The sequence below is a fragment of the Acinetobacter sp. AOR18_HL genome, assembly GCF_027855145.1.
GTDB lineage: Bacteria > Pseudomonadota > Gammaproteobacteria > Pseudomonadales > Moraxellaceae > Acinetobacter > Acinetobacter pittii.
Genome location: NZ_JAKTIG010000085.1, coordinates 1 through 57,671, shown reverse-complemented (window position 1 = coordinate 57,671; position 57,671 = coordinate 1). Strand labels below are relative to the sequence as shown.

General features: G+C 38.2%; 48 protein-coding genes and 1 tRNA gene (1 of these 49 running past the window's edge). 29 read left to right on the top strand and 20 right to left on the bottom strand.

Annotation, left to right across the window (positions count from 1 at the left end):
• From hemL to rapA, 4 genes are all read left to right on the top strand, one after another.
• Positions 1-240: the final stretch of a glutamate-1-semialdehyde 2,1-aminomutase gene (gene hemL / locus MKL51_RS20675; RefSeq protein WP_014207323.1), read on the top strand. It extends 1,059 nt beyond the left edge of the window; 240 of the gene's 1,299 nt are visible here — the last part of the coding sequence; its start codon lies off the left edge, out of view; it ends in the stop codon at positions 238-240.
• Between the two features lie 62 nt (positions 241-302).
• A complete protein-coding gene (locus MKL51_RS20670; protein WP_032006972.1) occupies positions 303-1,007 on the top strand; it encodes an isochorismatase in 705 nt (234 codons plus the stop codon).
• Between the two features lie 132 nt (positions 1,008-1,139).
• Positions 1,140-1,778, top strand: coding sequence for an RluA family pseudouridine synthase (locus MKL51_RS20665; RefSeq protein WP_005067937.1), 639 nt, complete (start codon positions 1,140-1,142; stop codon positions 1,776-1,778).
• A 144-nt stretch (positions 1,779-1,922) separates the two neighbouring features.
• Positions 1,923-4,760 (top strand): RNA polymerase-associated protein RapA, encoded by a 2,838-nt coding sequence (gene rapA / locus MKL51_RS20660; RefSeq protein ID WP_014207322.1) that lies wholly within the window; start codon positions 1,923-1,925, stop codon positions 4,758-4,760.
• Between the two features lie 57 nt (positions 4,761-4,817).
• Here the strand turns inward: rapA and MKL51_RS20655 are convergent, their stop codons facing one another.
• Both MKL51_RS20655 and fabR read right to left on the bottom strand, forming a co-directional pair.
• Positions 4,818-5,834 (bottom strand): AI-2E family transporter, encoded by a 1,017-nt coding sequence (locus MKL51_RS20655; RefSeq protein ID WP_005067939.1) that lies wholly within the window; start codon positions 5,832-5,834, stop codon positions 4,818-4,820.
• A 166-nt stretch (positions 5,835-6,000) separates the two neighbouring features.
• Positions 6,001-6,696, bottom strand: coding sequence for an HTH-type transcriptional repressor FabR (gene fabR / locus MKL51_RS20650; RefSeq protein ID WP_002118668.1), 696 nt, complete (start codon positions 6,694-6,696; stop codon positions 6,001-6,003).
• A gap of 140 nt (positions 6,697-6,836) precedes the next feature.
• Between fabR and MKL51_RS20645 the strand changes: the two genes are divergently transcribed.
• Together MKL51_RS20645 and MKL51_RS20640 are read left to right on the top strand one after the other, a co-directional pair.
• A complete protein-coding gene (locus MKL51_RS20645) occupies positions 6,837-7,907 on the top strand; it encodes a ferredoxin reductase (RefSeq protein WP_270904394.1) in 1,071 nt (356 codons plus the stop codon).
• A gap of 12 nt (positions 7,908-7,919) precedes the next feature.
• Positions 7,920-9,014 carry a fatty acid desaturase family protein gene (locus MKL51_RS20640; RefSeq protein ID WP_002118415.1) on the top strand — a complete coding sequence of 365 codons (1,095 nt, stop codon included), beginning with the start codon at positions 7,920-7,922 and terminating at the stop codon, positions 9,012-9,014.
• 50 nt (positions 9,015-9,064) lie between these two features.
• On the opposite strand, the gene MKL51_RS20635 is transcribed toward MKL51_RS20640, so the two are convergent.
• Positions 9,065-9,766 carry an SIMPL domain-containing protein gene (locus MKL51_RS20635; protein ID WP_005803821.1) on the bottom strand — a complete coding sequence of 234 codons (702 nt, stop codon included), beginning with the start codon at positions 9,764-9,766 and terminating at the stop codon, positions 9,065-9,067.
• A 467-nt stretch (positions 9,767-10,233) separates the two neighbouring features.
• On the opposite strand from MKL51_RS20635, the gene MKL51_RS20630 reads away from it, so the two are divergent.
• The 3 genes from MKL51_RS20630 to MKL51_RS20620 all read left to right on the top strand — a co-directional run bounded on the left by MKL51_RS20630 (position 10,234) and on the right by MKL51_RS20620 (position 14,859).
• Entirely contained in the window at positions 10,234-11,607 is a 1,374-nt protein-coding gene (locus MKL51_RS20630; protein ID WP_002118718.1) for a diaminobutyrate--2-oxoglutarate transaminase, read from the top strand.
• Positions 11,608-11,609: 2 nt separating this feature from the next.
• Positions 11,610-13,142, top strand: a complete 1,533-nt coding sequence (locus MKL51_RS20625) for a pyridoxal phosphate-dependent decarboxylase family protein (RefSeq protein WP_002118849.1) — start codon at positions 11,610-11,612, stop codon at positions 13,140-13,142.
• Between the two features lie 286 nt (positions 13,143-13,428).
• Entirely contained in the window at positions 13,429-14,859 is a 1,431-nt protein-coding gene (locus MKL51_RS20620; protein ID WP_032006974.1) for an aldehyde dehydrogenase family protein, read from the top strand.
• A gap of 71 nt (positions 14,860-14,930) precedes the next feature.
• On the opposite strand, the gene MKL51_RS20615 is transcribed toward MKL51_RS20620, so the two are convergent.
• Positions 14,931-15,416 carry an Lrp/AsnC family transcriptional regulator gene (locus MKL51_RS20615; RefSeq protein WP_004700117.1) on the bottom strand — a complete coding sequence of 162 codons (486 nt, stop codon included), beginning with the start codon at positions 15,414-15,416 and terminating at the stop codon, positions 14,931-14,933.
• 134 nt (positions 15,417-15,550) lie between these two features.
• Between MKL51_RS20615 and MKL51_RS20610 the strand changes: the two genes are divergently transcribed.
• From MKL51_RS20610 to blp2, 8 genes are all read left to right on the top strand, one after another.
• Positions 15,551-17,272, top strand: a complete 1,722-nt coding sequence (locus MKL51_RS20610; RefSeq protein WP_017480613.1) for an alpha-keto acid decarboxylase family protein — start codon at positions 15,551-15,553, stop codon at positions 17,270-17,272.
• A gap of 140 nt (positions 17,273-17,412) precedes the next feature.
• Positions 17,413-18,792, top strand: coding sequence for an amino acid permease (locus tag MKL51_RS20605; RefSeq protein ID WP_014207315.1), 1,380 nt, complete (start codon positions 17,413-17,415; stop codon positions 18,790-18,792).
• Positions 18,793-19,268: 476 nt separating this feature from the next.
• On the top strand, positions 19,269-20,300 hold the full coding sequence (locus MKL51_RS20600; RefSeq protein ID WP_002118975.1) for a substrate-binding domain-containing protein: 1,032 nt from the start codon (positions 19,269-19,271) through the stop codon (positions 20,298-20,300).
• 99 nt (positions 20,301-20,399) lie between these two features.
• The gene (gene pstC, locus MKL51_RS20595) at positions 20,400-21,779 is read left to right on the top strand and encodes a phosphate ABC transporter permease subunit PstC (RefSeq protein WP_002119004.1); all 1,380 of its coding nucleotides are present in this window, start codon (positions 20,400-20,402) and stop codon (positions 21,777-21,779) included.
• Positions 21,776-23,173: a phosphate ABC transporter permease PstA gene (pstA, locus tag MKL51_RS20590; protein WP_270904393.1), complete on the top strand. Its 1,398-nt coding sequence runs from the start codon at positions 21,776-21,778 to the stop codon at positions 23,171-23,173. Before pstC ends, pstA begins: the two co-directional genes overlap by 4 nt.
• A gap of 13 nt (positions 23,174-23,186) precedes the next feature.
• Entirely contained in the window at positions 23,187-24,089 is a 903-nt protein-coding gene (gene pstB, locus MKL51_RS20585) for a phosphate ABC transporter ATP-binding protein PstB (protein WP_005067963.1), read from the top strand.
• A 148-nt stretch (positions 24,090-24,237) separates the two neighbouring features.
• The gene (gene sohB / locus MKL51_RS20580; RefSeq protein WP_032007361.1) at positions 24,238-25,200 is read left to right on the top strand and encodes a protease SohB; all 963 of its coding nucleotides are present in this window, start codon (positions 24,238-24,240) and stop codon (positions 25,198-25,200) included.
• Positions 25,201-25,453: 253 nt separating this feature from the next.
• Complete coding sequence (gene blp2, locus MKL51_RS20575) at positions 25,454-27,640, top strand: Ig-like repeat protein Blp2 (protein ID WP_032007359.1); 2,187 nt, start codon at positions 25,454-25,456, stop codon at positions 27,638-27,640.
• 40 nt (positions 27,641-27,680) lie between these two features.
• Here the strand turns inward: blp2 and MKL51_RS20570 are convergent, their stop codons facing one another.
• From MKL51_RS20570 to MKL51_RS20525, 10 genes are all read right to left on the bottom strand, one after another.
• Complete coding sequence (locus MKL51_RS20570; protein ID WP_032007358.1) at positions 27,681-28,319, bottom strand: DUF2238 domain-containing protein; 639 nt, start codon at positions 28,317-28,319, stop codon at positions 27,681-27,683.
• A gap of 79 nt (positions 28,320-28,398) precedes the next feature.
• Positions 28,399-29,787, bottom strand: a complete 1,389-nt coding sequence (gene purB / locus MKL51_RS20565; RefSeq protein ID WP_002118712.1) for an adenylosuccinate lyase — start codon at positions 29,785-29,787, stop codon at positions 28,399-28,401.
• 54 nt (positions 29,788-29,841) lie between these two features.
• Positions 29,842-30,573: a high frequency lysogenization protein HflD gene (gene hflD / locus MKL51_RS20560; protein WP_002118587.1), complete on the bottom strand. Its 732-nt coding sequence runs from the start codon at positions 30,571-30,573 to the stop codon at positions 29,842-29,844.
• Between the two features lie 13 nt (positions 30,574-30,586).
• Entirely contained in the window at positions 30,587-31,720 is a 1,134-nt protein-coding gene (mnmA, locus tag MKL51_RS20555; protein WP_032007357.1) for a tRNA 2-thiouridine(34) synthase MnmA, read from the bottom strand.
• Positions 31,721-31,724: 4 nt separating this feature from the next.
• The gene (locus MKL51_RS20550; RefSeq protein WP_032007356.1) at positions 31,725-32,213 is read right to left on the bottom strand and encodes an NUDIX hydrolase; all 489 of its coding nucleotides are present in this window, start codon (positions 32,211-32,213) and stop codon (positions 31,725-31,727) included.
• Positions 32,214-32,312: 99 nt separating this feature from the next.
• Positions 32,313-33,071: a DUF4262 domain-containing protein gene (locus tag MKL51_RS20545; RefSeq protein ID WP_032007355.1), complete on the bottom strand. Its 759-nt coding sequence runs from the start codon at positions 33,069-33,071 to the stop codon at positions 32,313-32,315.
• Positions 33,072-33,142: 71 nt separating this feature from the next.
• Positions 33,143-33,685, bottom strand: coding sequence for a gamma carbonic anhydrase family protein (locus MKL51_RS20540; RefSeq protein WP_032007354.1), 543 nt, complete (start codon positions 33,683-33,685; stop codon positions 33,143-33,145).
• A 90-nt stretch (positions 33,686-33,775) separates the two neighbouring features.
• Positions 33,776-34,924, bottom strand: a complete 1,149-nt coding sequence (gene dacC / locus MKL51_RS20535; protein ID WP_002118558.1) for a D-alanyl-D-alanine carboxypeptidase PBP5/6 — start codon at positions 34,922-34,924, stop codon at positions 33,776-33,778.
• A 126-nt stretch (positions 34,925-35,050) separates the two neighbouring features.
• Positions 35,051-35,473 (bottom strand): MCR_0457 family protein, encoded by a 423-nt coding sequence (locus MKL51_RS20530; RefSeq protein WP_002118406.1) that lies wholly within the window; start codon positions 35,471-35,473, stop codon positions 35,051-35,053.
• A gap of 154 nt (positions 35,474-35,627) precedes the next feature.
• Complete coding sequence (locus MKL51_RS20525) at positions 35,628-35,999, bottom strand: MCR_0457 family protein (RefSeq protein ID WP_005073292.1); 372 nt, start codon at positions 35,997-35,999, stop codon at positions 35,628-35,630.
• A 101-nt stretch (positions 36,000-36,100) separates the two neighbouring features.
• Here MKL51_RS20525 and surE point away from each other — a divergent pair, with 101 nt between their 5' ends.
• The 3 genes from surE (at position 36,101) to MKL51_RS20510 (ending at position 38,842) form a co-directional block, all read left to right on the top strand.
• Positions 36,101-36,871, top strand: coding sequence for a 5'/3'-nucleotidase SurE (gene surE / locus MKL51_RS20520; RefSeq protein WP_017480620.1), 771 nt, complete (start codon positions 36,101-36,103; stop codon positions 36,869-36,871).
• A gap of 111 nt (positions 36,872-36,982) precedes the next feature.
• Complete coding sequence (locus MKL51_RS20515) at positions 36,983-37,810, top strand: peptidoglycan DD-metalloendopeptidase family protein (protein ID WP_002119027.1); 828 nt, start codon at positions 36,983-36,985, stop codon at positions 37,808-37,810.
• A gap of 102 nt (positions 37,811-37,912) precedes the next feature.
• Positions 37,913-38,842, top strand: coding sequence for a LysR family transcriptional regulator (locus tag MKL51_RS20510; protein WP_032007353.1), 930 nt, complete (start codon positions 37,913-37,915; stop codon positions 38,840-38,842).
• 51 nt (positions 38,843-38,893) lie between these two features.
• Here the strand turns inward: MKL51_RS20510 and MKL51_RS20505 are convergent, their stop codons facing one another.
• On the bottom strand, positions 38,894-41,512 hold the full coding sequence (locus MKL51_RS20505; protein ID WP_005067989.1) for a Lon protease family protein: 2,619 nt from the start codon (positions 41,510-41,512) through the stop codon (positions 38,894-38,896).
• Positions 41,513-41,677: 165 nt separating this feature from the next.
• Between MKL51_RS20505 and MKL51_RS20500 the strand changes: the two genes are divergently transcribed.
• The 4 genes from MKL51_RS20500 to rpmE all read left to right on the top strand — a co-directional run bounded on the left by MKL51_RS20500 (position 41,678) and on the right by rpmE (position 45,802).
• Entirely contained in the window at positions 41,678-43,852 is a 2,175-nt protein-coding gene (locus MKL51_RS20500) for an AmpG family muropeptide MFS transporter (RefSeq protein WP_032007352.1), read from the top strand.
• Positions 43,853-43,874: 22 nt separating this feature from the next.
• Positions 43,875-44,276, top strand: coding sequence for a lactoylglutathione lyase (gene gloA / locus MKL51_RS20495; RefSeq protein ID WP_005067992.1), 402 nt, complete (start codon positions 43,875-43,877; stop codon positions 44,274-44,276).
• A 133-nt stretch (positions 44,277-44,409) separates the two neighbouring features.
• A complete protein-coding gene (locus MKL51_RS20490) occupies positions 44,410-45,381 on the top strand; it encodes a bile acid:sodium symporter family protein (protein WP_080973456.1) in 972 nt (323 codons plus the stop codon).
• Positions 45,382-45,577: 196 nt separating this feature from the next.
• Entirely contained in the window at positions 45,578-45,802 is a 225-nt protein-coding gene (gene rpmE, locus MKL51_RS20485) for a 50S ribosomal protein L31 (protein ID WP_001200845.1), read from the top strand.
• 62 nt (positions 45,803-45,864) lie between these two features.
• Here the strand turns inward: rpmE and MKL51_RS20480 are convergent, their stop codons facing one another.
• From MKL51_RS20480 to epmB, 3 genes are read right to left on the bottom strand one after another with little or no spacing between them, the layout of a single operon-like run.
• Positions 45,865-47,976: an EAL domain-containing protein gene (locus tag MKL51_RS20480; RefSeq protein WP_080973457.1), complete on the bottom strand. Its 2,112-nt coding sequence runs from the start codon at positions 47,974-47,976 to the stop codon at positions 45,865-45,867.
• Positions 47,973-49,718 carry a hypothetical protein gene (locus MKL51_RS20475; RefSeq protein ID WP_032007348.1) on the bottom strand — a complete coding sequence of 582 codons (1,746 nt, stop codon included), beginning with the start codon at positions 49,716-49,718 and terminating at the stop codon, positions 47,973-47,975. The genes MKL51_RS20480 and MKL51_RS20475 overlap by 4 nt, the downstream gene beginning before the upstream one ends.
• Before the next feature lie 15 nt (positions 49,719-49,733).
• The gene (gene epmB / locus MKL51_RS20470; protein ID WP_005067999.1) at positions 49,734-50,750 is read right to left on the bottom strand and encodes an EF-P beta-lysylation protein EpmB; all 1,017 of its coding nucleotides are present in this window, start codon (positions 50,748-50,750) and stop codon (positions 49,734-49,736) included.
• A gap of 73 nt (positions 50,751-50,823) precedes the next feature.
• Between epmB and efp the strand changes: the two genes are divergently transcribed.
• The 5 genes from efp to MKL51_RS20445 all read left to right on the top strand — a co-directional run bounded on the left by efp (position 50,824) and on the right by MKL51_RS20445 (position 55,871).
• Positions 50,824-51,393, top strand: a complete 570-nt coding sequence (gene efp, locus MKL51_RS20465) for an elongation factor P (protein WP_002118666.1) — start codon at positions 50,824-50,826, stop codon at positions 51,391-51,393.
• A gap of 164 nt (positions 51,394-51,557) precedes the next feature.
• On the top strand, positions 51,558-53,654 hold the full coding sequence (locus tag MKL51_RS20460) for a carbon starvation CstA family protein (RefSeq protein WP_005068001.1): 2,097 nt from the start codon (positions 51,558-51,560) through the stop codon (positions 53,652-53,654).
• Positions 53,654-53,959 carry a YbdD/YjiX family protein gene (locus tag MKL51_RS20455; protein WP_000980869.1) on the top strand — a complete coding sequence of 102 codons (306 nt, stop codon included), beginning with the start codon at positions 53,654-53,656 and terminating at the stop codon, positions 53,957-53,959. Before MKL51_RS20460 ends, MKL51_RS20455 begins: the two co-directional genes overlap by 1 nt.
• A gap of 167 nt (positions 53,960-54,126) precedes the next feature.
• A tRNA-Val gene (locus MKL51_RS20450) sits at positions 54,127-54,203 on the top strand.
• 261 nt (positions 54,204-54,464) lie between these two features.
• A complete protein-coding gene (locus tag MKL51_RS20445; RefSeq protein ID WP_032007337.1) occupies positions 54,465-55,871 on the top strand; it encodes a molybdenum cofactor biosysnthesis protein MoeA in 1,407 nt (468 codons plus the stop codon).
• A gap of 365 nt (positions 55,872-56,236) precedes the next feature.
• Here the strand turns inward: MKL51_RS20445 and MKL51_RS21105 are convergent, their stop codons facing one another.
• Together MKL51_RS21105 and MKL51_RS21100 are read right to left on the bottom strand one after the other, a co-directional pair.
• Positions 56,237-57,079, bottom strand: coding sequence for an IS3 family transposase (locus MKL51_RS21105; protein WP_230445321.1), 843 nt, complete (start codon positions 57,077-57,079; stop codon positions 56,237-56,239).
• 32 nt (positions 57,080-57,111) lie between these two features.
• Positions 57,112-57,621 (bottom strand): helix-turn-helix domain-containing protein, encoded by a 510-nt coding sequence (locus MKL51_RS21100; RefSeq protein WP_002120495.1) that lies wholly within the window; start codon positions 57,619-57,621, stop codon positions 57,112-57,114.
• Positions 57,622-57,671 lie beyond the last annotated feature (50 nt).

Below are 57,671 nucleotides of genomic sequence, written 5' to 3'. Positions count from 1 at the left end.
CAGCAAGCTGGCGCAATGTTCGGTCTTTATTTTACTGACCAAGAAGATATTACAAGCTTTGACTCAATGTTGGCATGTGATATTGAAGCTTTCAAAAAGTTCTTCCATGGCATGTTAAAGCGTGGGGTAAACTTGGCACCTTCAGCATTTGAAGCAGGCTTTATTTCATCTGCACATTCTGATGAAGATATTGAATTTACGATTCAGGCTGCAAAAGAAACATTCGCTGAAATGAAGTAAGCAAAAAAGCCCGTGTTAAACGGGCTTTTTAATTTGAGCTATTTTTATATTTGTAGAGAACAATGTTTTATCCCTTACCTCGAAAAATCCAATTAGCTGCAAGTACTTCAAATTGGTCAATTGAGTCAGCGCAAAGTATTTTGCTCATGGTTGGGCTCAATGAGCTTAAACTACGACCAGATTGGTCTGAGCAACCATTGGCGAATCATTTGGAATTGTTGATTAAGCGCGCTCAATCACTCGAAATTCCAATTATTTTTATTGAGACATCTCAGCTTCAACAAACCATGTTGGAGCTTGGTCAGCGTTTATCATCAAATACTAAAGCCCAAGTTATGATGGTAGGTGATTTGTCGCCTCTGTTTAAACAAGTCATGCAGCTTGTTTTATCGATTACAGATCAGGTCAGTGTTGTAAATGATGCGATCTTGGCGGCTAATCTAGAGCAGCATATCCAATGGGTTGAAAAGATCAGTTTTGACCATATAAAACATTTAAATACGCAGAGCTTAATGCGGTTATGGTCTTTAAGTACGCCGTCCTCTTATATCTTGTCAGATAAAGGAATTTTATTGGCAATTGCTGAGCAGGTGGGGCGACATCCTATGGAGATCCATCCTGAAATTGATTTAAGGAACTACGGACTAGATCAGTCTGCTGTGAATTATTTGGTCGATCTATGGCGTGCAAATGGTGCGAGCTTAAGTGCTGAAGAGATAATGCAAGCACCGACATTGCAACATATTATGCAGTTATTGAAGCCTTGACTGACTATAGACCTCAAGTGATCCATAATATTTGCAAATTCTGCTGTTAATTTACCCGAACGGCATTGTAATTCGGACGTAAGCTTTTTATTATTGCCCGCTTGTTTTTCATCTTACCTTGGGAATACAACTTTGAGTGATTTTCTAAGTGAACATCTGATCTATCGTGATGATGATTTTATGGTGATTCATAAACCTTCGGACATCTTGAGTGTTCCTGGTAAGGGTGATTTACATGATAGCGTTTTGACAAGGTTGGTTGCGATTGAACCTAAAACCTTGCTCATTCATCGTCTAGACCGAGATACCTCAGGTATTTTAGTATTTGGTTTATCGAAGCGCGGTCAAAGTGCAATTGCACGTCAATTTCAAGATCGTCAGACTTCAAAAATATATGAAGCGCTTGTCGCAGGTCATTTAGAGGGTGAGGGGACTGTAGATATTCCTGTCATCTATGACCCAAGCCGACCACCTTTACATATTGTCGACGCTTCTCACAACAAGCCTGCTTTAACACATTGGCAGGTCATAGAACATTTTCAGATTCAGGGACAGCCTGTAACTCGTGTGAAATTAACACCAATTACGGGCCGATCTCATCAACTCCGTGTACACATGCAATATCTTGGGCATCCAATTGTAGGTGACACGCTGTATGCAACACCGGAGCAGCAACTTGTTCCGCGTTTATGTTTGCATGCCAAACAGTTAAGTTTTAATCATCCTGTCACAGCAGAAACATTAACTTTTGACTGTCCTGTACCGTTTTAATGTAAAAATTTTAATGCGTGATTTTTTGTAGCAAAGCGATTTAATTGGTTTTTGCTTCAAAATTTTGCTTTAAAGACTACATAAAAAGATGCAAAAATAAGCTAATTTGCATCGTACAATATGTAGTGCGAACTTGAGAGAAAGGTGGAAAAATTGCAGCAGTATGCTATTGGTCAACGTTGGCTATCAGACACAGAAACTGAGCTCGGTTTAGGTGTTCTTATTGATGTAGATGAAAGATCTGTCAGCATTTTATTCCCCAAAAGTGATGAGACACGTGTATATGCACGTAACAATGCTCCACTATCTCGTATCATCTTCAATACGAATGATGAAGTTCAAGATCAAGAAGGCCAGAAGTGGATCGTTGAGTCTGTTGAAGATCGTCATGGCGTTTTGCGTTACAACGTTGTTCGTACTTTAGAAAATGGCGAGCAAGAGCGTAAGGCACTCAATGAAACACGTATTGGTGCGCAAATTCAATTATCTAAACCTTTAGATCGTTTGCTTGCAAGTCAAGTTGACTATAAAGAGTGGTATGACTTGCGTATTGAAGCGATGTTGATGCAAGCACAAATGCAGACCAGTCCTCTACGTGGGATGGTCGGTGCACGTGTTGGCCTGATTCCTCATCAGCTTTATATCGCACATGAAGTTGGTAAACGTTTTGCTCCTCGTGTTTTACTTGCCGATGAAGTTGGTTTAGGTAAAACAATTGAAGCTGGTTTAATTATCCACCAACAGCTTAAAACTGGTCGTTCAGAACGAATTCTGATTTTAGTCCCTGATTCTCTTCAATATCAGTGGATGATTGAAATGCGTCGCCGTTTTAACTTGCAATTCTCTCTGTTTGATTTAACGCGTACAGCATCTATTAAAGAACATGATCCTGAGCTTAACCCGTTCTTGACTGAGCAATGCATTATTGCCAGCGTTGACTTAATGGTTGACCATGATGATTTGCGTGAGCAAGCCATAGAAGCTGGTTTTGATTTGCTCGTGGTTGATGAAGCACATCATTTGATGTGGAGCGAAGAAGAAGGCGGGAATGATCGTTACGATTTAATTGAAGAGCTCGCTGAAAATACAGCAGGTGTACTATTACTCACTGCAACACCTGAACAATTAGGTGTAGAAAGTCATTTCGCTCGCTTACGTTTACTTGATCCACAGCGTTTTAGTAGTTTAGAGCGCTTCTTAGATGAAGAGACTCAATATCAGCAGACTGCAAAAATTGCTGAAGTGCTCATGTCGGATCAAGCTTTAACCCCAGAGCATTTATCTGCTTTAGAAGGTTTATTAGGTCACAGTATTGAAGACCAGCCAGATCAACGCTTTAGGGCAATTCACGAATTATTAGACCGTCACGGTACTGGACGTATTTTATTCCGTAATACACGTGAAGCTATTCAGGGCTTCCCGGGGCGTGATTGTCAGCCAGCACCATTACCAGCACCAGAAGATTGGTCAAAAGATGGCAAACTGCGTGAACAGATGTGGCCTGAAGAAGCGCAAATTGATGGTTCATGGATGCAAAATGATCCGCGTGTGCCATGGTTAATGGAAATTTTACGCAAAGATCTTAAGCATAAAAAAGTACTTTTAATTGCGCGTAGCGGACCAGTAGTTGAATCTTTAGAAAATGTGTTGCGTTTGCATGCAGGTATTCGTACGGCAATGTTCCATGAAGGCATGAGCTTACTTGAGCGTGACCAAGCTGCTGCTTATTTTGCTGAAGAAAGCTATGGCGCTCAGATTCTATTGTGTTCGGAAATTGGTTCGGAAGGCCGTAATTTCCAATTCGCCAGTGATCTAATTTTATTTGATCTACCAGCTAACCCAGATGTTTTAGAGCAACGTATTGGACGTCTAGACCGTATTGGTCAAGAAAACCGTATCCAAATTCATGTGCCATACCTTATGGGAACAGCTCAAGAGCGTATGTTCCGTTGGTATAACGAAGCACTAAATATTTTCAGCAATATTTCTCCGACAGCGCAAACGCTGCAAGAGAATTTTATTGTTGAGTTAAAAGATTGTTTACTTGCAGACCAAGGTCAAACATTTGAAGATTTGCTTGAAGAGGTAAATGTTCAACGTCAAGCCCTAGAAGCTGAACTTCAAGCTGGCCGAGATCGTTTACTTGAATATAATTCATGTCGTCCAATTGTGGCACAAGAAATTGTTCAGGCCCTTGAAGACTATGATGACAATACTACGCTACCAATGTTTGTGAAGCGTTTCATGTCATCAACCAATATCGACTTTGATGAGCAAAGTAATGGTACGGTGATTATTAAACCAACCGACCAAATGCAAGTGCAAGGTTTGGCTTTAGACGAAGAAGGTATGACAGCAACTTTCTATCGCGATCAAGCTCAGCTTCGTGAAGATGCTCAATATTTAACTTTAGAGCATCCATTCATTGAAAGTGTTATGGAAATGATCCGTACGCAATCATTTGGTAGTACCAATGTTGCTGTACTCAAATCCAACGCTTTAAAGCAGGGCTCAGTATTAATTGAAGTCTGGTTTAAAGTAGATGTTGTTGCACCTAAATCTTTGAACTTGCCATCAAGCTTGCCGAAACAGCTTATCCGTGTATTGTTAAGTGAAAATGGACAGGATTTATCTGAAAAGATTGATCCAACAATTTTAAAACCTTATTTGCACCATTTAGATGGCAATAGCTGCCGCCAAGTAGTTAAAGCTCGTCGTGATATCATTGAGCAGCGCTATAAACAAGCGTTAGAGATTGCGAAAGTTGATTTACCGCAGCTTCAGCAACAAGCAAAAGAACATTATGGCAATAAATGGCAATATGAAATTGACCGTTTAACTTATCTAAAACAGTTCAACCCAAGTATTCGTCAAGACGAAATTGAACGTTTACAAAAACTGCAAAAAGAAGGCTTGAGCTTACTTGATGGTTTAACTGTTACACCAGAAGCAATTCAGGTGTTAGTTGTAGTTAAGCCTTAACTTACTCAAAATAAAAAAAGCGCCTAGAGGGCGCTTTTTTTATACATCGATTTTGAATTAGATGAGACCAGCGTCTTTTAATTCTAGCTTTAAATACGCATAAAAAATTGGAGCTGCGATTAAACCGCCTAAGCCAAAAATTGACTCAAATACTAGCATTGCTAATAAAATCTCCCATGCATTTGCATTGATTTTATGCCCAATAATTTTAGCATTAATAAAATATTCAAGTTTATGAACCAAAACGAGGTAAAGTAATGCTGCTCCTGCTAGTCCTAGAGAAATTGTAAGAGCTGCAATAAATGTTAAAGTGTTTGAAAGTAGATTCCCCAAAATTGGAATGAGACCAAACATAAAAGTCAAAATAGTTAAAGTTTTGGCAAAAGGAAGGTGAACTCCCCAAAGCGGCAATAAAATAAAGGCGAATAAAATAAAGAGCAGCGTGTTAATGGCTGAAATTTTTATTTGGGCAAAAACAACATTTTTAAATGAAATTGATAATTTTTGAATACGTTGGATAAGCAGTGACTTAAAAACAGGCTGAGGCGTACGGCGATGAAAACCATGTATCGCCACCAAAATACCAATAATTAATCCCATGACCATAGTCACGAAGTTATGCAAAATATCGGAACTGGTATTTTTTAGGGTGGTGACGTTATCTTTCATAAATGCAAAGATTTCGTCTTTTAGATCTGTCACGCTATCAGGAATATAACCTGGAAGATATTTTGTGATCTCTGCTTGCAAATGAAGGAGGGTTTGATCAACCTTGCTATTAATACTATGTAATCCGACACCTTTTAGATCGTATACAACGAAACTAATCAGACTCGTTATGAAAAAACCAATAAGTGAAATGGTGACGATACTGAGTAAAATACTAATAAAAATACGGGCTCTTTGACCATCAATATAACGTTCTACAACCGAACTTAAACTAATAATAATTTCATAAATGAGAAAGCCTGCAAAAAAACTTGCTAATAGATGTAATGGGATAACCGAAAGCAAAAAGATGCCCATAAGAATGTAGCTTGCAATCAGACTTTGACGATTATTCAAATTTTGCATGTGGATCCCTGAGATCGTTGGGAATATAGGAGAAAGAGCAAACGGAATGATTATTTATACTCTGGCAAGCTATTCGCTTCAATCAGTGAATTATATTTTTATTGGAAAATAGAGGAGTTAGATGTAAAAATGGCCTGTTCATCAACAAGCCATTCATTAGATCATTTTAGCGAATTTTTGCTTCATCTAAATGACGTGCACCTTCTAAAATCATCCGAATCATAATCATGGTTTGTTCAGCAACTTCTGCACGTTGATTGATCGGCAAATCAATCACTTTGGCGCCCATGTGAAACACAAGTTGAGTAATTGCTTTAGCAACAAGGTCTGGGTGATACAGGTGATTGTTATTTAAGCGTTCAAGACGAATTAAATCTTCTTGTAGCTCTTGCTGAAAAAAGTTGAGCTGGCGGTCTACGGCAGCCTTATAAGAAGCAGAACCTGTAAAACTTTCACGTAGTAATAAACTTAAATTACCTTCATCGGCATCGAGTTGTTGAAGGAAAATATCGACAGAACTACGAATAATACTTTCTTGTAAAGAAGCACGTAGGCGAGCCTGACGGATAATTTTACGTAAAACGATACCTGCGCGGTCAATTAGAGAAATTGCTAATTCATCAATATCTTTAAAATGTCGATAGAAACTATTTGGCGCAATTCCTGCTTCTCGAGCTACTTCTCGTAAACTCAATGACGCAATACTTTTTTGCGGACCAATGAGGTTTAAAGCGGCCTGAAAAAGTTCTTCTTTAGTAATTGTCGCTTTTCTTCCAACAGAACGCGTAGCTGTTTTAATTTCAATGACATCTTGTTGTTGAGGTGTGTCATTCAGGTTCTGAGAAAGTGAAGATTGGGTCATGCTGTTCAATATATTTGTAAACTCTCAGGATTATAGCCTTAGAAGCTGAACTTGTGAAATTGTAATTAAAAGTACGGGTGTATATACAAATATATATACATATGTATAATAATTAAAAAAGAGCGACAGAGCCTTCAGTTATGCAAGCAATCGAAAAGAGAAATTCTCTATTCAATTCATTGACACAAGCCATCTTTGATAAAGAAATGGCTAATTTCTGGCTACAAAAAGTTAATCCTTTATGGTCTGTAAAGCACGGACTTGTTCAAATTGTAAAAAAAGAATTTGTCGCTCATGACATGGTGAGCCTGACGCTAAAATGCAACCGCTTAGTGAAAATGGGCGTTGCAGGCCAGCATCATCCTGTGATTGTAGAAATTGCTGGTCGTCGCTATGAACGTACTTATAGTTTGACGCAAATTGATGCTCAGCACTTACGTTTAACCGTAAAAAAAGTTGCTGATGGTATCGTGAGTAACTGGTTTATTTCTGAAAGCAAAATCGGTGATGTTTTTGAGCTTGGTCAACCTTATGGTGACATGCAACAAAACATCAAAACACCGAATTTAATTATGTTGGCTGCGGGTAGTGGTATTAGCCCAATGTTGAGCTTGATTACTGCGATTAAACAAAGCCAGCAGTTAGATAAAGTTCAGGTGCAACTTTTATATTGGGTAAAACAACGTTCAGATGCAGCTTTTGTTGAATACTTTGAAAAAGTTGCGCAGCAATATCCGAACTTTAATTATCAGGTTTTCTATACACAAGAAACCCCAAATGATGAACGTTTAAATGCAGAGCATTTAGCTTTAGTTGATGATGTAGAAAACAGCACAATTTATGCGTGTGGACCTTCAGGTTTTGTGGCGACTGTTGAGCAACTTTTTGAAAAAGCTCCAGCCGTTTTAACAGAAGCATTTAGCTTAACAAATGAAAGCTCTGCTGATGATATTGGTTATGTGAATGTCACATTAACCCAGTCTAATAAGGTTATTGCAATTCCTAAAGGCCAGTCAATTCTGGTTAGCCTTGAACATGAAGGTCTTAAACCAACTCATGGTTGCCGTATGGGAATTTGTAATAAATGTGTTTGTAATAAATCCCAAGGTTCAACACGTAATTTACTTAACGGTAGCGAAAACACTGAACCAAGCCAATTACTCAAAATTTGTGTGAACTCAGCAAAATCCGATCTAGTTATTGATCTTTAAGAGAGAACTCTTATGAATATGCCCGTGAAAGTCGAATATTTTAAAAATCCTAAAAATCGAGATTTGACTCCAGCAGAACTTGATGCATTTGCAAAAGAGCTCGATCAGATCAAGCAAGAAGTATTGGATGATTTGGGTGAGAAAGACGCTAAATATATCCGCCGTGTTTATGCTGCAATTCGTTATAGTAGCTTTTTAGGTCGTGCATGTTTGTTTGCAGGTTGGTTCCCACCAGCATGGATTTTAGGAACAGGTCTGTTAGGCTTCTCTAAAATTATGGAAAACATGGAACTCGGTCATAACGTGATGCACGGTCAATATGACTGGATGAACGATCCTAAATTTAATGGTCAAACTTACGAGTGGGATACTGTCGGTACTTCTGATAACTGGCGTCAAACTCATAACTATAAACATCACACCTATACCAATATTAAAGGTATTGATGATGACATTGGTTACGGTTTACTTCGTTTATTCCCAGAGCAACGCTGGAAGCCAGGTTTCTTGCTTCAACCTGTTTATAGCATCCCATTTTGTTTATTGTTCCAATGGGGCGTAGCTATTCAGAATCTTGAAATTGGTCGCGTTCTTTACAAGCGTAAGAGCATGGCAAAATTCTTGGAAGAATTAAAACCTGTGAATAAAAAGATTGGAAAACAACTTTTTAAAGACTATGTTTTCTTCCCTTTAATTGCAGGTCCAGCAGCTTTACCTGTATTCACTGGTAATTTGGTTGCAAATGGTCTTCGTAATATCTGGACGTTTACGATTATTTTCTGTGGTCACTTCACAAAAGATGCAGAAGTATTTCCAAAGTCTGTTTTACAAGAAGAAAGCCGTGGTCACTGGTATATGCGCCAGATTCGTGGTTCTTCTAATTTGAAAGGTTCAGAAGCATTACATATTTTAAGCGGACATTTGAGCCATCAAATTGAGCACCATTTATTCCCAGATATTCCAGCGCGTCGTTATCGCCAAATGGCTCCAAAAGTTGAAGCTGTATGTAAAAAATATGGTCTAAATTATAACAATGCAAGTCTGGCTAAACAGTTTGGACAAGTGGTAGGCCGTATATTTAAATACGCTTTACCTTTTAAAAAATAAGTCAAAAAAAAGCCCTGAACTAATCAGGGCTTTTTTTTTAGAGAAACAAATTATTTAAACTGAATTGAACCGTTTGCATTCACAGTAATTTTAGACTCACCAGCTGCCATGTCTTGAGCTGGTGCAGCTTCGGCCATAGCAAATTTAGCCATGCTGGCACGCATTACAGGTTGAGGGAAATAATTATTTGTGTTCAGGTTTAGAGTGACCAAAGTATATTGGTTTTTATTCCAAGCTTGGGTCAACATTTGAGCACGTTGTTGGAAGTTTTTAGATGCTTCTACCATTAACTCATTTTCAACTTTTTTACGTTGTTCATCAGAAACCGTAAAATTAATCGATTGAGTTTGGAAGTTTTGCTGTAATTCGTTTACTAACTGGCTAGCAGCTTTAAAGTCTTTACTTTCAAGACGGATTTCAGCGCGGCCACGCCATTCTTTTAACTTATTGCTATCGTTATCGTAAATTGGATAAGTGCTTTGAGCACCAGTTTCCACTTTTACTTGTGGATATTTACGAGAAACATTAAGTGCCTGATTCATCAGCTGATTAATTTGGTTTGAAAGCTCGGCTGGTTGTTTGTTACTTTTTTCAATATATAAAGTTGCATGCATTTCATCATTAGAAACTTGGCGAGAAGCTTCCGCTTGTACATTTACAATATTGTAGTTCAAAGCATTGTCATCCTGAGCAAAAACTAAAGGGCTAAGGAGAGAACCTAAAAGAAGGGTGGATACGGCTAAAGTACGCATAAATTTTTCCTTTAAAAATTAATATAAATTTAATTTTTTTCATTAGGAAATGTTAAACATAACTTATGCATAACTTTTGCAGATTTTGTGGCGTATTTGTAATATTCAGATCAGGTTTTTTTAAATTTTGGTAAATATAAAGTCTTTAAAAATTAAAATCTTAAAATTAAAGTGTTTCAATGTAACTTAAAAAATCAAAGTAATATAAAAAAAGAATATTTTCTTTAGGTTGTCACATAGTATGATGATAATTCATCATAACTATTGGGATGATACATTTTTTCAATAAGATTAGATGAGTAAAGTACATAAAAGACGTTTTTTTTCTTGTAAAATTAGGTATCATCGCGCTCCTAGTTACAAGATATAAAATAAGTGTCTTTACTAGTTCTATAAAGCACCGAGTCAAAGGACCAATCGTCACCAGACTTATTTCTTTCTACCCCTATCAGAGATGGTAATCCGATATGAGCGTTACTTCCGTTAACCCTGCCACTAATGCTACTAACGAATATTATTTGACTCGCCAAAGTCAAATGGAATCAAATGTTCGTAGCTATCCACGTAAATTACCGTTAGCGATAGCGAAAGCACAAGGATGCTGGGTTACTGATGTTGAAGGTACACAGTACCTTGATTGTTTAGCTGGGGCAGGTACATTGGCTTTAGGTCATAATCATCCTGCGGTGATTCAAAGTATTCAAGATACATTGGCAAGTGGTTTGCCATTGCATACTTTAGACTTAACCACACCTTTAAAAGATGCATTCACTGAAGCATTGTTAGCATATTTACCTGGTGGTAAAGAAGAATATTGCTTGCAGTTCTGTGGTCCTGCTGGTGCAGACGCAACTGAAGCAGCAATCAAACTTGCTAAGACTTACACTGGCCGTAGTTCAGTGATCAGTTTCTCTGGCGGTTATCATGGTATGACCCATGGTGCACTTGCTATGACTGGTAACTTAAGTGCAAAAAATGCAGTTAACGGTTTAATGCCAGGCGTACAATTCATGCCATATCCGCATGAATACCGCTGCCCACTTGGTTTAGGTGGTGAAGCTGGTGTTGACGCTTTAACTTACTACTTTGAAAACTTTATTGAAGATGTAGAAAGCGGTGTAACAAAACCGGCTGCTGTTATTCTTGAAGCGATTCAAGGTGAAGGCGGTGTAGTTACAGCTCCAGTAAAATGGTTGCAAAAAATCCGTGAAGTGACTGAAAAGCACAACATCGTTTTAATTTTAGACGAAGTTCAAGCTGGCTTTGCACGTTCAGGCAAAATGTTTGCATTTGAACATGCAGGTATTGAACCTGATGTTGTTGTAATGTCTAAAGCAGTAGGTGGTGGTTTACCACTTGCAGTATTAGGTATTAAACGTAAATTTGATGCTTGGCAGCCTGCTGGTCACACGGGTACTTTCCGTGGTAACCAACTTGCTATGGGTACTGGTCTTGTCGTATTAAAAACGATTAGCGAACAAAATCTTGCTCAAAATGCGCAAGAGCGTGGTGACTTCTTACAAGCTGAATTTAAAAAATTAGCTCAAGAATTCCCATGTATCGGTAACGTACGCGGTCGTGGTTTAATGATCGGTGTTGAGATCGTTGACGAGCGTAAACCAGCTGATCGTATTGGTTCGCATCCTGCTGATTCACAATTAGCTGCTGCGATTCAAACTGCTTGTTTCAACAATAAATTATTGCTTGAAAAAGGTGGACGTAACGGTACGGTAATTCGTTTACTTTGTCCGCTAATCATCACTCAAGACGAGTGTGTTGAAGTAGTTGCTCGCTTTAAGAAAGCAATTGCAGAAGCATTGGTTGCAGTACGAGGCGCATAAGTATGGTGGATTTTGCAGAACATCGTAAAGCGTTACTCTGCAATGATGCACAATCCATTGCTGACTATGAGTCAGCAATGGGCGAAGCGGTAAAAGCCGTTTCAGCATGGTTGCAAAATGAAAAGATGTACACTGGTGGTAGCATTAAAGAATTGCGTTCAGCAATTTCTTTCCAACCTTCAAAAGAAGGTATGGGTGTACAAGAATCTCTTCAACGTATGATTGAGCTTTTCTTGAATAAAAGCTTGAAAGTACATCATCCACATTCATTAGCACATTTACACTGCCCAACCATGGTGATGAGCCAGATCGCGGAAGTGTTAATTAATGCAACTAACCAGTCTATGGACTCATGGGATCAAAGCCCAGCGGGTTCATTAATGGAAGTTCAGCTCATTGATTGGTTGCGTCAAAAAGTGGGTTATGGTTCTGGTCAGGCAGGTGTTTTCACCTCTGGCGGTACTCAATCTAACTTGATGGGTGTGTTACTTGCTCGTGACTGGTGCATCTCGAAAAACTGGAAAGACGAAAATGGTAATCCATGGTCTGTACAGCGTGATGGTATTCCTGCCGATGCAATGAAAAACGTCAAAGTCATTTGTTCTGAAAATGCACATTTCTCTGTGCAAAAGAACATGGCAATGATGGGCATGGGCTTCCAGTCAGTTGTAACTGTTCCTGTGAATGAAAATGCACAGATGGATGTAGATGCTCTCGAAAAAACGATGGCGCATCTTCAGTCTGAAGGTAAAGTTGTTGCTTGTGTCGTTGCGACAGCAGGTACAACCGATGCTGGTGCAATTGACCCATTGAAGAAAATCCGTGAAATTACCAATAAATATGGTTCATGGATGCATATCGATGCGGCATGGGGCGGTGCATTAATTCTGTCAAATGACTATCGTGCAATGCTTGATGGTATTGAGTTGTCTGACTCGATTACCCTCGACTTCCATAAGCATTATTTCCAAAGCATTAGCTGTGGCGCGTTCTTGTTGAAAGATGAAGCGAACTATCGTTTCATGCACTACGAAGCTGAATACTTGAACTCTGCTTATGATGAAGAGCACGGTGTACCAAACCTTGTGTCTAAGTCATTACAAACGACTCGTCGTTTTGATGCATTGAAATTGTGGATGACAATCGAATCACTAGGTGAAGACCTTTATGGTTCAATGATTGACCATGGTGTAAAACTTACTCGTGAAGTTGCAGATTACATCAAGGCAACTGATGGTTTAGAACTTTTAGTTGAACCACAGTTTGCTTCGGTATTATTCCGCGTTGTTCCACAAGGCTATCCAGTTGAGTTTATCGATAGCTTGAACCAAAACGTAGCGGACGAATTGTTTGCACGTGGTGAAGCAAATATCGGTGTAACAAAAGTTGGTAATGTACAGTCATTGAAAATGACAACATTAAGCCCTGTTGTGACATTTGAAAACGTTAAAAACCTTTTAGGTCAAGTATTGGCTGAAGCTGACCGCATTAAAGATGCAATTGCTTCTGGTAACTATGTACCACCAATTGACTAATTGAGTTGATAACAAAAAAAGCTCGGTTTATTACCGAGCTTTTTTATTGCAGATTGTTTTTATTTGGATTGTGTATGAAGAAAAGAATACATGCACAAATCATGCATATTTTCACAAAACAAAAATAATTATGCATGATTTATGGGGAGCAAATTTCTTATTGTATTGGTATGTTCCCGATATTTTGGGTCGCATTGATATATCAATATCGTACTCACTTTAAATAATCCCGCTTTAACTGAAAAAAGTAAGTGGCTGTAATTACAATTAAGACAAGGAAGAAGAAATGCAACAAGCGAATATGTTCAATGAATTTAAACTCATTATTGGCGGTCAACTTTGTTCAGGTGAACAAGGTGAACTAGAAATTCTTAACCCTGCTACTGGCTTAACTGCTGCACGTTGTGCAAAAGCATCGGTTGCGCAAGTCAATCAGGCAGTGAGTGCTGCTAAACAAGCATCTAAAGCTTGGCAACAAGTCTCGCACGAAGAGCGTAAGTCAATCTTGAACAAGATTGCAGATGGCATTGAAAAGCATGCTGAAATGCTCGCGGAGCTGGTTGTGCTTGAACAAGGTAAGCCATTGGCGCTTGCACAAATGGAAGTGCAGGGTGCAATTGGCTGGACGCGTTATGCGGCTGCAATGGATTTACCTGTAGAAGTAATTGAAGACAGTGAAACTAAGCGTATCGAGCGCCATCGCCAACCATTAGGTGTAGTGGCTTCAATTACGCCATGGAACTGGCCACTGATGATTGCAGTTTGGCACATCATGCCTGCATTGCGTGCGGGTAACGTTGTGATCAGCAAACCTTCTGAATACACACCACTCTCAACTTTACGTTTATGTGAAATCATTCAGCAAGAAGTCCCTGCTGGTGTTATTTCAATTGTGGTTAGTGCTGGTGAGATTGGTGAAGCATTATCTTCTCATCCTGATGTACAAAAAGTTGTATTTACGGGTTCAACTCGAACAGGCCAACACATTATGGCTGGTGCAGCTCAGCAGCTAAAACACTTAACTTTAGAACTTGGTGGTAATGACGCTGGTATTGTATTACCAGATGCAAATATTGATGAAATTGCAGCTAAGATTTTTAATATGGCATTCTTAAACGCTGGTCAAACATGTGCTGCGTTAAAGCGCTTATACGTGCATGAAAGCCAATATGAAGCTTTATCTCAAAAACTAGCTGATATTGCCAACGCCCAAGTTGTGGGTGATGGAATGGCATCTTCTACAACATTTGGCCCAGTACAAAACCAAATGCAATATAACAAAGTGAAAGCACTTATTGCTGATGCTATTTCTCAAGGTGCAAAAGCGCTGTCTGGGCAACAACAATTACCGGAGCAGGGCTATTTTATTGCACCAACTATTTTGACTGAAGTTTCTGATTCTTGCCGCGTGGTCCAAGAAGAGCAGTTTGGTCCAGTGTTGCCTGTTTTAAAATATACCGATATTAACGATGCTATTGCTCGTGCCAATGACAGTGAGTTTGGTTTAGGTGGCTCAATTTGGTCTTCTGATATTAAAGCCGCTCAGACTTATGCTAGTCAGCTTCAATGCGGAACTGTTTGGATTAATACCCATGCGGAGGTTCTGCCTCATGCACCTTTTGGTGGCTGGAAAATGTCTGGCCTAGGTGCTGAATTTGGTCTGGAAGGCTTGCTTGAAAATACGATTGGGCAAACGGTTCATATCAGTAAAGTCTAAATATTAATTTTAAGGCGGATCTAGTATCCGCCTTTTTATTTTCACTTTTAAGAGTGAAAAGCTGAGTTATTTTATTGAGAGTGATGATAGCTCATGCTTTTAGGTTTGATTAAAAAATGATTCTGTTCTTTAATTTTTTTAAGAACGATGTAAGACTTTATGTGCCCAATAAAATTATAAGAAAGTAATCTTTCAGTCACAAATTGAGAAAGCTGTTCTAAGTTTTCTGCAACAACTTTTAAAATAAAATCTGCATCACCACTAATTGAAAATGCGTCCTGAATGTTGTCTTCAGCTTCAATGAGTTCTTGAAAAGCCTGCTGTGATTTTGCCTCGTGTGTTCTTAGATTAATATGTATCATCGCTGTAACTTCCAGTCCTAGCGCCTGCTGCTGGATGCGCGCAGTGTAGCCTAGAATTATCCCTTTTTGCTCAAGTAGCTGCCTTCTTCTTGAACATTGCGAAGCAGATAAGCCAATTAAATCGCCTATTTCCTGATTAGTGAGCCGTCCATTCTTTTGTAGTGCCTGAATGATTTGCCAGTCGAACTTATCCATTGCATAAAATCCTTTTATGATACACAAATCATGTATTTTTATTAAAATGCGTTTTCATTATGCACGAAATCTAAAAGATAGATGAAATATTATTTTTCTATGGAATAAAAATTGGTCTCAAAGGATATAGAGCAATGTTCATAGAAATCGGTGACTTTTTAAATCTTCGTTTAAAACAAATGGGTATCCAACATCTCTTTGGTGTACCTGGTGATTTTAACCTCTCATATCTAGAACAAGTTGAAGCAGACCCACAACTCGAATTTATTGGAAATTGTAATGAATTAAATGCTGCCTATGCAGCAGATGGCTATGCACGAATTAACGGTTTTTCTGCCTTGGCAACTACTTATGGTGTAGGTGACTTAAGTGCGATTAATGGCATCGCAGGTGCCTATGCAGAAAATGTACCTCTTATTCATATCTCAGGTATTCCGCCTTTACATGCGGTTCAAAAGGGCACACTAATACACCACACGCTTGTCGATGGTAACTACGACAATATTATGAACTGTATGAAAGAGTTCACAGTTGCCCAAACACGTTTAACTCCAGCAAATGCAGCTTTTGAAATTGACCGTGTATTACGCCAGTGTTTCCTTGAACGCCGTCCTGTACACATTCAACTACCAGGCGATATTACTCACGTTAAAATTGAAGTATCTGAGCGTCCGCTTGACTTAAGCTACCCAGCTATTGAACCTGAATTATTGCAGAGTGTGGTAAGCAAACTTTGTGACATTATTGCAAATGCTCAAAGCCCAGCACTTCTTATTGATAATGAAGCTTCAGTTTTTGGTGTAACTTCACTTTTAAATGATTTGTCTCAAAAATGCTCAATTCCATTTGCAGGGATGAATACTGCAAAAAATATTATGGATGAAGGCTCACCTCGTTACATTGGAACTTATGTGGGTGGGGCAAGCCAACCGCATGTGAAAAATATCATTGAACAATCTGACTGTTTAATTGGTGTTGGTGCACGTTTTACCGATGTAGGCTCAGCTGTATTTACTCATCAAATTGAGACCAAAAACTACATCGAAATTAAATCTTATGGCCTAAATATTTTTGGTCAGGATTTTCCGGGTATTGAAATTGGACAATTACTTGTCGAGCTAAATAAAAAAGTTGCGCCACGTAAATCAACAACACCTCTTCTTGAAAAACAACCTCAGAAAGTAATTGAAGCTCCAGCTCAACAAAAGCTAAGCCAAGATGTGCTTTGGAATTACATTTCAGGGTTCTTAAAAGAAGATGATGTGATTATTGGTGAGGTAGGAACATCAAACTCTGCTTTGTCAGGTATCAAACTTCCTGCTACAGCTAAATATATTGCTCAGCCGCTTTGGGGTTCTATTGGTTATACCTTGCCAGCTTTACTTGGTAGCTTGCTGGCAGCTCCTGAACGCCGTCAAATTTTATTTATTGGCGATGGTTCTTTCCAGCTTACGGTACAAGAGCTTTCTACAATTATCCGTCATGGTTTAAAACCAATCATTTTCTTGCTGAACAATGGCGGCTATACCATTGAGCGCTTAATTATGGGTGAAAACGCGGCCTATAACGACGTGCAAAACTGGAAATACACTGAAATTCCTGCGGTATTTAACGGTAAAAAAGGCCATACAACTTATGTGGTTGAAACCGCTGGCCAGCTCAAGAGCGTTTTAGAAAATGTTCAGCAAAATGATCAGTTAACTTTCATTGAATTAAAACTACCAGCAATGGATGCGCCGGTAAGTTTGAAAAAATTTGCTTCTGTGATTGCTCGTTTTGACTACGGTGATCGCGGTTACGAAATTTTAAAGGAGCGTTCCCAACCGATTAAATGTAAGGATGCAATCTCTTTTTAAATAGAAGACAGGACAAGTCTTCTCAAAAATTAAATGGACTCATATTAAAGCTACTTATTTCCGAAGGCCGGGTTCTGGCCTTCGGATATGGTGCTGAATAAAGGTGTACAGGAAGTGACACCAACATTGGAGATAATGTTATGGATGCAAACAATAAGCACGAGTTAAAACAAGGCTTATCCAATCGGCATATTCAACTCATCGCACTCGGAGGGGCGATTGGTACAGGATTATTCTTAGGTCTTTCACAAACAATTAAATTGGCTGGTCCTTCAATTTTATTAGGATATGCAATTGCAGGAATTATTGCCTTTTTAATTATGCGCCATTTAGGTGAAATGGTTGTTGAAGAGCCGGTCAGTGGTTCTTTTAGTTATTTTGCGAACAAATATTGGGGCAAAATGGCGGGTTTTATGTCTGGCTGGAACTATTGGGTATTATATGTACTCGTCAGCATGGCTGAATTGAGTGCGATTGGGACGTTTATACAGTTTTGGTGGCCTGAAATTCCGACATGGCTGACTGCTTTATTTTTCTTTATTTTAATTAACGGCATTAACTTGGTAAATGTCCGCTTTTTTGGGGAATCCGAGTTCTTATTTTCCTGCATTAAAATTGTTGCCATTTTAAGTATGATTGGTTTCGGTGCTTATCTTTTACTTTCAGGCTCAGCAGGTCCGCAAGCGGGTGTTGCAAATTTATGGCAACACGGTGGTTTCTTCCCGCACGGGATTCACGGTTTTGTCATGGCTTTAGCTGTCATTATGTTTGCATTTGGTGGCTTGGAATTAATTGGTATTGCTGCAGCTGAAACGAAGAAACCTGAAACGACTATTCCTAAAGCAGTAAATCAGATTGTGTACCGTATTTTAATTTTTTATATCGGTGCAATCGGTATTCTTTTATGTCTTTATCCATGGAACATGGTGGCAGAAGGCGGCAGTCCATTTGTCATGATTTTCCAGTCACTCAATAGTAACGGTGTTGCGAACGTTCTGAACTTTGTGGTCTTGATTGCTGCTATTTCAGTTTATAACAGCTGTATCTATTGTAATAGTCGTATGTTGCATGGTTTGGCAGAGCAGGGTAATGCTCCTGCAATTTTGAAAAAAGTAAACAGTCGCGGTATTCCGGTTCCAGCAGCAGTTGTTTCTGCATCTATCACAGCAATATGTGTGGTCGTGAATTATCTGATTCCTGGTCAAGCTTTTCAGCTCTTCATGATGCTTGTGGTGGCTGCACTTGTTATTAACTGGCTCATGATTTCAGTGACTCATTTGAAGTTTACTAAAGCAATGAAATTGCAAAGACGCCAAACTAAATTCCAAAGTATTATGAGTCCTTGGAGTAATTATTTAACCATTAGCTTTGTATGCTTTATTCTTATTATTATGGCGATGACTCCAGATATGAGATTGGCAGTTATTTTAGGGCCAATCTGGCTTGCTGTTTTAGCTGTGATGTACTTCTTAAAATATCGTAAAAAAATGGTTGTTTTGCCAGAAGTACAATCGAATTGATCCTTTAAATTGACAATGATATTGCGGTTATCAGCCTTAAGGTTGGTAACCCTTTATCTCTTGTCATATTATTTTCATGTTACAAAGAAATTATTTTTTCTAGAAATTTTTAATAATAATTTTAATGACAGAAAATATTTAAATAATAAAATTAATAAATCACTAAATTACCGTTTTTTAATATATTTATAATACCTTTTGTTTTTATATTTTATAAAAAATAAAAATTTAATATTTTTAGTTAATGTCATAATATAGATTGATAGAGAAGGTAAAATAATCTCTATATTTAAAATAACTAATTGATAGTACATAAAAAATATTAATGTGACAGTTAACAATATCGAAATCATTAAAGCGTCATCATACTGTAACTTAATTGTCATATTTTCTATTCACAATGCAGCTATCGAAGAGCGTACAAGCACTCAACAAAAAGTGACGTACAACCTATTGCATTAATGAGAGAGAACAGAATGCGCTTAAATCCACGTCAAATCGCAATTGCGTTAGCAGTAACTGGGGCAGCTGTAACAACGACTGCAAATGCAGCTCGTGATACGATTCAAATTGCTGGTTCTTCAACTGTATTACCATTTGCCAGCGTTGTAGCTGAAGAGTTTGGTAATACTTTCCCTCAATTTAAAACTCCTGTAGTTGGTTCTGGCGGTTCTTCTGCTGGTTTGAAACAATTCTGTCAAGGTGTTGGCGATAACACGATCGACGTTGCTAACGCTTCTCGTAAAATTAAAAGCACTGAAATCGAAGCTTGTAACAAAGCTGGTGTAAAACAAATTCAAGAAATCAAAATCGGTTATGACGGTATTGTATTCGCGTCTAACTCACACAAAGCAGCTTATAAATTAAAACCTTACCATGTGTTTGCTGCTTTAGCTGCACAGTTACCATCAAAAGGTAAATTGGTTCCAAACCCATATACAAACTGGAATCAAATTGATAAAACACTTCCAAATGAACCGATTACTCTTGTAATCCCTGCATCTAACCACGGTACTCGTGAAGTTTTCCAAGAGAAAATGGTTGAAGCTGGTTGTGAAGCATATGAATACTTCAAGAGCTTAGATAAAGATGCTCAGAAGAAAGCATGTTCTACTTTCCGTAAAGATGGCCGTGTAATTGAAATCGCTGGCGACTATACAGAAACATTAGCGCGCTTAAAAACTTCTCCAAGTGCTGTAGGCGTGTTTGGTTTAAGTTTCTATGACATGAACCGTGACAAGTTACGTGTAGCAACAGTAAACAACGTTGTTCCATCTGAGAAGACAGTATTGAATGGTACATACCCTGTATCTCGCCCATTGTACTTCTACGTGAAAGGCGAACACTTAAAATCAGTTAAAGGCTTACCGCAATATGTAGAATATTTCGTAAGCAAGAAAGCAACTGGTAAAGGTTCTAAAGCTGAGCGTGATGGTTTAATCGCGATGTCTGATGCTGAACGTGCAAAAGTTTTGGCTGACTTTAAAGCAGGTAAAACTGTTAAATAAGTTAGTTTGAATGAAGGCTGGTGATCTTAAGAGTTCATCAGCCTTTTTGTCTAACTTGTTTTTCCAAATTATGACAATTGAGAAAACAGTGGAGAGTACATGAATCTGCTACTTATCGGTGTGTTGTTAGCCCTCGTGGCAATTGCATATCAACTTGGGCTGAGAAAGAGCCGTAACATAGCAGGTAAGGGAAGCAACTCGGCGACGTTACATTCTCGTCCTGGTTATTATGGCGCACTGGTTGGTCTTTGGTGCGGTATCCCTGCTTTTTTAATTTTGATCATTTGGAACTTGGTTGAACCAAGTATTTTAAATCATATTATTTTTAATAATATTCCGGCGTCTGTAAGTGCTTCTCTTGATGAAGCGGGTAGAAGTGTATTGGTTGATCGTGTTCAATCAATTGCTTCAGGTTTTGGGGTGAGCGATAAACCGGCAGCCTACGAATTAGCTGCTGCTCAACAGTTTGCAAAATTTCAAACCATTGGCTCTTTTGCCAAATTTGCTGTTGTAATTTGTGCTGCTTTATTGGGGTTGGTTTGGGCAAAGAAAAAAATCAGCCAACAATATCGTGCTCGTAACCAAGTTGAACGTGCCATTAATGTTGGTTTGATTTTATGTTCTGGTGTTGCGATTTTAACAACCATCGGTATCGTTATGTCGATGTTTGGTGAAGCAATGCACTTCTTCCGTTTTGTCAGTCCAATGGACTTTTTCTTTGGTACAGAATGGAATCCGGGCTTTAGTACTTCTGGTAATGCTGAAGGCAGTTATGGTTTATTGCCATTGCTATGGGGTACGCTCATGGTCAGTGGTATCGCTCTACTCGTTGCTGTACCAGTTGGATTAATGATCGCAATTTATTTAGCTGAATATGCTTCACCATGGTTCCGCTCATGGGCAAAACCAACAATTGAAGTCTTAGCTGGTATTCCAACAATTGTTTATGGTGTATTTGCCATGATGATTATTGGGCCATTCTTTAAAGCAGCGGGTGCATATGTTGGTTTAGAGATTAATGCGACGAGTGCTTTAACTGCTGGCTTTGTAATGGGAATTATGATTATCCCGTTTGTGTCATCTTTGTCAGATGACATTATTACTCAAGTCCCGCGTGCACTACGTGACGGTTCTTTAGGACTTGGTGCGACTAAGTCTGAAACAATTCGTCAAGTCGTATTACCGGCAGCTTTACCGGGTATTACAGGCGCTTTCTTATTGGCAGTCTCTCGCGCTGTTGGGGAAACCATGATTGTGGTTTTAGCAGCAGGGAACAGTCCACTTTTACACGCAAATCCATTTGAAGCTGTTTCGACAGTGACAGTAACTATTGTAAAACAGTTGACTGGAGATACAGACTTCTCAAGTCCACAAGCATTGGTTGCATTCGCGCTAGGTTTAACACTATTTGTTATTACCTTGGGATTAAATATTGTAGCACTGTACATTGTGCGTAAATACCGTGAGCAATACGAATGAGTACATCAAATACATCGTCTCCTATGGATCAGAACGTATTTGATCCGAAAACTGCTGCCGAAACACGTGAACGACGTAAACAGGTTATTGAAAAATCCTTAGCTAAACGTCATCGTAAAGAAAAAGCTTTCCGTTTTGCGGGTTTCTCGGCAGTCATTATTGGTCTTGCATTCGTTGCTCTCTTGTTCGGTAGTATTTTGGCAAAAGGTTTACCTGCTTTTTGGCAAACCAGTATGAATGTTCCAATTCACTTTGACCCTAAAGTGATTGATGCAGGACCAGTACCTGTACGTACTCAAGGTGAAACACCTGCACATTACCAAGAACGTTATGTTGATTGGCAAACTAAAATGGGTATTGTCGATTGGGATGGCATCATTGTAAATGGAATGATTGCTAAAGATCCTGCACTTGCATCGCAACGTGACTACCTAAGCAGCTTATATGCAAGCTCGGAAGCTTATCGCCTCCGTGATATGGTTTTTGCAGATCCATCACTCATTGGTAAAAAAGAAAATATTACCTTCTTGGGTGATGCGAACGTCGATGTTTGGTTAAAAGGTAATATTGATCGTTCATTACCAGATGATCAGCAACAACTCGATCCAGAAGTGCGTAAGCTTGCAGATGACTTAAAAGCAAAAGGCGTTCTTGAAAGTACATTTAACTTGAACTTATTTAAGAACCCTGACTCACGTAGTTCTCCAGCAATTAGTGGTCTTGCAGGTGCATTCATGGGTTCATTATTCATGATGCTCATCGTGATCATCATTGCGATCCCAATTGGTGTTGCCAGCGCAATCTATCTCGAAGAGTTTGCTCCAAAAAATGTTCTTACCGACATTATTGAAGTTAACATCAATAACCTTGCTGCTGTTCCTTCAATTGTATTTGGTCTACTCGGTGCTGCAATTTTCATTGGCTGGATGCATTTGCCTTTATCAGCTCCGTTGGTGGGTGGTTTGGTTTTAAGCTTAATGACACTACCAACAGTCATCATTACCACACGCGCTTCATTAAAAGCAGTGCCACCTTCTATTCGACAAGCGGCACTTGGTTTGGGAGCTTCTAAGTTCCAAACGATTTTCCATCATGTTTTACCGTTGGCATTACCGGGCATTATGACAGGTGCAATTATTGGTGTTGCACATGCGCTTGGTGAAACCGCACCTTTACTTTTAATCGGGATGAGTGCATTCGTTGCAAGTATTCCATCAACTCCATTTGATCAAGCAACTGCTTTACCTGTACAGGTTTATTTATGGCAGGGTAATGAGTTGCGTAACTTCTTCGAAGGCCGTACTGCTGCTGCGATTATCGTACTACTTGCATTAATGATTGGTTTAAACAGTCTTGCAATTTGGTTACGTAAAAAGTTCGAAGTGCGTTGGTAATAGAGGATAAATCATGAATACTATTGATATTACGAATTCCTTAGAAAAGGATAAGTTAGTGAATACTGAACAATCTCAATTTACAGATAAATCGCTGAATCATGGCACTTCGTATGTTTCGCATTTTGAACCACATACTTCAAAAAAGCAGAACTCAAACGAAATTAAAATTAGTGCACAAGATGCCCATGTTTATTATGGTGATTTTGAAGCTATCAAGGGTATTGACCTAGATATTTATCAAAATGAAGTGATCGCATTTATTGGTCCTTCAGGTTGTGGTAAATCAACGTTTCTTCGTACGTTAAACCGTATGAACGATACGATTGATGGTTGCCGCGTAACAGGTAAAATTACCCTCGATAACCACAATATTTATGACCCAAATCTAGACGTTGTATTATTGCGTGCTCAGGTTGGTATGGTGTTCCAAAAGCCAAACCCATTCCCTAAATCTATTTTTGACAACGTGGCTTATGGTCCTAAACTTCACGGATTAGCACGTGATAAATATGACCTAGAAGAAATTGTTGAAAATAGCTTACGTAAAGCTGGTTTGTGGGATGAGGTTAAGGACCGTTTGAACCAGCCAGGTACAGGTTTATCAGGTGGTCAGCAACAACGTTTATGTATTGCACGTACCATTGCTGTTAGTCCTGAAGTAATTTTAATGGATGAGCCGTGTTCTGCACTCGATCCAATTGCAACAGCAAAAGTAGAAGAACTCATTTCTGAATTGTCGAATCAATACACAATTGTGATTGTGACTCACTCAATGCAACAAGCGGCACGTGTTTCTGATCGTACTGCTTATTTCCATTTAGGTGATTTAATTGAAGTCAACTCAACTGAAAAAGTCTTTACTCAACCTGACCATCAGTTAACGGAAGCGTATATTACTGGTCGCTTCGGTTGATTAATAAACAATAAAAGAAAAAGAGCCATGTGCTCTTTTTTTTATTTTATAAATGAAAATGACTCTATTTTGCAAAATCGCTATTGAATTTTAATCAAAAGGACCACATCTTAAGGCTATAAAGATAAACTTATGAGCTTAGAATTTTATGTTATTCCATTTGCCTAAACTCCCTGCGGAAATACGTGTCAGCCATTTAAATGCACGTGTCAATGAACAGAGAAAAAAAATTGCGCAAACTACAGCAAGCCGTTTAGAACTTTTACAATTAGCTCAACAACTTGCTAAAGAAGCTAAAATTCGCCGTAAAAATAATCAGAAGATTTTTGTTTTAGATTTCAAAGGTGATATTCAAGCTTCGGCAGTTGAAAACTTGCGTGAAGAAATTACCCTGATTTTAGCAACTGCTAAAGCAGGACGTGATCGTATCGTAGTTCGTCTTGAAAGCCCAGGTGGTATGGTGCATGGTTATGGTCTAGCAGCAGCTCAGTTGGTGCGTTTACGCGATGCAGGTTTTCATTTAACAATTTGTGTTGATAAAGTCGCTGCAAGTGGTGGCTATATGATGGCATGTATTGCAAATGAAATTATTGCAGCGCCGTTTGCTATTGTGGGTTCAATTGGTGTGGTTGCTCAAGTTCCAAACTTTAATCGCCTTTTAAAAGAACACAATGTGGATTTTGAGCTTTACACAGCAGGGCAGTATAAGCGTACTGTAACTATGTTTGGTGAAAATACGCCTGAAGGTAAAGCGAAGTTCGAAGAAGAGTTGCAACAAACTCATGTCTTATTTAAGCACTTTGTAGAAAAATATCGCCCACAGCTTAATGTTGATAAGGTAGCGACAGGTGAGCATTGGTATGGTGAAGATGCTCTAGATTTGAACCTTGTTGATAAATTACAAACATCTGATGAGTACTTATTAGCTTTATTGCCGCAACATGATGTGTATGTCATTAATACACGTAAGAAAGCGACTTTAGGTGAAAAGCTGGGTTTACAAGCAGCGCAAATGGCCGATAGTTTGATTCCTACTGTAATCGGCAAAGTCATGGAAAGCCTAGCAAAAGCGAACACGATGCTTGTACAGGTACGTGATCCAAAACTATAAGTTTATCTAATTCAAATGTTATAAAAGACCAGCTTAAATGCTGGTTTTTTTATAAAGTTAATATTCAAAATTGTCTTATTAAATACGCTTAGATTTTTAATGGAAAGTAAAAAATAAATATTGATAAATATAATTTTTGAATTGTGATAAACACATGGTTTTGATATTTTAAACAACAATAAAATAGCTTTTAAATGAAATATTTAAAAAGTTAGACATTTAAAAATATAACTGAAATTTAGGACAGGAAATAATGACAAGAATAATTGTAGCATCCAAAGAGGGTTTGGACGTTCTGCAAGATGGTCAGCTCAATAAGGTCGTGTTAAGTAAACCTTCTATTATTCAAATTGGTGTAAGTCAAAAAGATATAGCATCGGTGGAAAAACAAGGTGGAAATCTAGTCGTCCATTTAAAAAATGGAGAGACTATTGTCTTAGAAAATTTCTTTAATGAAGTAACGAATACAACAGAACATTCACTTGTTCTTCCGACTGAACATGGAAAATTTGTTGAAGCACAATTTGACGCTCAGGGTAAGGTGATCGACTATACAGGTTTAAACCATGTCACAGATTTAGCCTATACCAGCACGAGCCAACCAGCTTCGACAATGGCAGTTGATGATTCCCCAACTTTTTCGATGGGTAATGTGCTAAAAGCAGGTTTGGCTGTTTTAGCTGCTGAAGGTTTATATCTTTGGGCTTTTGATAATGATGACAAAGATGACTCGCCTGTTAATGTTCCAACCACTGCGAAACCAACAGAAGTAAAACTTGCAGATGATGCTGTTACGGTCACAGGTAAAGCCGAAGCTAATGCAAAAATTTATATTAAAGATTTAAGTGGAAATGTGATTGCTTCAGGTAACGCAGATGCAAGTGGTAATTTTACGATTAAGCTAGATAAACCTTTGACAGATGGAAATAAATTAAATGTTTCTGCTCAAAATGAAGGTGGTAAAGAGTCTAGTGCTTATTCTATTACAGGTCCCAAAGACACAATTGCTCCAGATGCCCCACGCGCCCAGTTAAGTGAAGATGGTTCAATCTTAGATGGTAGAACTGAACCAAATGCAAAAATCACTGTTTATGATGCTAGTGGTAATGTACTAGGCACTGTAACTGCAAATAAAGATGGTATTTTTTCTTTAAAGCTTACTCCACCATTGACGAGTGACGCGGGTGGAAAAGTTATAGCTGAAGATGCTGTAGGCAATAAATCTGAACCAACTAAAATTATTGCCGGAAAGGATACTTTCGCTCCGGATGTACCTTTAGTTGAAGTTAATAAAGAAGGTACCACAGTCGAAGGACAAACTGAGCCTAATGCAAAAGTTCAGATAAAAGATGCTGATGGTAAAGTGATTGGAACTGGTACCGCAAACGCACAAGGTGAGTTTCAAATCACGCTTTCGCCTGCATTAAAAGAGTCCCAAAAGGCAACAGTTGTTGTTGAAGATGCAGCAGGTAATACCTCTAAGCCTTTAGAAATTAAAGCTGGCTATGATACTATTGCACCGGATAAACCTACAGCCCAAATTAATGCTGATGGCACAACAGTAACAGGAACTGCCGAAGCTAATGCAAAAATACAAATAACAATAGGTACTAAGGTTATTGGTAGTGGAGTAGCTGATGCGGATGGGAAATTTACAATTACGATTTCACCCGCTTTAACTGTTAAAGATAAGGCCTCTGTATCTGCTATAGATACCTCTGGCAATAGTTCTGTAGCTCTGGAAATCAATGGTACAAAGGATACGCCTCCTGATAAACCGAGTTTTAAGGTATATGATGATAATGGGACCGCTATAAAACAAATCCTTGCTAACTCTGAAACAGATGATGCGACCCCAAAATTTACTGTCAAAGCTGAATCCAATGCGACCTTGACCATTTACGATAACGGAGTAGCAATTTCAATTATTAAAATAGGTCAAGTAAATGCTAGTGGTGAGTGGTCATTTACACTTGATAAAACTTTAGCCATTGGTAAACATACTATTACCTTAATGCAAACCGATGAGGCAGGGTTTACCAGTGAAGTGAGTTTACCTTTTACGTTTGACGTGGTCGCTCCAAAGGTTGCGAGTTTAAGTGAGGTAGCTGTTGATACTGCTCATACAGAAACTGTATCTGTTGCTGATAGTGTTGGGTTAAACACATTAAAGTTAGTACAAAGCACAACAAATGAAACGGATAGCCAGCAGCAGAAATCTTTGCCATTAGATTATTTGTTAAAAAGCTCTACATCTAGTGAACCAGACCCAATTGAAACTCTTTTATCTTCAGCGGCATTAAAGCCTACTCAGGTAAATGATCAGAGTGATATAACTACGAACGCTAGTAATATTACTCCCAATCTTGAGCATGTTTTGCCTGATACGACTTCTTCGGTTTTACAAAGCCTTTTAGAACAAACCTATCCTGTTGTCTAAAGTGATCTTAAAAAAAAGCGCTCATTGAGCGCTTTTTTATTTATGAGTTATTTGTTTTAGATGGAATCATGAGTGCAAGAAGTCCATAGAAAATTGCACCAATGGTCGCTAACAGCATATCTTTATGGGCATCCCACATATCGCCTTGTTGCCCATTATAATTTTCGGCTTCTTCGGGAGATAATCCGATAGCAATTGCCCATTCAATAAGTTCATATAAAACACTTGATGCCATGACAAATTGAACCACTAGCAAAAATAGACTGAATGGCTTTACTGATGGTAACCACACCTGAAACACGCGATAAGTAAGAGGGTAGAGAAAAATACCATAGGCAAGATGAACCAAACGATCATACATATTACGGGACCAACCCATGTATTGATCTAAGTTAAAATTGAATGCTTGTTGTATCCAATCATTGTATGGAACGTATGAATACAGGTAATGTGCACCAACAATATGGATGAGCAAAAACAGCAGATAGAAAGTAAAACTTAAAAAATCGAGTCCAATCTTCTTAAAAATAACAAAGAGCAAAATCAACATAAACACAGTGCCCGCTTGGTGAAGTAAATAGGCTTCAAATTCAAGAGGCTGAATAGCTGAAATAACAATCGCAATCAAAAGCAAGCCAAGAGCAATATAGTGTTTAAGTTTAAATTGTTTTTCGTTCATTTTATGAAGTCTTTATTGTGATTTATATGAGTGTAATAAAAAAGCGAAGCCTAAGCTCCGCTTTTTGTAAACTTTTTAATTAAATTTTGCTAATTAAATCGTTAATTTGTTTCGCTTGTTCAGCTGCATTACCTGTATAAGTTGCAGGAGTAAGTTCAGCTAAACGCGCACGTTCTTCGCTTGGTACTTGAGAAAGTTCATCACCATTTACGAAATTAACCATCATGTCACGAGTCATTGCTTGACCACGAGTTAATGCTTTTAACTTTTCGTATGGTTTTTCAATGTTGTAGCGACGCATTACAGTTTGAATTGGTTCAGCTAAAACTTCTTGAGCTTGGTCTAAATCTTCATTTAAACGGTTTGCATTTAACTCAAGTTTACCAACACCTTTTAAGCACGCATCGAAAGCAATTAAGCTTTGTGCAAAACCAACACCCATATTACGTAATACAGTTGAGTCAGTTAAGTCACGCTGCCAGCGTGAAATTGGTAATTTTTCACCTAAGTGAGCCAATACTGCATTTGCAATACCTAAGTTACCTTCAGAGTTTTCAAAGTCAATTGGGTTAACTTTGTGTGGCATGGTTGATGAACCAACTTCGCCTTCTTTCAATTTTTGTTTGAAGTAACCTAAAGAGATGTAACCCCATACGTCACGGTTAAAGTCGATTAAAATCGTATTGAAACGACGTAACGCATCAAACAACTCTGCCATGTAATCATGTGGTTCGATTTGAGTTGTATAAGGGTTGAATGTTAAACCTAAAGATTCAACAAAAGCTTGTGCATGAGCAGCCCAATCAACATCTGGATAAGCAGAAAGGTGAGCATTGTAGTTACCTACAGCACCATTGATTTTGCCAAGTAACTCAACGTTTTCAAATTGTTTGATTTGACGAGCTAAACGGTATGCCACGTTCGCCATTTCTTTACCCAAAGTTGTTGGGCTAGCAGTTTGACCGTGTGTACGAGACAACATTGGCTGTTCAGCGTGAGTCGTTGCCAAAGCAGAGATCGCATTAAGGATTTGCTTCATGCTTGATACTAAAACTTCACGACCATTTTTAAGCATAAGCGCATGAGACAAGTTGTTGATGTCTTCAGAAGTACATGCAAAGTGAATGAATTCACCCGCATTTTGTAATTCAGCGATACCAGCAATTTTCTCTTTTAAGAAATACTCAACTGCTTTAACGTCATGGTTAGTCGTACGTTCAATCTCTTTAATACGATTTGCATCTTCTTCAGAGAAGTTGCTAACAATTGCATCTAAAGCTGCATTTGTTTCGTTTGAAAAAGGTGCAACTTCAACAATTTCCGGACGGTTAGAAAGTGCTTGTAACCAACGCACTTCTACAGTGACACGAGCATGGATTAAACCAAACTCAGAAAGAAAAGGGCGTAGCGCATCACATTTGCTGGCATAACGTCCATCTAATGGTGATAGTGCGGTTAAAGCGTTCATAACGATTCCTTAATGTTGGAATAAACATAAAACTAAAAAATCTCGTTTATAGTCTTAAACGACTTGGTACTGTAAACGAGCAAGTGCTTGAATATCCTGTAGCAATTTACGTTTGCTAAAAATCATGTTCCATGAACTACCGCCGAGTTGTCGCCATAAATGGGCCATTTGTAAGCCAGTAAACAGACAAGCACGGATGCGGTTAGTATGGTTGGTATCTTTAAATGCTTCTGCATTACCACGAACTAAAATGCGTGGGTTAATCTGGCCAGCCGTATCAACATAAGTTTGCGCCAAATTGGCTAAAATGCTTGGGTGTAGGTAGTTATTATCAAAAAAAGACAGCTGTTTTAAAATTTTCTGCTGAGCTTTTTCAATGATTGCGACATATTCAGGGTTGCTATAAACCTTTTTTTCTAGCTGTAAGAGCGACATCGCATAGGACATTGGCAATTTGGCCGTGCCCATTTTTGGAAGGCGAGACTTAGGCATGTTCGAAAAAGGTTGAGTAATACAATTTTCGAGTGTTTTAAGCCCTAAAGAAATATCTGCCAACTGATTAAAAAAATCTAAGGTTTGAACACCATTGTTGGCTGTAGGGCGAATATTTAAACTTGCTTTGATTAATAGTTCAAAATAGAAGTTACCACTTTCACCAATACTTTGCTGACCCGTCATGGCTGTCATATGGGTGAGCTGAGTGGCCTGAAATACCCCAGCCAAGGCAAGGGCACGGTTTTGGCGAACATTCAAGGCTTGTGATTGTTGAAATGGTAACTCCACCATGCCATTCATTCCCTTAAATAAAATTTGGTGTAGGGGCATTTGTATGGTGAATGACACCCCCGCCTAAGCAAACTTCATCTGAATAAAATACAACGCTTTGACCCGGTGTAACAGCACGCTGAGGTTCATCGAACTCAACGCGAACACCGTGTTCAGTGTTTTCATCAATAAAAATTGTACATGCCTGATCAGGTTGGCGATAACGCGTTTTAGCTGTACAGCGTAATCCTTCAACTGGAATATTTTGTTCACCAGCTACCCAGTCAATTGACTCACTCCACAGTTGAGTACTTTGCATGAGTGGATGTTCATGTCCCTGACCAACAACGAGGCGATTATTGGCCAGATCTTTATGTAGTACGAACCATGCACCTTCTGCTGCACCTTTCAAACCACCTAGACCAATTCCGCCACGTTGACCGAGCGTATAGTACATCAGACCGTGATGTTCACCAACTTCTTTACCTGTATCAAGTACAATTTTCCCAGGCTGAGCGGGTAAATATTGTTTAAGGAAGTCATTAAAACGACGTTCCCCAATAAAACAGATTCCTGTTGAGTCCTTTTTCTTGGCTGTAGCAAGATCAAGTTCTTCAGCAATTTTGCGAACTTCAGGTTTTTCGATTTCACCTACTGGGAATAATGTTTTATTAATTTCTCTACCATGAACAGCGTGCAAGAAATAGGTTTGGTCTTTATTGTTATCTACACCACGTAATAATGGTGCATATGCTTCGCCTTTAGAGTTATATGTAGTTTCACCACGGCGTGCGTAATGACCCGTTGCGATGAAGTCTGCACCTAAAGTCATGGCGTGATCTAAAAATGCACGGAATTTAATTTCTTTATTACATAAAATATCTGGGTTTGGTGTGCGACCAGCCGCATATTCAGCTAGGAAAAGTTCAAACACTCGATCCCAATATTCCATAGCAAAGTTTGCTGTATGCAGCTTAATACCGATTTTATCAGCTACTGCTTGGGCATCAGCTAAGTCTTCCATTGCCGTACAGTATTCCGTGCCGTCGTCTTCCTCCCAGTTCTTCATGAAAAGACCTTCAACTTGATAACCCTGTTGAAGTAAAAGTGCTGCAGAAACAGAAGAGTCTACACCACCAGACATACCGACGATGACACGTTGTTGCATAGGACTAGGCATCCAAATGAGAAGTTAATGAGGGAGAGAAGGGGTGCTCATAAATAAGCGATAAAGGATAATGGTGGCCTTTCATAGCATCTTCAACTGCTTTTAGCACAAGAGGACTGCGAGCACGGGCAGATTCTTTGAGTTCATCTGGTGTCATCCACACAGCAGCCACAATATCTGTGTCAAGTTGAGGATCACTTTCAACCTGAGTTACATGCGCTAGAAAACAGAAACGGTAATAGGTACGGTCCGGAAACATGGGCGGGGTATAAGTATAAATACCAAGCAAGGCATCAATTTCAACATGATGGCCTGTTTCTTCAAGTGTTTCTCGAATGGCAGCTTCTGTTAATGATTCACCACATTCCACATGACCAGCAGGTTGGTTAAATACTGTGTGTACAAAACCTTCGCTATGCTCTTCTACAAACAGATAGCGTCCGTCTTTTTCTACGACTGTAGCAACAGTGACATGAGGAGTCCACGCGGCCATAAAAAAGCACCATGATTTAAAAGACGTATAATACGAAATTTAGGGGTTTTTGGCTACGATAAGATTTTTATAGATTACAGTATTATTTTATAAATCTTTTTACTCATCAAGATTTGTTATTTGCCATGAATTATTAATGGAGTCTCTCTCAGCAGTTTGGCCGTAGTCAAGATCAAAAACTTCATTTAAGCTCGAATCTCTTAATATCATTTGTTCTAAGGCGACAAGACGAATATCTTCAGGTTCTTGATTACCTGTCAAAAATTGCCAATCTCCATCATGATCATGTACAACTCTTAAAATAGGTTGATTGAACTCCAGACACTGTCGAGTGGTGAAAACCCCTAAATTTTTGGCCTCTCTAAATTTAAAATCAGCATTTCGATCTAGTAAAGGCTGATCATAAATAAACTCTTCTTGATATCCATCTTCCCAAGGAAATTTGTCATTGCGATCAGTCCAGACTAATTGTAAAGCTGAGAATTTATTATGTTGGTAATAATTTAACGCCCCACCAAAATAATCATCAATATTCCTGAAGTCTACAGGTAAAAACTGAGCACGACTTTCTTTAAAAAACTGATCATCATAATCTTGATAGGAGGTAATTTTTTCGCCATTTTTAATTAGGTTTGCTACATCATTAATAATGAGATGAGCTAGATCCGTAGGTAATCCAAAACAAATAATTTCAGGATGCTGATAACTCTCATATAAACCCACACTGTAACTGAAAGAAGGTAAATAGTTCGTTGCACTAATTCCCATAACTTGTAATCCATATTTTTCAATATTGATTTTGATTTGGTTTATTAGCTCCTGTTCAGTAGGGCAACTAGGGGTATTATCTAAGCTCATTATTTATTTCTCAAAGGTTTCTTATTTTTGTAAGTGCAATATATGTATCAATTAAACTAAAAATAGCAAAGTTAGACTTCACTATTTTTATGATTATTTTGCACTTTTACATAATGTCTTGCTGAATAAGGAAGGAACGCCAGTTCTTTTTCAGTCAATGGCCGCACTTGTTGTACAGGGCTTCCTACATAGAGATAACCGCTTTTTAAGACTTTGCGAGGTGGAACTAAACTTCCTGCACCAATCATCACATCATCTTCAATAATTACGTCATCTAGAATAACGGTGTTGATTCCGACTAAAACACGGTTACCGATGGTACAGCCATGCAAAGTCACATGGTGTCCAACCGTTACATCTTCACCAATAATCAGAGGTGAACCATTCGGTTTGGCATCATTTTTATGGCTTACATGCAACATACAATGGTCTTGTACGTTACTGTTTTTGCCAATTTGAATACTATTTACGTCACCACGGATGACTGCAAAAGGCCAGACAGAAACATTTTCAGCTAAGCTAACGTCACCAACTACAACAGCCATTTCATCGATATAACATGTTTTATCTACTTGAGGGTGATGTTCAAGATAAGGACGAATGTTCTTTGCCATAAGTAGTATCAAAATAAAATTTAGTCGAATTATAAAATAAAAAAGCACTCAAGCTAAATAGCATGAGTGCTTAATTCAACTATTCTAAAATTAGAATAAGTTGCTGAAGAATTGCTTGATATGGTCGATTAAACGAGCAAAGAAACCTGCTTCTTCAACTGGCTTTAATGCAACTAAAGGTTTTTCAGCAATTACTTTGCCATCTAAGCTAGCAACAAGTTTACCCACAACTTGACCCTTTTGAAGTGGCGCATTTAGGTTAGGTTGAACGACTAATTGAGTTTTAATGCCATCAGCTTTACCTTTAGGCATAGTCACACTAAAGTTTTCCGCTAAACCGACTTGAACTTCATCTTCTTTACCAAACCAAACTTTTGCTTTTGCAAGAACTTGATTGGCTGGTTGAACATTTGCAGTTTCAAAGTTTGCAAAGCCCCAAGCCAGTAACGTACGAGTTTGGTCTGCACGTTCAGACATGCTTGGAGTACCAAAAATCACTGAAATTAAACGCATTGGACCGCGTTTACTAGAAGTAGTTAAGCAGTAGCCCGCTTCATCTGTATGACCTGTTTTTAAACCATCTACACTTGGGTCAGTGTAAAGCAAGGCATTACGGTTACCTTGTTTAATACCATTAAAAGTAAATTCTTTTTCAGAGTAAATTGGGTAGTATTTTGAACTGTCTTTAATAATATGTTGTGCTAACACAGCCATATCTTTTGCAGTAGAATAGTGGCCTTCAGCTGGCATACCAGTCGAGTTAATAAACTGGGTGTTTACCATGCCGATACGTTTTGCTTCCTGATTCATCATATGAGCAAACGTGCCTTCATTTCCGGCAATATGTTCAGCCATTGCTTTTGATGCATCATTACCTGACTGGATAATAATACCGCGGAGCATTTCTAGAACAGTCGCTGTCCCATTTAAAGGAACATACATACATGATTCAGAACTACTGCCTTTACACCATGCAGACTCGTTCATACGAACCTGCTCATTTTCAGTGAGTTCACCTTTTAATAATTTTTGTTCAATGATGTAACTGGTCATCATTTTTGTCATAGACGCAGGTGCAAGCTTTTCGTTTTCATTTTTAGAAGCGAGAATTTGTCCTGTCTCATAATCCATTAATACATAAGACTTATTATTTAATTCTGGCGGAGCTGATAAGACAGTTGCTGCATAAGAAAAACTTGGTAAGAGGAGTAGTGCAGCAATAGCGCTTTTTCGAGTCATTCTAGGTAATTCCAATATCTTGTATGAAGCAGAAGAGCCTAGCATTTTAGGATAAAGCAAAGCCGACTTCTACGGGAGAAGTCGGCTTTTTCAAACAGTATTGTAACTCAAGAGTTTTTTACTAATTTAGTTTTGCGATTGATATGCTTTCACGTCTTGGCAAACTAATGTGTTTTGTTCATCACCAGCAGCTTTCGCATCGCTACGTGCTTCTTTTAAGTATTTCTTGAAAGCTTTGTCTTTACTACGTTTTTCTAATGCAGAAACAGCATCAGTTTCATTTGGTAGGTAGTCTTTAACTAAACGTTCATAGCCTTGAGCAAAATCAGCGTCTTTTTTACCAATCAAACTTGGACAAATTTCAGAAAGCACTTGAATTGCAGCTAATTCTTCAGGAGTCGTGCCTTGTTGTGGAGTGACTTCAACAACGTTTTCATTTTCGGTTTTCTTTTCAGTTGTTTTCTTCTTATCAGCAGCAAAACCAGCTGTTGCCATGCTCATAAGTAAAACCAAAGAGAGCGATTGAACTAAGCTTTTCTTCATAAACATCGATAACCCAAAATAAAATTTCTAAATATGCCGTTAGCTTAACCAATTTAGAATTTAAAAAAATGGAAAAAATGTATTGTTATGTTGGTTTTCTGCTTAATGGCAAACAGAAAACCCAAAATGAATAAGTTTCTAGATCACAAAAGAGTAAGATCTATTCTTTATAATTAACGATCTCTTCACAGAGCTCATGTTGTTCATGATGGTCCATTTGTTTTGCCGCAAGACGTGCTTCATTTAATAAAGTTTTAAATTCAGCATCATTTTGTAGAGTCGCTAAGGTCATTGATTTATTTGAATAACCACTTAAATACATCGCAATAATCTTTTGAGCGTTTGACTCAAGTTTTTTATTTGTTCCGACAAAAGCTGGGCAGATTTCCTGCAAAACTTGCGTTGCGGCAATGTCATCTTTAATTAAGCTATCAGCCTCTTGTGTTGAGATATCCTCATCTGCAAAAACCGCTTGCGTACACAATGTGATACTGATCCCCAATACCTGAAAAAAAGGAGCGAAAGTTTTCATTTTTTCACAATTTTATAATGCTATGGAGGCATAAATATATATAATTCAACAAATAATTCAATTGTGAAAACCTTTAGGTTTATTTGTAGAGAAAGATTTTAGTGAATATTTTAATTGCGAATGATGACGGTGTTTTTGCGCCTGGTATACAGGCTTTAGCTGAAGCATTAAGACCACTTGGACGCGTGGTTGTGGTTGCGCCAGAAAGTGAAAGAAGTGGTTTCTCAAGTGCATTAACATTGGATCGACCATTACGCCCCATTCAAATTGCCGAAGATGTTTGGGCAGTGAATGGTACACCAGCAGATTGTGTTTATTTATCCATGAATGGTTTGTTTGATTTTGAGTTTGACTTGGTCGTGAGCGGAATCAATAGTGGTGCAAACTTAGGTGATGATGTTTTATATTCGGGAACAGTAGGGGCTGCATTTGAAGGTCGTTTAATGAAACAACCTGCAATCGCTGTGTCTTTAGCGGGTCCTGATGTACGTGCTTATAACGATAAAGAAGATTATGCTCAGGCTGCTCAGTGGGTACATGATTTTATTGCAAGCGGATTACCAGCTTTGCCTCCGCGACATATCTTTAATATCAATATTCCTGACGTACCGCAGTTAAAAGGGGCGCAGATTACATATCAAGGTCGCCGTGCTCAATCTAAGCCTATTACCAGTCATGTCGATCCACGAGGCCGTCAAGTTTACTGGATTGGTCTAGCAGGTGAGGCGGTTACAGATCCGCAACGTGTTTCTAGCCAGATTCAATCTGATTTCTTTGCCGTTGCAAACGGTTATGTAAGTGTTACCCCTATTCAAATGGATGCAACAAATTACGCTGTTTTAGAAGATTTACAGCTCAGTTTGAGTCAATAATTTGCCTCGAATGTTATAACTTTGTGAATAAAGAAAAAGAGGAACGTGTTTCCTCTTACTTTTTTGGTACTCTTAGCCGAAATGATTTGTAGCATTTAGTGAGGGAGATCAATGCATTTAATTGGGCAACAAAGCAGAGTGCATATCCAAAAAGACAAAATAATGAAAATTATGTTGTTGTCTGTGGCTGTAGGTTTTACCGTTGCTATGGCAGGGTGTGCTTCTAAACCACAAATTAATAATAGTTCTCGCTATGCAATGGCTCCTAACTATTACACAGTTCGTTCAGGTGATACTTTAAGTGGTATCGCAATGCGTTATGGCCTCGACTATATTAGTATTGCCGAAATGAATGATATTGCTCCGCCATATCGTATTTATGTTAATCAGTCTTTGCGTTTGAAGAAAGGTTCTTCACCAAGAACAGTATCTACGCAAGTCATGGCACAACCTGAGCAAATCAAACGTCAAACCATTGCTCTACCAACCACACAACCTGTTACACCAGTAACTCAGCCTACAACGACCGCACCGTCAACGAATACGACAGTGACTTCGGTTGCACCAAATTCTAGTTTGCGCTGGATAAAACCGAATAATGGGCCAGTGATTCAAGGGTTTAATTTGGCAAATAATGTCAAAGGAATCCGTTATGGTGGAAATCAGGGTGACCCTATTTATGCCGCAGCAGATGGTCAAGTTGTCTACGCAGCTGATGGCTTAAAAGAATACGGCAATCTGGTTTTAATTAAGCATATTGACGGCTATATCAGTGCCTATGCCCACAATAGCAAGATGTTGGTGAAAAGCGGTGATAATGTAACTGCTGGACAAAAAATTGCCGAGATGGGCTCTACTGGGGCTTCTCAGGTCATGCTTGAGTTCCAGATCCGTTTGGATGGAAAACCAATTAATCCTATAAATCTTTTACCAAAATAGCTAATGCATAAAACTTAGGTTTCCTCGTATAATATAATTGGTTGCTTTCATTACAACAATAAGCATTTTTTTATAAATTTAGAATTAGATTTGAGGAAACCTATGTTAGATCAGCTTCGTGCGATGGGTGTTTTTGCTTGTGTGGTTGAAAAAAGTTCATTTAGTGGTGCGGCACGTGAATTAGGAATTACAACAAGTGCGGTGAGCCAGCAGATTCGATCCCTTGAGCATGAAATGGATGTAATTCTATTACATCGCTCCACGCGTAAACTTAGTTTGACAGAAGCCGGACAGGCTTTTTTTTCAAGCTGTCAAGAAATGTTGGCGGCTGCTGAACGGGGGAAAATCAGAATTAATGAGTTGAGGGATGACTTAATTGGGGATTTGCGTATCGCAACTACTCCTGATTTAGCAGTTCAGCACCTCATTCCTGCGTTATCTCACTGGATGTCAGCTCATCGCGGTTTATCTGTGCATTTTGAAGTTGGGCATCGTTATATTGATTTGATTGAAGAGCGAATAGATATTGCAGTACGTATGAGCTCTACTCCAGTAGAAGAGAGTAGCTCTGTTATTCCAATGGCTTTTGTAGATCAAATTTTAGTAGCTTCTCCAAGTTATCTAAATCAGTCTAGTCCAATTGTGCATCCTAATGATTTAAGAGATCATGAGTTATTGTCGATCAATGTCATGAACGACGCACATCATTTCCATTTTCACCATGTAAAAACAGGTGAGACACTGAATATTGCAATGCAGAGCCGTTTGCAGAGCAATAATTTACAAGTTGCAAAAGCGTTATGTCAGCAAGGGCATGGTATTGCACGAATTCTATATTTAGATGCTCAAAAAGAGTTAAAAAATGGTTCTTTGATTGAACTCATGCCAGATTGGAAATTACCAACTTTTACTTTGTATGCAGAAGTTGCCAAACATGATCAACAACCAATGAAAATTCAGCGCTGTGTTGAAGCACTTAAACAATATTTTAGTCAATTAGCAGGAGGACGAGCGATTCAGATCGTTCGTTGATTTTGCCACTCTAAAAGTAAAAAGGGCCTGTATTTGACAGGCCCTTTTTTATTACTTCTGTTTTAAGGTTGCAACTTCTTCTACACTTTCTTGCGGCAGATCTTCTGCCGTAAGCTCTTCATGCTTCTTAATTTTTTTCTTATTTTTCTTTTTCTTCTTTGGCTCCTCTTCAATTTCTGCGCCATCTTCAATGGCTTGCCAATATTCGAGTTGCTCCATTACAGCAGCATAAATAGAGTGTTTACTGTACTTACCTTTTTTGTCGAGTGTACCGACAGGGCGGGCCATTAAAATCTCAAGCGCTTGATCAATGGTATCAATCGCATGGATATGGAATTGACCACTTTGTACTGCATCAATTACATCTTGGCGTAACATCAAATGCTGCATGTTTTGACGAGGAATAATGACACCTTGCTTGCCAGTTAAACCTTGTAATTTACAAGCATCATAGAAGCCTTCAATTTTTGCATTTACACCACCAATTGGTTGAACTTGGCCTAACTGGTTCATAGAACCTGTAATTGCCCATGATTGATCAATTGGTATTTGGCTAATTGCAGAAATTAATGCAGAAAGCTCGGCAACTGTTGCACTGTCGCCATCTACTTGCCCATAACTTTGTTCAAATGCAAGCGCAGCAGAGAAATGTAAAATCTGTTCACGACCAAAGTGAGCTTTTAAGAAGCTCGACATAAGTAATACGCCTTTGGCATGTAGTGAACCACCAAGCTCTACACTACGTTCAATATCAAGAATATCGCCGCCACCTTGATAGACTGATGCAGTCAAACGTGAAGGTAAACCAAACTCAACATCTGCATAGTGAATAACAGAGAGGGCATTAATTTGACCTAAACGATGACCGGAAGTTTCGATTAACTGAGTTCCACGCGATAAATCTTGCCAGTAAAGCTCTCTTAAATAGCCTAAGCGATACTGTCTATGTTGTAGTGCCAAGTTAATGTGCTGGTCAGTTACAAGCTTTTCATTAGCTTTAAAAGCATGGTGATGTGCTTCGCGAATGAGGTCGCCCAACGTTGAAGCATGTAACGACAGTGAGCTTTGGTCTTCTGCCTGACGACTAGAGTCGGTAAGTAAAGCTGCTAAAGCACTACGATCAAACGGAAGTAATTTATCCGCTTGTACATAATCAGCAATTAGCTGCATGTAGGCTTGTTCATTTTCGTCATTACGTTGTAATGTATCGGTAAAATCTGCACGAATTTTAAAGACACTACCAAGCTCTGGTTCTACTTCTAAAATTTCATAATAAATTTCAGGTTCCGCCATAAGAACCACTTTAATATCAAGCGGAACAGCAGCAGGTTCAATCGAGATAGAGCCTGTTAACGTCAGCATATGTTCAAGAGAAGAAAGCTTGAGTTGGCCTGATTTTAAGGCGCGCTTTAAACCTTGCCATGCATAAGGCTGTTCGAGTAATTGCTCGGCCTCAAGCATTAAAAAGCCACCATTCGCTTGATGTAGGGCACCTGGACGAATGAGAGTGAAATCTGTGGTAATTGTGCCGTTGTGAGTAAGTTGTTCAACATGACCAAGCAAGTTGTAGTGTGTTGGGAAATCTTCAAAAATAACCGGTGCACCACTGTTTGGTTTGTTTGAGACAATTACATTAGCCTGATAACGTGCTGGCACACGATTGAACATTGCCGGAGCAAAGTCATCTTCTTCTTGCTCTAAAATGAGTTCAACATTATCAATTACATCTTGAGCATATTGTTTTAAATAATCTTCAAGGCCTTTGACTTGACCATATTTATTTAAAATCAAATCCATGCGTGGCTTAACCACTTGAGTCGCGATGTCTCGATTCAACACAGAGACTTTGTCACGTGCGTCATCTTCTAAATCACCTAAATGCAAACCAAGACGCTCGAGCTTTTTATCCATGTAGCGAACATTCGCCGCAATTTCAGCACGTTGCTTCGTATTTAAAGCATCAATTTCTGTTTGAGTCAGTTCTTGCACCTGATCATCTTTTACTTGTACAGGTACAAAGCCATGCTTTTCATTACGGGAGATGAGTTTTAAGTCGAGTTCTTCACCTTCTTTGGTTAACTCGACAAGCGCTTGTTGCTGCTCATCTCCAGTTTCCTCACGGATACGCTCAATACGGTTATGATAGGTCTCCGCACTAAAACGGCGTTCAAGCTGTTTTAAAATAATTTGCCAAGTTTGATGAAGGGCATGTTGAAACTTAGTTCCTTGTCCAGCAGGGAAGCGTAAAGCAAGTGGTTGGCGTGCCTGCTTAAAATTATAGACATATACCCAGTCATCTGGAGTAGGCATTGTTTTCGCATGTTGTTGGAGTAAACGCTTAATCATGGTGCGTTTACCCAAGCCTGCTGTTCCTACTGCAAAAATGTTATAGCCAGAGTAGGGTAAGGAAATACCTGCTTCTACCGATGCTTTGGCACGGTCTTGACCTAAAAAGTTATTAAGCGGTTTTATACGTTTTGTAGAAGCTGGAATTTTTTCAAAATCTGGAATATGTGTTAGTTGTTCGGGTTTTAAGGCTGTTTTATCCAAAGTCATTTTTATATCAGGTTGCTCAAAAGCTGAAGGAAATGCATTTATTGTGACGTTTGTGGTGTTTGTTTTAGCGAGTGATAAAGTTGAGATGGTCACTTGATCAAGTTTTTGTGTCACTGTTGATATCCAGCAAAAGAAAACGAAGGTTGAAGCTTAAAGGTATACAGGTTTAGCATAAAATATCAAGCAAACTTGCCGTTTTTATCGCCAAAACAAAATTGATTGCATAAAGAATCTTGAAAGCAATTGTAAGAAGGGTTTGAATAGGCACATTTATAATTTATGGAAAATAAAAAACGAATGAGTGCTGAATCAAAAGGGTGGAAAAGTTCCTTTATGGCCTTCTTGGATCGCCGAGCAATTATTATGTTGTTTTTAGGCTTTTCATCAGGAATTCCCATATTTCTAATTTTTTCAACTTTATCATTTTGGTTGACTGAGGCTGGAATTAACAGAAGTACTATCACGATGTTCTCTTGGGCAGCTTTGGCTTATTCGTTCAAGTTTATTTGGGCACCCTTGATAGATAAATTACCACTTCCTTATTTAACAAGAAAAATGGGGTTAAGACGTAGTTGGCTATTAGTTGCACAAATTTTGGTTATCTGTGCAATTTGCTTAATGGCATTTACAAATCCCTTACCGAATACTTCTGATTTTGGCTCATTTTCAAATCTGACCATTATGGCAGCAGCTGCTATTTTCCTTGGCTTCTCGTCAGCTACGCAAGATATTATTGTTGATGCTTATCGTATTGAATTAACTGAAGATCCTAATGTGCAAACTGTTTTAGCTTCAACGTATAATGCTGGATATCGTACTGCTACAATCATTACACAATTAGGTGCGTTATTATTTGCAGCTTCACTGGGTACGGCTGTTGGTAATTATATATATGAAGCTTGGCGAACTACATATTTATTAATGGCAGGCCTCATGGGTATAGGAATAATTACAACATTATTTATTCATGAGCCTGAAGTTAAACGTATTCAACATCACTATCAAGCTAAAGACTATTTTCAGTTATTCTCGGTTTTTGTTATTTCAACCATCGTTTTTGGGATTAGCTTTTACCAAATTGGTTTAATTTTTGATTCGTTTTCTATCGAAGATGCTTTTTTAAACTTTCTACTTTTAGTCATTAAATTTTTAATTAGTATATCAATTGCGGTTATTGTAATTTTTGGGTTAATTAAGTTTGGTCTAATTAATAAGAAAATTGTTGTAGAAACATGGTTGTCACCTTTACTAGATTTTTTTAAGCGATATGGATTAAAAGTTGCTTTAGCAATTTTATTGCTAATAGGTTTTTATCGTATTTCAGATGTCGTTGCTGGTGTAATGGCTAATTTATTCTATTTAGACTTAAATTTTGATAAAGAGGAAATTGCTTGGTTTAATAAGTTTTTTGCAATCTTCTTTGTCATATTGGGTGGTTTTCTCGGAGGAATGTTAGCGCAACGCTATAATGTAATGAAAATGATGTTGTTAGGAGCAATTTTAGCAAGCACTACCAACTTGATTTTTGTTGGATTAGTTAAATCTGGCGCTACTATGCAAAATGTTCAAGTTCATATAGGGGATCACACTTATACTACAAGCCCTGATGAAGTGGGAAATTGGTCACTAAAATTCCCGAGTAATACATTGACGTCAGCTCAGAATGAAGTCTCAATTAATTCTCAGCCTGTAGGCTATGCTGAACCTTTAAAGATAAACCTTCCATTAAAATTATTTAACTCAGAATCACAACCAGATATTTATGTTCAAGCAATTGGTGGAGATAATCTTTTATATAAAGATGAACTGAAAAAAGATGTAATTCTTCATGGTAGTTTATTGAATCTACCTAAAAATGGTGAGCTAAAATCAGTTAGTATTTTATCGAATTCACAAAATAAAATAGAAGGTAAGATTAAAGGTAGTGACTGGAATGTTATTATTCCTGGAAATGATCTTGCTAAACTTAATTCAATACAAGTAGTAGCAAATTATGAAGCCAATAAGCAAATACATACTTTAACTTTAAACCATTCTTATCAAAAGCAACTAGAAGAGAATCAACCTCGTTATCGTATGAGTTTATCCGATATTCCAGCGATTCCGATTGATAAAAATGTTGATATCGAATTGAAAGGAAAAGTAGTTGTTCCTTATAGCAAAGTTTGGTTAGTAATGGGCATCATATTTGATAACTTAGCCTCCGGATTAGCTGGGGCAGTTTTTATTGCATTTCTTTCTAGTTTAACTAGTGTGTCATTTACTGCCATGCAATATGCTATTTTTAGCTCGCTAATGCTGTTGTTACCAAAAACGATTGGTGGTTACTCAGGTACAATAGTGAATCATATCGGTTATTCAGGCTTTTTTACGGCTACATTTTTGATGGGATTACCAATTTTATTACTCGTGATTTGGGTGGGTAAGTTGTTGGCTAATCAATCATCAAAATGAAAGTTTTCTAGGAGATAAATATATGCGAATGCTTCATACAATGTTGCGAGTAGGCAATTTAGAACAATCTTTAAAGTTCTATACCGAAGTATTAGGGATGAAGTTACTTCGTAAGCGTGATTATGAAGAAGGGCGCTTTACACTAGCATTTGTTGGCTATGGTGATGAAGAAACCAATACCGTGCTTGAGCTTACCCATAACTGGGATACATCAAGTTATGATTTAGGCAATGCCTATGGTCACATTGCCATTGGTGTTGACGATGCCTACAAAGCGTGTGAAGAAATTAAAGCACGTGGTGGCAAAGTTGTGCGTGAAGCGGGGCCAATGAAAGGTGGTGTTACCGTGATTGCATTTGTTGAAGATCCAGACGGCTATAAAGTCGAATTGATTCAACAAGATGCTAATGCGACAAATAACTAAAAATTGACTGTGATGCTTTAAGAATTAGTTCTTAAAAGCCTAGCTTTATTTTTTTAGCCCAGTATGATGAACGCTTGACCAAATGGTCAATTTATCAACTGGGTTTTTTATTTATCTAGAATAATCATAGGAAATGGCTATGCTGAAGTTATTGGCTCTTGATCGATTTACAGTTTTGTTAGTTGGAATGGTACTACTAGCAACATTTTTTCCAGTCAGTGGTCAAGCAGCTCAATATTTCAATACACTGACCACAGTCGCAATTGCAATTTTATTCTTTTTGCATGGTGCGAAATTATCACGTGAGGCTGTGATTGAAGGTATTTTGCATTGGAAAATGCATTTATTGGTCTTCGCATTTACTTTCTTTATTTTCCCCGTAATTGGTTTGTTGGCTAAGCCGATTTTATTGCCTCTATTAGGCCAACAGCTGTACTGGGGTTTTTTATTTATGTGCTTTTTACCCTCTACAGTTCAATCTTCTATTGCATTTACATCAGTGGCAAAAGGGAACGTGGCGGGAGCCGTGTGTAGTGCATCTTTTTCAAATTTGATTGGTATGTTTATTACACCAGTATTGGTGAGCTTCTTTATTTTAGGCCAAAGCCAACATGGATTTGACCCGACGACTTCAATTATACAAATTACATTATTACTGTTAGTGCCATTTATTTTAGGTCAATTATTACGTCCTTATATTTTCCCTTATATGGCAAAAGTTCCGAGTATTGTTAAAGCATTCGATCAAGGCTCAATTTTGATGGTGGTGTATGGCGCATTTAGTGGAGCAGTGGTTGCAGGGCTTTGGCACCAAGTGAGTTGGAAAACTTTACTCATTCTAACAATTGCGTGTTCAGTACTTTTAACGATTATTATGCTATTAGCACTTTACCTACCGCGTGCTTTAGGTTTTAACCGAGCAGATCAAGTCACGGTTTTCTTTTGTAGCTCTAAAAAAACGTTGGCAAGTGGTGTTCCGATGGCACAAATCTTATTTATTGGTCAGCCTTTAGGCATGATCGTATTGCCTATTATGATCTTTCACCAAATCCAATTAATGGTGTGTGGGGTGATTGCAAATTACTGGGCTAAATCGAAAGATTAATTCGCAAAAGAAAATTATTTGACGTATAATGTTGCCCACTTGTTGTGCTTAGCTCTAACCCTAGAGGTTTCGGTGGGCCAAAAGAATGGTCTGTTGTGGTGTTGATCTGCTCATTTTGAGCCTGTCCTCAACTTAGTTGAGAGTGATCAATTGCGATGACAGCTTAAGCCTTTCTTCCAATTAGGAGTAATCGACGATGCGCGCCGATATTCACCCAAAATATGAAAAATTAGTTGCAACTTGTTCTTGCGGTAACGTAATCGAAACTCGTTCTGCTTTAGGTAAAGAAACTATCTACCTTGACGTATGTTCAGCTTGCCACCCATTCTACACTGGTAAGCAAAAGAATGTAGACACTGGTGGTCGTATCGACAAATTCAAACAACGTTTTGCTGGTATGTCTCGCTCTATCAAGCGTTAATACTGCAACACGAAACAAAAAACGGGCATTATGCCCGTTTTTTGTTTTTCAGTACAAGACCATTATTGGTCTTGTACGTCTGTTAATCGATCAAGTTTTTTCTGGAAATAGCGGCCTTGTAAGAAACGCGTTTCCACATTCCAAGCGTTTGCAAATAGGTTCATATCATCTAGATCACTCAGTAAAATTCCTACAGGTTTTACGGTCAAATAGTTCAAAACCTTTTCTTGTAATCGGGCTAGTCCCTCATCTGATTTTAATAGCTCTGTTTCCTTCGACTGTAGTTTTAAATATTGAACATCAAGTTGCTGCAATATTGATTCACTATAAGTAGAAGAGTTGAAATCCCGAATCGAAATTTCTGCGCCGTGTTGACGCAGGCGAGCTATGTGTTGCTGGGCAATTGCAAGATGAGGCTGAATTGCCTGTTCTGAAAATTGTAAAACGAGTGGGCTTTCAAGCTTACTACCAATAATAGTGAGTAATTTCGAAATGAGTTCAGGGAAAGATTTATCTTTGAGCAAGATATCAATATTCAGGTTAATAATCAGTTTAGCTTTCGGGTACTGAGTAATAAAGTTATGTAGTTGCTTACATGCCTCAACCAAAATCCAGCGATCTAATTGAATAGAAAGTTCACTGTCTTCTCTTAATTCAGCCAAGTCATTTATGTCATACCATTGTTCATCGCTAATAAAACCGCTAGTCACCTCATAGTTATGGGTTTCTTGATCGTGTTTATCGTAGATTTGCTGATATTTTAAATGAATTTCACTTCGAGCTAGCTGCTGCTTTAATTGCTGCAATAACGAAGATTGCAAAGGAGCATCGACTTGCTCAAGGCTTAGATCAAGCGATATAGAAGGTTTAACAGGCTCAGGAGCAATAATATCGACGGTTGGTGCCAACTCAATTTCTGCCTGCGCCTTAGGTAACTCTTGCTGACTTGTTTGAGCCAGTAAGCTTGTAAAGCTATCTTCATTTACAGGTTCAGTAATTGGGACATAGCTCAGCTTAAATTGGATCGAGTAATTAAGCTCATTAATCTTTAATAAATGCTCTTTTTGCAAACTTTGCAGACTAGTCAGTTGGGAGTTAAGGACTGTGCTGTTTTCAGCTTGTAAAATGCCAATATATGCACCAAGTTCAATATTAAAAATCGGCATTTGCGCGTGTTCTTTTAAGAAACTGTGCAGCTGATTAAAATATTGTGCAGGAGTTTGCCAATCTTGTTGAAATACTCGCTCTGGGCACTGATTTAATTTAAATAAAATTAAAGCATTGGCTTGAGCAGGGTAGGTCGATAGTTGTCGATTAATTTGTTGCCAAGGTGCTTGCACACCATAACTCTTTTCTGAAAAAAGTGTATTTGCAGGTGTTGCTAAATTCAGTTGATAGTCAATGGTTAGCTGTACGGCATCTTCTTCCTGACTAGGAATAAACTCTAGTTTTAGAGCATTGTTACCTGCGATTGCTGCATGTTGACTCTGAATTTCAAAACGGGCCTGATCAAATTGGCCTAATGAAATTTTCTTAAATCTTTGTTTAAAAACATTTAAATCATCAGGTTGTAAAACATCTAAAATCGGTAGACCAATAATCTCGTCTTCTTGTTTAAACCCAAAAAGGTTGAGGTATTCTGTATTTGCCTTAACATGCATCCCTTCTTGAAAAAGGGCAACAGCTTTATGGCTATTGTTGACCAATGTTTGTGTATGGGAGTGAATTGTTTCTAGCTCATTTGTTAGGCGTTGTTCAGTCTGCAATAAGTGGCTATATGACAAGGTCCGAATAAGAGTGATATAAAAATAATCTAATGGTTCTAATGGAACTACATCATAGATACCTTTTTGAATATAAGTCTGATATTGCTGAGGCTGATAATCTTCAGGTTGTAATAATAAAACAGGTAAATTTGGCTGCTCAGATGCTTGAATGAGGGAGAGAGTTTGTTCAATTTTTAGGTCATAAGCACGACCAAAAATAATAGCATCCCACGGCGTATTTAACTGTTTTTCAAAACTTTTTAAATCATCAAGTAATAACGCCTGAACTTGATAATCATTCCCCAATAATAAATTTAAAATCTGGTTATAACGTAGCTGGTTGTCATCAATAATGAGTAAACGTGTTTCAGTACGTTTTAACTTTTTAGATAATAAAGAGTTTCTCACTTTAGTGCTTCCCATAAATCTTGAGTGCTAGAGTTATTACCCTTTTTCATCATGAACTGATCAAGCAGACCTTGTTGCTGCTCATTCAAAAGCTCGAAATGAAATTGAATAAAACTTTGCGTAATGAGTTGTGCTTTGAGTAGATACACTTTGATTTCTTCTGTCCCCAATCGTAAATGAATTGTTTGTTGCTCTCTAAAAATTTGAGAGCCCGGTAAAATAAGCGTATTTTGTATTTCTTCTAGATTTTGTGTTTGTAGTAATAGTGCGGGATGATAATTGCGAGTATGGCGCTCAGCTTGAATATGCACTGAACAAGGGAACATGGCTTGCGACAAAATTTCTAAACCTAACTCTAGGGACTTTTCTGTCGATTGTTTAATCCAGCGAATTACACCGCCACGCCATTGTCCATGCAAAGTTTCTTTAACTAAAATATATTCGCCAGTTCTTAAGTTTTTCGGTGCTTCGCCAGACCATTTAATACGATATCCATTGACACTAATATCGAGAACGGTGGTTTGATAAATGGTTTTGCTTTCACGACTCAAGCGTTGATAAGAGCTTGTTTGTTGTTCTTTTTTCTCTAAGTTGGATAAAACTTTAGCTTCGCTTTGTAAATTATAGTTATGGTTAAGCTGTAGCGTTTCTTCGAAGTTTTTTGCTTTCGATAGATAGAAATGGGCAGTGCTTAAACCAAAACAAATTTGAAGCTCTGCATTGTACTCATAACGTTCATGACGACGTTGAGCCGTGGTTCCTAGAATCGTTTGAACATGAAATTTTAAAGCAGGGCTTAAATAAAACTTTTCATTCTTAGAAATATATTGAGCATTTCTATGCATGGTTGCAGTGACATGCTCAAGTAAAGCTTGCGTACCGATGAAGATGCTAGGGTTAAAGTTAGAGCTACGCTTTGTATTATAGACAGGTGGATGGTCTTTATTTGGATCGACCACATATTTCGTTAACGCGGTATCTTTCGGCAAAATATGAATCATTCTTGCCCAGTCAAAACTACATTGAAATAATGCCTGAATTTCTGACTGACGAATCTGATTCGTATTTAAAATATCCAGCAAAATCAACTGAGCATAAGCTTGCGTAATATTCGCTAAAGGGTGTTGTATGCCCTGAATATGATTGATATTGATGAGATGGTATTTGTGTTGAACTGCGGTTTCATATAGCTGATGCGCAATTAACCATTGCCCTTTAAGGGGCTCACTATAGAGCATATGCTGCTGATAGAGGAGATTGGTTAATTGTTGCAGAGCATGAAACGTCGATAAGATACGCGCCGTTTGCAAATTCTTTTTTTGCTTATAGGCAAAGAGTGAAAACTTTTGATGCTGTAGTTGCTCATGACTATTTTGCGCAATATTTAAATAAATACTGGCGAAATAGCAGCGGAGCAACATCGCTAATTCAATAATGTGCTCATTACGATCTGTACTAATCACGCCTTGGTTAAAGAAGTTTTTCTCTAGGCTGGCGAGTACATTGTTAATGGTCGGATGAAGCGTTTGTATGAGGTCGAAACGTAAGGTTTCACTACATTTTAATTCATTGAGCTCTAAAATGGCTGTGAATAATGCTTTTGACGTATCACCGAGTTGCATAATAGAAAGGGTAGTGACCCATTCATTAAGATCTTTAATATTGGCTTCACAAAAGCTTAACCGTTCACGAGAGAGTTCGGTTTGATTGTGAAAAATGTCCGACAGCGCATTATTCATCATCACTTATTATATAACTCAAAAAGTTGTAGCCCCAAAAAGCGGTGTTTTATTCTTTTCGCCCGCAATTTCCCTGACGAGTTTAGGAACCAAATACCCCGGTAGGTTCGCTAACACGTCACGATAGATATCATCTATCTTGGATGATTCTAAATCAAAATGTTGTGCACCTTTTACTTTATCTAAAACATGTAAGTAATAAGGCATAACGCGAGCTTCAAATAAACGATAACTTAAATCAATTAACGTCTGTGCAGAGTCATTGACACCCTTAAGCAATACTGCCTGATTTAGTACAGTAATGTGATGGTCAGATAACTGCAACAATTTTGAACAAGTAAAGTCATCGAGTTCAGAAGCATGGTTTGAGTGTACCACCAGAACTATACGCAGCCTACTGTTTTTTAATAAAGAAATCAGCTGTTCGTCGATCCGGTTAGGAATAACAATTGGGACTCGTGAGTGAATTCTCAGAATCTGGATTTGTTTGAGAGATGATAGGCGTTCTAACCAAAGTGCTAATTTACGGTTAGAAAGCGTAAGCGGGTCACCACCACTCAAAATGATCTCGTTAATGTTCGGGTTTGCTTCAATATAGTTTTTAATATTTAGCCAATCTTCATTTTTTGGCAAATTTTCTTGATAGGGGAAATGACGACGGAAGCAATAACGGCAATGTACGGCGCAAGCACCAGTCAAGGTTAATAAAAAACGCGATTTATATTTATGTAATACACCCGGTAATTGATTTGCTGCTTCTTCGCCTAATGGGTCAGTCACAAACTCAGGATGTTCTTCGAGTTCTAAATGATGAGGTAATACTTGTAGCAAAAGCGGGTCAAGCGGGTTTTTAGCGTTCATTTTTCCGACGAACGCACGAGGAACACGCAATTTAAACTTTTCAGAAGCCAGAATCGCACCCGATAATAGCTGTTCTGAGGATAACTCGAGTAGGCTTAGCAATTCCGAAGGATCAGTAATAAGGTCACTCAGTTGAGATTGCCAGTTTTGCTCTTGGTATAAATAGTTTATCATTTGACACGATTAAGATAATGCAACAACGCATTATATCGCATAGTTGACTTGTTAAGTTTGGAGTGTGCCTTTCATGGCCTATTATTCTACAAATGATTTCAAAGCAGGCCTTAAGGTTATGCTTGATGGTAACCCATGTTCAATCATGGAAAACGAATATGTAAAACCAGGTAAAGGTCAAGCGTTCAACCGTGTAAAATTACGTAACCTTAAAACCGGTAAAGTATTAGAAAAAACTTTCAAATCAGGTGACTCTTTAGAAGCAGCTGACATCGTTGAAGTTGAAATGGAATACCTATACAACGATGGTGAAATGTGGAACTTCATGGATCCTGTATCTTTTGAGCAAATCGCGGCAGACAAAATTGCTATGGGCGATGCTGCTAAATGGTTAAAAGACGATTCAAATGAAAAATGTACAATTATGTTGTTCAACGGCGTACCTTTAACAGTAAGCCCACCGAACTTCGTTGTATTGAAAATCGTTGAAACTGATCCGGGTGTACGTGGTGATACATCTGGCGGTGGCGGTAAACCAGCTAAGCTTGAAACAGGTGCGGTTGTTCGTGTTCCGTTATTTGTTCAGCAAGAAGAAAGCGTTCGTGTAGATACTCGTACTGGCGATTATTTAGAGCGTGCATAATAGTTAAAAAATACACTATTATCGAAGGGATGATGTAAATCATCCCTTTTTTTATGCGAAAGTATAAGAGGAAAAAAGAAAAAGGAGGAGTAGAGTCACAGGGATTAAGAGAAACAGTACATAACAATATAAAAATGCTGTAGTTATTTATTGAGAGGTTAAGAATGGACACAATGCAAGCGAAATCTACGCTTCCCTCCAAGCTGGTCTGGAGCCTAGTGGCAATAATAGGTGCAATTTCTTTTGGGATGCTGGCACTCAGTCGTGGTGAACATGTCAATGCGGTTTGGCTTGTACTTGCTGCAGCATGTGTATATAGCATCGCATATCGATTTTATAGTCTATTTATTGCAACTAAAGTATTTGAATTAAACCCAAGACGTTTAACCCCAGCACATCGCTTGGCCGATGGTCTGGATTATGTACCCACCAATAAATATGTGCTTTTCGGTCACCACTTTGCTGCAATTGCAGGAGCGGGGCCGTTAGTTGGACCAATTTTGGCTGCACAAATGGGCTTTTTACCAGGAACGATCTGGTTATTGGTCGGTGTGGTTCTGGCGGGTGCGGTACAAGACTTTTTAGTTTTATTTATTTCAACACGTCGAGACGGTCGCTCACTTGGTGAAATGGCAAAACAAGAACTCGGTTCTTTTGCCGGTATTGTGGTCATGCTTGGTGCGCTTGGAGTAATGATTATTATCCTTGCTGTACTGGCATTAGTTGTGGTGAAAGCACTTGCCCATAGTCCATGGGGTGTTTTCAGTATTGCAGCAACCATTCCAATTGCATTGTTTATGGGCGTTTACATGCGTTTTATTCGCCCGGGACGTATTGCCGAAGTTTCTATTATCGGCTTCGTTTTAATGATGCTTGCCATTGTTTATGGTGGACAGGTTGCAGCAGATCCATACTGGGGTGAATTTTTCACTTTAACAGGAACACAGCTCACATGGTGCTTAATCATTTATGGATTTATCGCATCAGTTTTACCAGTCTGGTTGTTGTTAGCACCACGTGATTATCTATCAACATTCCTTAAAATTGGCGTCATTCTTGGCTTGGCCGTTGGTATTGTGATTGCATTACCTGAATTGAAAATGCCAGCAGTGACTCATTTTATTGACGGTACTGGCCCTGTATTCTCAGGTAGCTTATTTCCATTCCTATTTATTACCATTGCCTGTGGTGCCATTTCTGGTTTCCATGCGCTTGTATCAAGTGGTACAACACCAAAACTCGTTGATAACGAAGCTGACATTCGTGTGATTGGTTATGGCGGCATGCTCATGGAATCTTTCGTCGGTATTATGGCGATGATCTGTGCAACTGTCTTAGACCCGGGTGTGTACTTTGCAATTAATGCGCCTGCGGCTGTACTCGGTACAACTGTAGAATCTGCGGCAGAAGCTGTGCGTAATTTAGGATTTGTTGTTACGCCTGAAATGCTAACCGTGTTGGCTCAAGAAGTAGGTGAAAGCTCAATTCTTTCACGTACAGGTGGTGCGCCTACCTTTGCGATTGGTATGGCACATATCATTTCTGAAATTTTTAACAGCCGCCAAATGATGGCATTCTGGTACCACTTTGCTATTTTATTTGAAGCATTATTCATTTTAACTGCTGTCGATGCGGGTACTCGTGCTTGTCGCTTTATGGTGCAAGACACTGTGGGTATTGTTATTCCTGCGGTTAAATCTTCAAGCTCATTCTTTGGTAATTTGCTAGGTACTGCTGTTGCGGTAGGTGGATGGGGCTTCTTCGTCTATCAAGGTGTGATTGATCCGTTAGGTGGTGTCAATTCACTCTGGCCTTTATTTGGTGTGGGTAACCAGATGTTGGCTTCAATGGCACTCATTTTGGGTACAGTCATTCTGTTTAAAATGAAAAAAGAAAAATATGTATGGGTAACGATTTTCCCAACAATTTTCTTGTTCATTACCTGTATGACTGCGGGCTGGCAAAAGATTTTCCACGAAAATCCAAAGATTGGTTTCTTAGCACAAGCGAATAGATTTTCAGATGCGATTGCGCGTGGTGAAATTCTTAAACCAGCAAAAACACTTGAAGAAATGCAGACGATTGTGATGTCAAACCAAATCAACGCTGCGCTTTGTGGCTTCTTCATGATCGTTGCGATTGTGATGGTAATTGCTGCAATTGGTATTGTGCGCCGTGCATTAGCAAGCCCGACACCAACTGCTCATGAAGCACCAGCTGTATATGCTGATCCGAAAGTGGTCACCCCACGAGGAGAGTAATGATGAATTTTAAATTTGCAAAAAATGGAACTGTCATTATTGCGAAAATCATCAAAATGACAGTGCTCTCGCAAAAAGAGCTATTACTTTCTCCAAAGAATTGGTCGCGCATTGCAACCTTGTGGCAGCGTTTGCAGCAAAGCTTCCGACTGATGGTTGGGGTTCCAGACTATCAAACTTATCTGGAGCACATGAAAGCCCATCATCCTGATTTAACTCCAATGGATGCGACGACTTTCTACCGTCATTGTGTTGATTCGAGATATCCATCGGCAGGTGGTAATTTAAAGAAATGCCCTTGTTAAGTTGAGATTAATAGTCAGCTAAAGAAACGGTATGTGGTTAAACCATGTACCGTTTTTCTTTTTTGGAAAATGAAAAAGAGTTTGCTTAAAGTCTGCTCATTTGTATTTTTTTCGATGGCAAATCACTTGTTTTGCTTTTGAAAAATGAATATTATGCTTTCCATTCTAGGTGTATAGCTCAGTTGGTTAGAGCGCTACGTTGACATCGTAGAGGTCTCCAGTTCGAGTCTGGATATACCTACCAAGATATTAAAATCATATGAACTCGCATAGCTTTATATGATTTAAAAAAGCCCTAAATTATAATGATTTAGGGTTTTTTTATTGTTTTTATAAATTAATTTCAGTTTCTATATTCGCCTAAAAGAGAAATTTCATTTCTTAAAAGGCTGAAGCAGTTTGGAGCTTTTTTAATACCGAATGTTTTAGATAACGATAAATTCTTTATTAATAATTAAAATTAGCGAAGTACCTCCTATTTGAGGTACTTCTAGGATCTATATTTATGCAAAAAAAACTTCCAATACCAGATAACTTACCAAATCATTTAACGGACATTTTTTATCATATCAATATAAATTTGCCTAAAGGTGATTTAAAAGAAACTGTAGAGCTGGATAAAGCAATAAATCAAGTTAACGCAAGTGATGTATATGCTTTACAGGATTATCCTCTGCATAATTTATCTGAATATGCGGGTTGGGCTCTTAACTCAGAAACAACTCAATCTGCAAGTAAAGATAGCCCTTTATTAATTACTCATTGGTACTATTGGGGGCAACAGCTTTATAGATCTATTAATCCGTATAAATTAGATCTAAAAACTCCAAGTTTGTTAGAAATTCCTGCCTATACAAAATTACCAGAGTCTTTAGATTCAGTGATTGCTGAACAAGATGAGAGATTAGATCTCTCTGATACCGATGCTAAAAAAATTACTGGTTCTATTCCTGCCATGCATGGTGTTATCCCAAAGGGCAGTATATTTAAACAAGGCGATGTGATTCTAAAAAAAGATGAGAAACTGACTCCTGAAAAATTAATTGTTTTAAGACGAGCGGGAATCAAAGAATTATCTATATATAAAAACCCCAAAATTCTCATTATAAGTATGCATTCTTTTGATAAAGAAGAAATGAGTGAGGAAAGTCTGTATGTTAAAGATGTCTTGAAAACATGGGGCTACGAGCAGGTAGAAATCAAATCACTCAAACCTGAACGTTTTGATGCTGCATTTAATAATCTTAAAAAAGATAATGACCCAGCTTTAGATGACTCATTAACGACGAGCAGGGACGATTATATAAAGTTCTTTGAAGAACAAAACTCAAACTTTGATGTCATTCTTTGCTGCACATATCAAAATAATCGTTCTTCTTTATTCCAGCTTGAAAAACTTCCAATCTTTGATCAAAGCAGCATGTCATCGGCCTTGAATACACGTTGTATACCAGCTAATGAAATTAAAATTCTTAAAGGCCAAGATAGGACTCCACCTAGCCGTGAGACTGTGCAGATATATGATGAAAGCGGTAATCATAAAGGTATGCGTGTAGTCGTTACAGAAGACAAAGCGACTATTATTAATTTACCGGGTGACATTCAAGATATTGCGATTCTGATGCATGCTTTTGTGAAATATATTTTGAATAAGCACATCTCAGACTTTTTTGATCATGCTTACTTTAAAGGTAAAACTGACATAGAAATTGTTCCTAATGTGACAAATAGAAAGTTGTTATGGGGGTGTTATAAGGCTCAAGAAAATGGGGAATATGTATTGGAAATTATTGAGCAACAACAGTCATATCAGATAGAGCCATTTGTTAAAGCGAATTGTATTGTGATAGTACCTTTTCAAGAGCAGACAATTGCAAAAGGCACTGATTTATATTTTATGAAAATAGGTTAAGTCTAATTTCTATTTATAATTTAATTGAGCGGTGTAACCTTTAAACTTGTTAAAAGGTTACAACCTATAAAGTTATAGCTGCCAAAACCTCACCTTTATAAACCCCACTTTAACAATAACTATCTCATTATTTATCCTTACTTTTTAATGATCTAATTTAAAACAAATGTCATTTTGTGTGCTTGACTGCTAAAGGGCAGAGCACTATCCTTTGCCTGCTGGCCACATTGCCAGGCAGTTTTGACAGACTGCTCATGAACTTCCGCATCAGAGTTATTCTTTCTGAGGTATAACTTTGTGTGGTGACTACTCGTCCCTTTGCCGTAGCGGTAGGATGATCTGACCCCATAAAGTTGGACAGTTAGTTAAGCAGTTTTTAAAAACTGGTTTCTATATTGTACAGGGGATAAACCTTGTAGCTTCACCTTGATTCTCTCATGATTATAATAATGAATGTACTCTCGTATAGTTTTCTCTAACTCATCAGTTGATTGAAATTTTTCACCATGAAAGCACTCCGATTTTAATATTCCAAAGAAGCTTTCTATTACAGCATTATCTAAGCAATTTCCTTTACGAGACATACTTTGAATTAAACCATGTTGCTTTAATTGCTGTTGATAATGAGCCATTTGATATTGCCATCCTTGATCTGAATGGAGAATTGGTTTCTCATGTCGCTTAAGTTTAGCTAAAGCATGAATGAGCATATCTTTCACTAACTCATAATTGAGTTTACGTTGGATCCGGAAGGTAATAATTTCCCCATTAAATAAATCTATAATTGGTGATAGATAAAGTTTTTCACCGTTAACATTAAATTCCGTCACATCAGTTGCCCATTTCTGGTTGGGACGGTTCGCTTTAAATTGCCGTTGCATAATGTTATCGGCCACCATCCCGACACAACCACTTTTATATGAGCGATATTTTAGTGCTCTGATACGTGATTTAAGTCCCATAGTTTTCATAAGACGATATACACATTTATGGTTGATTATTATTCCTGTACTTTTCAGAGCAAGAGTAATTCTACGATAGCCATAGCATCCCTTATGCTTGTGATATATGGACTTGATCTGCTGTTTTAACTCAGTATATTTATCCTTAGAGCGTACAGCTTTCATGTGATAGAAATAAGTACTACGAGCGATCTTGGCAATACTGAGTAAGAGCTTTAATGGATAAATTTGCCTTAATTCTGAAATAACTTGAACACTGTCTGCAGTAGAAATTGAATTTAGGTACGTTGCTTCAGTTTTAAGGCTTTTAGCTTTTTTAAAAAGGCAACCTCTGCTCGTAAAGCGGTCACTTCATCAATGAGCTCCTGCTGAGATTTATCTTTGTCATCTTTTACAGACTTGGTTATTTTAGTTTTATCTTGTTTAAGCATATTGGTATAAATCCTCGTGGTATTAAACCCAGCAATCCCTTCTTTATGATACTGAGCTAGCCACCTTCTTAAAATTGACGTCCCGCTCAGATTTAACCGTCTTCTAACTTCTCTTACCGGTATCTTATCAAGAAGCATTTGTACAGCCTTGATTTTAAATTCGGAAGAGTAGTAGGTTTTTTTAGTTTTAACATTCAGGCCATCTTCACCTTGTGCCTTATAGTTTTCAATCCATAAGCGGATGGTTTGGAGATCTACATTAAATTCTTGTGAAAGGATTTTATATCCTTTACTTCCCTCTAAATAAGCTTGAATGACTTTTAATTTTAACTCTTTTGAATGCTTCGGAATTGGCATAGAGCACACCTCATAAGTTTTAAAAGTCTAACTTATGGGGTGCAGTTCAG

What these genes read in the sequence shown, in the direction of transcription:
- MKL51_RS20455 (WP_000980869.1), top strand. Translation starts at nt 53,654, where the DNA reads ATGATGAATTTTAAATTTGCAAAAAATGGAACTGTCATTATTGCGAAA.
- MKL51_RS20620 (WP_032006974.1), top strand. Translation starts at nt 13,429, where the DNA reads ATGCAACAAGCGAATATGTTCAATGAATTTAAACTCATTATTGGCGGT.
- MKL51_RS20490 (WP_080973456.1), top strand. Translation starts at nt 44,410, where the DNA reads ATGGCTATGCTGAAGTTATTGGCTCTTGATCGATTTACAGTTTTGTTA.
- MKL51_RS20510 (WP_032007353.1), top strand. Translation starts at nt 37,913, where the DNA reads ATGTTAGATCAGCTTCGTGCGATGGGTGTTTTTGCTTGTGTGGTTGAA.
- MKL51_RS20540 (WP_032007354.1), bottom strand. Translation starts at nt 33,685, where the DNA reads ATGGCAAAGAACATTCGTCCTTATCTTGAACATCACCCTCAAGTAGAT.
- pstA (WP_270904393.1), top strand. Translation starts at nt 21,776, where the DNA reads ATGAGTACATCAAATACATCGTCTCCTATGGATCAGAACGTATTTGAT.
- rpmE (WP_001200845.1), top strand. Translation starts at nt 45,578, where the DNA reads ATGCGCGCCGATATTCACCCAAAATATGAAAAATTAGTTGCAACTTGT.
- blp2 (WP_032007359.1), top strand. Translation starts at nt 25,454, where the DNA reads ATGACAAGAATAATTGTAGCATCCAAAGAGGGTTTGGACGTTCTGCAA.
- gloA (WP_005067992.1), top strand. Translation starts at nt 43,875, where the DNA reads ATGCGAATGCTTCATACAATGTTGCGAGTAGGCAATTTAGAACAATCT.
- fabR (WP_002118668.1), bottom strand. Translation starts at nt 6,696, where the DNA reads ATGACCCAATCTTCACTTTCTCAGAACCTGAATGACACACCTCAACAA.
- MKL51_RS20500 (WP_032007352.1), top strand. Translation starts at nt 41,678, where the DNA reads ATGGAAAATAAAAAACGAATGAGTGCTGAATCAAAAGGGTGGAAAAGT.
- MKL51_RS20630 (WP_002118718.1), top strand. Translation starts at nt 10,234, where the DNA reads ATGAGCGTTACTTCCGTTAACCCTGCCACTAATGCTACTAACGAATAT.
- MKL51_RS20615 (WP_004700117.1), bottom strand. Translation starts at nt 15,416, where the DNA reads ATGGATAAGTTCGACTGGCAAATCATTCAGGCACTACAAAAGAATGGA.
- MKL51_RS20525 (WP_005073292.1), bottom strand. Translation starts at nt 35,999, where the DNA reads ATGAAAACTTTCGCTCCTTTTTTTCAGGTATTGGGGATCAGTATCACA.
- MKL51_RS20515 (WP_002119027.1), top strand. Translation starts at nt 36,983, where the DNA reads ATGCATTTAATTGGGCAACAAAGCAGAGTGCATATCCAAAAAGACAAA.
- MKL51_RS21100 (WP_002120495.1), bottom strand. Translation starts at nt 57,621, where the DNA reads ATGCCAATTCCGAAGCATTCAAAAGAGTTAAAATTAAAAGTCATTCAA.
- MKL51_RS20635 (WP_005803821.1), bottom strand. Translation starts at nt 9,766, where the DNA reads ATGCGTACTTTAGCCGTATCCACCCTTCTTTTAGGTTCTCTCCTTAGC.
- efp (WP_002118666.1), top strand. Translation starts at nt 50,824, where the DNA reads ATGGCCTATTATTCTACAAATGATTTCAAAGCAGGCCTTAAGGTTATG.
- MKL51_RS20545 (WP_032007355.1), bottom strand. Translation starts at nt 33,071, where the DNA reads ATGAGCTTAGATAATACCCCTAGTTGCCCTACTGAACAGGAGCTAATA.
- MKL51_RS20610 (WP_017480613.1), top strand. Translation starts at nt 15,551, where the DNA reads ATGTTCATAGAAATCGGTGACTTTTTAAATCTTCGTTTAAAACAAATG.
- MKL51_RS20530 (WP_002118406.1), bottom strand. Translation starts at nt 35,473, where the DNA reads ATGTTTATGAAGAAAAGCTTAGTTCAATCGCTCTCTTTGGTTTTACTT.
- MKL51_RS20460 (WP_005068001.1), top strand. Translation starts at nt 51,558, where the DNA reads ATGGACACAATGCAAGCGAAATCTACGCTTCCCTCCAAGCTGGTCTGG.
- purB (WP_002118712.1), bottom strand. Translation starts at nt 29,787, where the DNA reads ATGAACGCTTTAACCGCACTATCACCATTAGATGGACGTTATGCCAGC.
- mnmA (WP_032007357.1), bottom strand. Translation starts at nt 31,720, where the DNA reads ATGCAACAACGTGTCATCGTCGGTATGTCTGGTGGTGTAGACTCTTCT.
- MKL51_RS20570 (WP_032007358.1), bottom strand. Translation starts at nt 28,319, where the DNA reads ATGAACGAAAAACAATTTAAACTTAAACACTATATTGCTCTTGGCTTG.
- dacC (WP_002118558.1), bottom strand. Translation starts at nt 34,924, where the DNA reads ATGACTCGAAAAAGCGCTATTGCTGCACTACTCCTCTTACCAAGTTTT.
- epmB (WP_005067999.1), bottom strand. Translation starts at nt 50,750, where the DNA reads ATGATAAACTATTTATACCAAGAGCAAAACTGGCAATCTCAACTGAGT.
- hflD (WP_002118587.1), bottom strand. Translation starts at nt 30,573, where the DNA reads ATGGTGGAGTTACCATTTCAACAATCACAAGCCTTGAATGTTCGCCAA.
- MKL51_RS20670 (WP_032006972.1), top strand. Translation starts at nt 303, where the DNA reads ATGTTTTATCCCTTACCTCGAAAAATCCAATTAGCTGCAAGTACTTCA.
- MKL51_RS20475 (WP_032007348.1), bottom strand. Translation starts at nt 49,718, where the DNA reads ATGATGAATAATGCGCTGTCGGACATTTTTCACAATCAAACCGAACTC.
- MKL51_RS20645 (WP_270904394.1), top strand. Translation starts at nt 6,837, where the DNA reads ATGCAAGCAATCGAAAAGAGAAATTCTCTATTCAATTCATTGACACAA.
- MKL51_RS20605 (WP_014207315.1), top strand. Translation starts at nt 17,413, where the DNA reads ATGGATGCAAACAATAAGCACGAGTTAAAACAAGGCTTATCCAATCGG.
- MKL51_RS20445 (WP_032007337.1), top strand. Translation starts at nt 54,465, where the DNA reads ATGCAAAAAAAACTTCCAATACCAGATAACTTACCAAATCATTTAACG.
- MKL51_RS20640 (WP_002118415.1), top strand. Translation starts at nt 7,920, where the DNA reads ATGAATATGCCCGTGAAAGTCGAATATTTTAAAAATCCTAAAAATCGA.
- MKL51_RS20625 (WP_002118849.1), top strand. Translation starts at nt 11,610, where the DNA reads ATGGTGGATTTTGCAGAACATCGTAAAGCGTTACTCTGCAATGATGCA.
- MKL51_RS20600 (WP_002118975.1), top strand. Translation starts at nt 19,269, where the DNA reads ATGCGCTTAAATCCACGTCAAATCGCAATTGCGTTAGCAGTAACTGGG.
- MKL51_RS20655 (WP_005067939.1), bottom strand. Translation starts at nt 5,834, where the DNA reads ATGCAAAATTTGAATAATCGTCAAAGTCTGATTGCAAGCTACATTCTT.
- pstC (WP_002119004.1), top strand. Translation starts at nt 20,400, where the DNA reads ATGAATCTGCTACTTATCGGTGTGTTGTTAGCCCTCGTGGCAATTGCA.
- sohB (WP_032007361.1), top strand. Translation starts at nt 24,238, where the DNA reads ATGTTATTCCATTTGCCTAAACTCCCTGCGGAAATACGTGTCAGCCAT.
- MKL51_RS20550 (WP_032007356.1), bottom strand. Translation starts at nt 32,213, where the DNA reads ATGGCCGCGTGGACTCCTCATGTCACTGTTGCTACAGTCGTAGAAAAA.
- pstB (WP_005067963.1), top strand. Translation starts at nt 23,187, where the DNA reads ATGAATACTATTGATATTACGAATTCCTTAGAAAAGGATAAGTTAGTG.